Raw genomic sequence first — 55,796 nt, 5'->3', positions numbered from 1 at the left:
GGCCCGCCACTGCGCCTTTGTTTTTCGCGAAGGCGTGCCAGAACTCTTTGTACGGGGAGGGATAAAGCAGGCTTTGATCCACTTCAGTGCTATTGGTCGAGGTACTCATGGTCAGGATCTCAGCGCTGGTGACGGATGCGTGGGTTGGCAAAGCCGTAGAGGATGTCCACCACGAAGTTGACCAGAATCACCAGGCAGGCGATTAGCAGGATGCCGTTTTGCACCACGGGATAGTCCCGGGCGCCAATGGCTTCGATCAGCCATTTACCGATACCGGGCCACGAGAAAATGGTTTCGGTGAGCACGGCACCGGCCAGCAGGGTGCCGACTTGCAGGCCGACCACGGTCAGCACCGGGATCAGCGCGTTGCGCAGGCCGTGCACGAACACCACCCGGGCAGGCGACAGGCCTTTGGCGCGGGCGGTGCGGATGTAGTCTTCGCGCAGCACTTCGAGCATCGAAGAACGGGTCATGCGCGCAATCACCGCCAGGGGGATGGTGCCCAGCACGATGGCGGGCAGGATGATGTGGTGCAGCGCATCCCAGAACGCTTCGGGTTCGTCGCTAAGCAAGGTGTCGATGAGCATGAAGCCGGTTTTCGGCTCGATGTCATAGAGCAGGTCGATGCGCCCGGAAACCGGGGTCCAGCCCAGGCCCACGGAGAAGAACATGATCAGGATCAGGCCCCACCAGAAGATCGGCATCGAATACCCCGCGAGGGAAATGCCCATCACCCCGTGGTCAAACAGTGAGCCGCGCTTGAGGGCTGCAATGACACCGGCCAGCAAGCCGAAAATGCCCGCGAACAATAGCGCCGCACCCGCCAGCTCAAGGGTGGCGGGGAACAGCGCAGTGAATTCGGTCCACACGCTTTCACGGGTGCGCAAGGATTCGCCGAGGTCGCCGTGGGCGAGTTTGCCGACGTAATCAAAATATTGCTCATAGAGCGGTTTGTTCAGGCCCAGACGTTCCATGGCTTGAGCGTGCATTTCGGGGTCGACGCGACGCTCGCCCATCATGACTTCGACCGGATCGCCGGGGATCATGCGAATCAGGGCGAAGGTGAGCAAGGTGACGCCGAAAAACGTAGGGATCAACAGCCCTATTCGGCGGGCAATAAAACTAAACATCGTGTGGTGTTCCTCATCAGCCGGTCAGGCAGTTCGCCAGTGTCGGGGTGGACGCTGGCGGGTATTTTATTGTTCTACTTCACCTGGGTTGTGGCGAAATTATTATGGGTCAATGGACTGAGGGTGTAGCCCTCGACGTTTTTACGCATGGCTGTAAACAGCATAGGGTGGGCGACGTTGATCCAGGGTTGTTCTTGATGAAATACCACCTGTGCTTGTTCATAGAGTGCAGCCCGCTCTGCGGGTTCACTGCTGTTGCGGGCTTTGGTGATCAGGTCCTCGAAGGTTTTGTTGCACCAGCGTGAGTAGTTTTCGCCATTTTTAGCGGCCTCACAGCTCAGCAGCGGGGTGAGGAAGTTGTCTGGGTCGCCGTTGTCACCGCCCCAGCCGGTTGAAACAAGGTCGTGTTCGCCTGCTTTGGCACGCTTGAGCATTTCGCCCCATTCCATGACCCGGATGTCGAGTTTGATGCCGACTTTGGCCAGGTCTGACTGCAGCAACTGGGCGCCGAGCATCGGGTTGGGGTTGGTCGGGCCGCCACCATTGCGGGTGAACAGGGTGAAGGTGGTGCCTTCAGGCACACCGGCTTCCTTGAGCAGGGCGCGGGCTTTGTCCAGGTCGCGAGGCGGGCTTTGCAGGGTGGTGTTGAACCCCAGCATGGTCGGCGGGTACGGGTTGATGGCCAGCAGGGCGTTGCCTGCACCGTGGACGCTATTGAGGTAGGTTTGCTTGTCGAACGCCATGTCGATGGCCTGGCGCACCCGCACATCGCTGAGGTACTTGTGGCTGGTGTTCATGGCGATGTAGCTGGTCATCAGCGCCGCCAGTTCGTCGACCTTGAGGTTAGGGTCCTGGCGGATATTTTTAACTTCGTCGGGCTTGGGGTAGAGGGCGATCTGGCATTCGTTGGCCTTGAGCTTTTGCAGGCGCACGTTGCTGTCGGTGGTCACGGCGAAAATCAGGTTGTCGCTCGGTGGCTTGCCACGGAAGTAGTCCGGGTTGGCCTTGAAGCGCACTTGGGCGTCTTTGTTGTAGCGCACGAAGATAAACGGCCCGGTGCCGACGGGTTTGCTGTTGAGGTCTGCGGTTTTACCGGACTTGAGCAATTGGTCGGCGTATTCGGCGGAATAGATCGAGGTGAACGGCATGGCCACGTCGCGCAGAAACGGCGACTCGGCATGGTTGAGGGTGATCTTGACCGTCATGTCGTCCACTTTTTCGACGCTTTTGAGCAGGTCTTTAAAGCCCATGCTTTCGAAGTAGGGGTAGCCTACCAGCGAGAGCGCGTGCCATGGGTGATTGGGGTCGAGCTGGCGCTGAAAGCTCCAGATCACATCGTCGGCGTTCAGGGTGCGGGTCGGTGTGAAGTAGTCGGTGGTTTGAAACTTCACCCCGGGGCGCAGGTAAAAGGTGTATTCCAGCCCGTCCGGGCTGATGTCCCAGCGCTCTGCCAGGGCTGGCTCAACATCGGTAGTGCCCGGCTTGAAGTCGACCAGCCGGTCAAGGATGGTTTCTGCCGAGGCGTCAGCGGTCACCGCCGTGGTGTATTGAACGACATCGAACCCTTCGGGGCTGGCTTCGGTGCACACCACCAGGGTTTTGGCGTTAACACTCACGGCGGCACTGAGCAGTGCGGCGGCAAGGGCGGTGCGCAGTTGGTATTTTTTCATGGCAACCCTCTCCTGATTAATTGAGCCTGCCAAGAACGGCGCGGGCTGTTTGAGCCCGCTGCTGTTCTGTCGAGCGCTATAAGACGTTTACAGAATATTGAACGGTATGGTCGTGACCACGCGGAACTCATTGATGCTGCCGTCAGACTGGTTTTTGCTGGCACGGTGCGTGGTGTAGGTCGCGCGGATGGCCGTGGCTTTCAGTGGACCGCTTTGAATTGCATAGGATGTGCCAACGCTGTACTCCGAATGCTTTTCACCGTCCATGTTGCGTACATCATAGGCGGTGCCCTTGTAGTGGGTGCCGTCGATGTCCCAACCGCGGGCGTGGTAGGCGTTGAATTTCAGGCCGGGAATACCGTACTGCGCCATGTTGATGCTGTACGCCAGTTGCAGTGACTTTTCGTTCGGGCCGTTGAAGTCCGACAGCAGCGAGTTGGCCAGGTAAATACCGTTGGTTTCGTGCAGGTAGTCGAAGTACTCGTCGCCGACTACTTGCTGGTACGACAGGCTCACGGTGTGGGCTTGATGGGTCAGCCCGAAGGCCAGGCTGTAGGTGTCGTTGTTGATCTCGCCCATGGCTTTTTTGCCGGTGTCGAGGGTCTTGTAGTAGTTAAAGTTGGTGTTCAGGCCCAACACGGCATTGTCGCCCCAGTCATGCACGGCGCCGACGTAGTACTGGTTCCAGAAGTCTTCGACGTGGGTAGCAAACAACGAGGTTTTCAGGCTGCTGAACGGCTGATAGCTGAGGCCTGCGACACTGGCGCGATCTGTTTCGACCCCGAGGGCGCCATATTCACTGCGGAACTTGCTCAAGCTTTGTTCGGTACGCGGCGAGACGCGATCAAAGGAACCCGCGTCGACAATCAGGTTGTTGAACTCTTCGCTGCGCAAACCCACTCCTTGAAAGCTTGAAGGCAGTGCACGGTTACCGATCACATCGATAGTGGGGCTGCTGAAGTTCTGTCGGCCTACGGTCAGTGTGGTGTTGGAAACACGCGCCTTGATGTTCGCCAGGCCCAGCTTGCTCCACTGGCCGACTGCATCGCCGTCGCTGCGGCTGAGGGTGCGGTTGTTATTGCCGGCGATGTGATGGGTATCGCGATCCAGGGCGATGGCGTTGTACGCCGCCACTTGGGTGCTGAAACCCACGGTGCCCTGGGTGAAGCCCGAGCTGAAATCAAGGATGGTGCCTTGGGTCCAGTTGATCCGGCGCGGCGTGGTTTTGCGGGTGCCATGATCGTTGTAGGTGAACTGGCCACCCCGACGTTTGAGTTCGTTGGCATACCAGTTGCGCGTGGTGCCGCTCAGGCTGCTGCCTTCGACAAAACCCTCAGCTGTACTTTGCTCGCTGGCTTCGGATTTAAGCTGGGTGCCGATAAATTCATCGGCGTGAGCGGTTGTACTGAGGCTGCTGATGGCCATGGCTAACAGCGCGGTACTTGTAAGTTTCATGGTTGAGGCTCCTGTGCTTTTTTATTGTCGTTTTTGTTATGCGTTACAGCTGTGTGGCTCCGTTTAGAGCGTTGGAACATTTGTTCGGGCAAAGCCTTGGCGGACCACCGTGGGGTGGCCTGCGCAAACGTGGGTGGGTTAAAGGGTTATTCAGTCGTCGAGGCTGACGCCCGAGAAGGTATTGCGGCCAAAGGGGCTGACCTCAAAACCCTTGACCTTGACGCTCAAGGGTTGACTGACCGTTGAGTGGGCAATCGGGGTGATCGGAACCTGTTGCTTGAGCAACTGTTGGGCCTGTTTGTACAAGACGGTTCGTTGTTCGCGGTCAGTGAGGGTTCTGGCTTTTTTGATCAGTGCTTCGTAGGTGCTGTCGCACCACATCGAGTAGTTATTGCCGCCAATGGCGTCACAGCTGTAAAGGGTGCCGAGCCAGTTGTCGGGGTCGCCGTTGTCACCGGTCCAGCCAATGAGGCTGATGTCATGCTCGCCTTGTTTGGTGCGTTTGATGTATTCGCCCCACTCATAACTGACGATGTTGATCTTGAGCCCGATCTTGGCCCAGTCGGATTGCAGCATTTGCGCCATCAGTTTGGCGTTCGGGTTGTAGGGGCGTTGCACCGGCATGGCCCACAAAGTGATTTCTGTGCCTTCTTTCACCCCGGCGGCCTTGAGCAGTGCTTTGGCTTTTTCCGGGTTGTAGGGCGCGTCCTTGATGGTGTCGTCATAGGACCATTGTGTGGGCGGCATGGCGTTGACGGCCTTTTGCCCCGCGCCCTGATACACCGCCTTGAGAATGGCCTCCTTGTTGATGGCCATGTCCAGCGCCTGGCGCACGGGCAGTTGGTCCAGCGGTTTGTGCTGGACGTTGTAGGTGATGTACCCGAGGTTGAAACCGGGCTTTTCAATAACCTGCAAGGCCGGGTCGGCCTTGAGCCCGGCCAGGTCGGCAGGGCGTGGGTTCAGCGAGATCTGGCACTCGTTTTTGCGCAGCTTTTGCATGCGTGCCGAGGCGTCGACGTTGATCGAAAAAATCAGGCTGTCGAGTTTGACCTGGCTTGGGTCCCAATAGCCCTTGTGGGCGGCATAGCGGATGTTCGAGTCTTTTTGATAGCGCTGGAACATGTAGGGGCCGGTGCCGACCGGTTTTTGGTTGATGTCGCCAGGTTTGCCGGTGGCGAGCAGTTGCTCGGCATATTCGGCCGAGACAATCGAAGCAAAACTCATGGCCAGGTTTTGAATAAAGGCGGCGTCTACAGCGTTGAGCGTCATGACCACGGTCAGCGGCCCGGTTTTTTCGACGCTGGCGATGTTTTTGTTAAGGCTCATGCCGCTGAAATAAGGGAACTCGGTGGGGTAGGCGAGGCGAAACGGATGGTCTGGGTGGATCATGCGATTGAAGGTGAACAGCACGTCATCAGCGTTGAAGTCTCGGGTCGGGGTAAACCATGGCGTGGTATGAAACTTGACCCCGTCGCGCAGATGGAAGGTGTAGGTCAGGCCGTCTTCAGACACCTCCCAGTGAGTTGCCAGGGCCGGAACAGCGGCGGTGCCGCCCCTTTCAAACTCGGCCAGACGGTTGTACAGCGGCTCGGCAGCATCGTTATCGGTAGCAGTGGTGTATTGCGCGGTATCAAAACCGGCAGGGCTGCCTTCGGAACAAAACACCAGGCTATTGGCCGCGTATGCGAGCGGGCTACCGGCCAGTGCGCCGGCGCTGATCAATACAGACAAAACCAGAGGTTTATGCATCACGATCCCCATCCTTTTTGTTGTTTTATGAGCGCTGACTACGCGCCTTGTGAGCGGCGTACGGGTTCAGCGCATCAGCCATCCGGCCTGATGGGCCGGCAGTGGCTAGACGTTAGAGGGCGCGAGGTATGTGAGTAAATGCGTCGGAGCTGACAATGCTGTAGGACGTTTCCGGGAGTCCTATAGCCTCTGCTGTAGTACGGGGTAGCTTAAAGATGAAGGGAAATTCTGAGTTGCTTGTAGAGCGAGTGAATGCGGCGTTGTCGCCGCATTCACGGGTTACTTATTTGTCAACGCTGACGCCGTAGAAGGACATCAAGCCCAAGGGGCTGATCTTGAAACCTTCAACGTTTTTGCGCATCGGTTGATACACCGTTGAGTGGGCAATCGGTGTGAGCGGGACTTGCTCTTTGAGCAACTGTTGGGCCTCTTTGTAGAGCTTGGTGCGTTCCTCTTTGTCGGTGGTGTTTTTGGCGGCCGTGATCAGTTTGTCGAACTCGGGGTTGCACCACTTGGAGAAGTTGTTGCCATTGATCGCGTCGCAGCCGAACAGGGTACCGAGCCAGTTGTCCGGGTCACCGTTGTCGCCGCTCCAGCCAATCAGCATCGCGCCGTTTTCACCGCCTTTGGAGCGCTTGATGTACTCGCCCCATTCGTAGGTCATGATCTTGGCCTTGATGCCGATCTTGCCCCAGTCCGATTGCAGCATCTCAGCCATCAGCTTGGCGTTCGGGTTGTACGGGCGTTGAACCGGCATGGCCCACAAGGTGATTTCGGTGCCTTCCTTAATGCCTGCTTCCTTGAGCAGTTGCTTGGCTTTTTCAGGATCGTAAGGCGCGTCTTTGATCGACTCGTCGTACGACCATTGAGTCGGCGGCAAGACGTTGGTCGCCAACTGGCCTGCGCCCTGATACACCGAATCAATGATTTGCTGTTTGTTTACGGCCATGTCCAGCGCCTGACGAACCTTGAGTTGGGCCATCGGGTTGGGCTCGTCGCTGCCTTTGATCTTGTCCATCACGTTGTAGGCGATGTAACCCGTGTTGAAGCCTGCCTGGCTGGGCATTTTCAGGTTGGGGTCTTCTTTAAGGGACTGCAGGTCTGCGGGGCGCGGGTAAATGGTGATCTGGCATTCGTTCTTTTTCAGCTTTTGCATGCGCACCGACGGGTCGGTGGTGATGGCGAAAATCAGGTTGTCGATTTTGACGTCTTCAGGCTTCCAGTAGTCTTTGTTGCCGGTGTAACGGATGTTCGAGTCTTTTTGGTAGCTCTTGAACACGAATGGGCCGGTACCGATAGGTTTCTGGTTGATGTCGGACGGGTTGCCGGCCTTGAGCAGCTTGTCGGCGTACTCGGCCGACTCGATGGAGGCAAAGTGCATGGCCATGTTCTGGATAAAGGCAGCGTCGACAGTGTTCAGAGTGAACTTGACGGTGTGGTCGTCAATTTTTTCGACTGACTTGATGTTCTTGTCCATCCCCATGTCGGTGAAGTAGGGGAATTCGGTGGGATAGGCCTTACGGAACGGCATGTCTTTGTCGAGCATGCGGTTGAAGGTGAAGAGCACGTCGTCGGCATTGAAGTTGCGGGTGGGGGTGAAGTACGGCGTGGTGTGGAACTTGACGCCGTCCCGCAAATGGAAGGTGTAGGTCAGGTTGTCCGGTGAAATGTCCCAGCTCGTGGCCAGCCCGGGAATGACGTTGGTGCTGCCGCGTTCGAACTCGCTGAGGCGGTTGTAGATCGTTTCGGCCGAGGCGTCGAAGTCTGTGCCGGTGGTGTATTGGCCGGGATCAAAACCGGCCGGGCTGCCTTCAGAGCAATACACCAGGTTGGTGGCTGCCTGGGCGAAAGGTGCGCTTGCCAGCAGGCTGGCACCCATCAATAAAGGAATGACCGCGTGTTTGAACATGGAGACCTCTTTTTTGTCATTTTTAGTGTGAGGGCGACCCGGTGAATCAGCCTCTCGATACTTACCCCATCCTGGCCGGTGCAACAGACGCATCGCGGCTCTGGGTTAACCATAGACCGTTCACGTGCAGCTGCCGTTCGATCCAGATGGGGTGTTACTTATCTAGGCTCTTGGCGGGAAAATATGTCGGCGCATGTTTGTTTGTTCGTAGGAGAACTCCTTTTTGTGCGTGGGCTATTTGATATTGCGGGCACAAAAAAGCCCTTGCAGCGTGAAGGCTGCAAGGGCTTGGGGTGTGGCAAAGTGCTTATTGCATTTGAACTTCAATCACGCCGTCGGCGCTCATGCTGACTTCGCTAGTGCCGGCTTCGACTTCAGGTGTCGGTGCCGAATCCATGGCTGCGCCAGCGGCTTTCATCATCATGGCGCTGCGCATGTAGGGCTGCGGGTAACCGTTGCTGTTGAGGTTCAGGTTAACGATTTTGTAGCCCTTGCCGCCCAGGGCATCGGTGGCCAGTTGAGCGCGGGCCTTGAAGGCATTGACCGCATCTTTGAGCAATGCATCTTCGCTGGTTTTACGCGTGGCGTTGGCCACGGTGAATTGCATGTTGCCCATTTTCAGGGTTTGCATCAGTTCGCCGGTCAGCTTGGACAAGGCGGCAAAATCGGTGCTTTCCAGGCGCAGTTCAGCGCGCTCACGCCAGCCGGTGATTTTCTGGGTCTTGTTGTCATAGATCGGGTAGCTGTTGCGGTTGCCCTGGCGCATGGTCACGTCTTTGGCCTGCTTGGCCTGGCCGATGGCTTTATTCATCGCGGTGGTGATTTCAGCGGCGAGCTTGGCTGAGTCGGTGTTTTGCGCCTCGGTGTACAGCGTCACGATCATCAGATCGCGCGGCACTTCCTGACTGGCTTCTGCACGCAACGAGACCTGATTGTAATTAACCCCTTCAGCCAGGGCCGGCAGGCTGGCGAAAGCGCCGAGGCTCAGGGTCAAAAGGGCGGCAGTGCGCTGAACAGTAAACATAAAAGCTCCTTGGGTGAGGTCAGCAAGACTTATAAGACTGTAGTGGGCGGCATTCAGTTCGCCTACTTACATTTTCGATACAACTTCAGAGAAGGCCGGGGGCGCAAAAATGGGTGGGCCATAAATCTGTGGGAGCGGGCTTGCTCGCGATGCAGGCACCGCCTGGGTGTCTGTTGTATCGGGTCGATCCAATCGCGGGCAAGCCCGGCTCCCACAGGATAGTCAGGGGCTACTAGCGGTTTTTCCAAAAAATACACTGTGGCCCATTGCCGCACGTTTGCCTGTCAGGCCGCCAGCTTGGTTATACTCCGTGCGGTCGCCTGGAGCACTCATCAGGAGAGCTCATGCTCGCCCCCGTTCAAATTTTGTCTGCAACTCGCCAGAACCTCTGGCGTCTCACGTTTATCCGCATGCTGGTGCTGGTCGCACAGGCGGGGTCGGTGGGCATCGCCTACTGGTTTCATCTGCTGCCGCTGCCCTGGTTTCAGTTGTGCCTGACCCTCGGTTTTTCGGCGTTGCTGTGCGCGTTTACCGCGATTCGCCTGCGCACCACGTGGCCGGTTACCGAGCTTGAGTACGCGCTGCAACTGGCCTGTGATTTGTTTATCCACAGTGCCTTGCTGTACTTCTCCGGAGGCTCGGCCAACCCGTTTGTGTCGTATTACCTGGTGCCGTTGACCATTGCGGCGGTGACGCTGCCTTGGCGCTATTCGCTGATTTTGACCGGCATCGCGCTGGCGCTGTACACGTTGCTGCTGATGCAGTTTTACCCCGTGGAAGCGGCGCCGTTCTTCCGCGAGAAACTGCAGATTTACGGCATGTGGCTCAGCTTTGCCCTGTCAGCTGCGGTGATTACTTTTTTTGCCGCCCGAATGGGCGAAGAGCTGCGCCGCCAAGAAGAACTGCGCGCTTTGCGCCGTGAAGAAGGCCTGCGTGACCAGCAATTGCTGGCGGTTGCGACCCAGGCAGCCGGTGCGGCGCATGAATTGGGCACGCCGTTGTCGACCATGAGTGTGCTGCTCAAGGAGATTCGTCGCGATCACCCGGACCCTGAATTGCAGGACGATTTAAGCGTGCTGCAGGACCAGGTCAAGTTGTGCAAAGAGACCTTGCAGCAGCTGGTTCGGGCCGCTGAAGCCAATCGTCGTCTGGCCATTGAGGTTCAGGACGTTACCGAGTGGCTCGATGAGGCGTTGAATCGCTGGCACCTGATGCGCCCGGAAGCGACCTATCGCTTTCAGTGCCTGGGGCACGCGCCGGTGCCGCGTCTGGCGCCACCGCCAGACCTCACCCAGGCGCTGCTCAACTTGCTCAACAACGCCGCCGACGCCTGTCCGGAAGGGCTCGAAGTGACCGTGGATTGGGACGCCGTTGATTTAACCATCAGTATTCGTGACCATGGTGCGGGTGTACCGTTGGCCATTGCCGAACAAATCGGCAAACCGTTTTTTACAACCAAAGGCAAAGGTTTCGGCCTGGGCCTATTCTTGAGCAAAGCCAGCGTGACACGCGCAGGCGGCTCGGTAAAACTCTACAGTCATGAGGATGGCGGCACGCTCACCGAGCTACGCCTGCCACGTGTCTCCCGAGGAAGCGAAAATGAGTGAAGAGATTCAGGTCGAAGGCGAAGAGCTGCCACATTTGTTGTTAGTGGATGACGACGCGACATTTACCCGCGTCATGGCCCGCGCCATGGCCCGACGCGGATTTCGCGTCAGCACCGCAGGCTCCGCTGAAGAAGGGCTGCTTCTGGCTCAGCAGGACGTGCCTGATTTCGCCACGCTGGACCTGAAGATGGAAGGTGATTCGGGCCTGGTGCTGCTGCCCAAGTTGCTGGAACTTGATCCAGACATGCGTGTGGTGATCCTGACCGGTTATTCGAGCATCGCCACGGCGGTCGAGGCGATCAAGCGTGGCGCCTGCAACTACCTGTGCAAGCCGGCCGATGCGGATGATGTGATGGCGGCCCTGCTGAGCCAACACGCCGACCTCGACTCGCTGGTACCGGATAACCCGATGTCGGTCGATCGCCTGCAATGGGAGCACATTCAGCGCGTATTGGGCGAACATGAAGGCAATATCTCGGCAACCGCCCGTGCGCTGGGCATGCACCGTCGTACCTTGCAGCGCAAACTGCAGAAGCGTCCGGTCCGACGCTGAACAGAAGCTGTCGCAGTTTCGTTTCAATTTGCAACGAAACTGCGAGCGGCCCTAGTCTGTTTTACAACGTGCTAATGCGCCGGTCGCCCTGATCGGCTCGCAGGTTGCTCTTTACTCCCAACGAGCCCGAACGATGAATCAGAACGCTGAGCCTTCTGTCGTAAATGATGCTGTGCGTGGAGATTTTATTCCTCGCGTCTGGGGGCTGATAACGCCTTACTGGCGCAGTGAAGAGCGCGCCAGGGCCTGGCTGCTGTTGATCGCGGTGATTGCCTTGTCGCTGGTCAGCGTCGGTATTTCGGTATGGATCAACCATTGGTACAAAGACTTCTATAACGCGCTGGAAAACAAAGACAGCGCAGCTTTCTGGCACCTGATCGGCTACTTCGGGCTGATTGCCGCCGCCGGTATTGTGGGCGCGGTGTACCGGCTATACCTGACGCAGATGCTGACCATCCGCTGGCGGCGCTGGCTGACCGAGCAGCACTTCGCCCGCTGGCTCGCCCACAAAAACTACTACCAGTTGGAGCAGGGCGGTTACACCGACAACCCTGACCAGCGCATCAGTGAAGACCTCAACTCCTTCACCGACAGTACGCTCTCCCTCGGCCTGGGCTTGATCCGCAATGTGGTCAGCCTGGTGTCGTTCTCGATTATTTTGTGGGGCGTGTCGGGCAGCATCGAAGTCTTCGGCATCACCATTCCCGGCTATATGTTTTGGTGCGCACTGTTATATGCCTTAGTTGGCAGTTGGCTGGCGCATTTGATCGGTCGTCGCCTGATTGGCCTGAGCAACCAACAACAACGCTACGAAGCGGATCTGCGTTTTTCGATGGTGCGGGTGCGTGAAAACGCCGAGAGCATCGCCTTGTACAACGGCGAACCCAACGAGCTTGAGCGCCTGAGCAGCCGCTTCAGCAAGGTCTGGCACAACTTCTGGACGCAAATGAAGGTGACCAAGCGCCTGACGTTTTTCACGGCCGGTTATTCGCAAATTGCGATTATCTTCCCCTTTATCGTGGCAGCGCCGCGCTACTTCGCAGGCAAGATCGAGTTGGGTGAGCTGATGCAAATCAACTCCGCTTTCGGCAATGTGCAAGAGAACTTCAGCTGGTTTATCGACGCCTACGTGACCTTGGCGGCGTGGCGCGCCACCTGTGATCGTCTGCTGAGCTTCCGTCAGGCCATGACCGACAACGAACAGCGCCAACCGGCGATTGATGTACAGGCCCAGGGTGGGGCATTAAGCGTCAATGACCTGAGCCTGGACCTGGCCGATGGCCGACCTTTGTTGCACGGGGCAAGCCTGAACGTTGCGCCCGGTGACCGGTTAATGCTCAGCGGTCGCTCCGGCAGCGGTAAAAGTACCTTGCTGCGCGCCATGGGCGGGCTTTGGCCGCAAGGCGGCGGGGCGATTCGAATGCCCCATGAGCGGGCGTTATTCCTGCCGCAAAAACCTTACCTGCCGATTGGCACCTTGCGCGAGGCGCTGAGTTATCCACAGAGCGGCGACACATACCCGTCTGAGCGCTATGAAGAAGTGCTGCGCACCTGCCGCCTGGAGCATCTGATCCCCAAGCTTGACGAGGCCAATCACTGGCAGCGAGTGTTGTCGGGCGGTGAGCAGCAGCGACTGGCGTTTGCCCGGGCACTGTTGTATCGCCCGCAATGGCTATACATGGACGAAGCGACGTCAGCGATGGATGAAGAGGACGAGGCGCGGTTGTATCAGGCGCTTATCGATCAACTGCCGGGCCTGAGCATTGTCAGCGTGGGGCACCGCAGCAGTCTGGCGCGTTTTCATCCGCGGCATGTGCGGATTGAGTCGGGCCATTTAATGGCCCAGTAATGGGCCGACGCAGTGAAGGCGCGTAACCGGCCTGAGCGGTGTGATAACCGGTCATGCCTTGTTACGTGTGCGTGCTAGAGTGCCTGCCTCGCCTTTCGGAGCAGGTCATGAACCGCTTATTTCGCTGTGTTGCCCCTCTTTTGTTGACCGTCAGCTTGCCCTTGGCCGCAGCGCCCGCGGTTTCTTCGCCTGCCCATGCACAGTTTTTGCCCGCCGATGATTTGCAGTTGCGCAGCGAGAAGCCTGAGCAACAGCAACTGATGCAGGTGACGTCGTATTCGGTGGTGGTAGGTAGCCAGCGCCCCTCCAATCAGCAGCCGATTCCGGTCACGGCGTCGTTGTTGGTGCGCTTGAAGGGCAAACCGTTGAGCCAGGGCGCGACCGTGCGCGAAGTGCTGATTTCGTTCGACGGTGAAAGCAAGAGCCTGAAAAAGCCGGCTTTTGACAGTGAGAGCAAAACCCTGACGTTGTCTTATCCGCTGTCCCAATACCGCGTGGTGATGGATTTGTTGCGCAACGACATCGTCTATTGCCAGTTTTTGACCTATGCCAATGGCCATATTTGGGCTGACTTGCACACCGGCAGCGTGCGTGCGCGTTGAGCCTTGGGTAAACTGCGGCCCTCGTGAAGTATCAGCAGGCTGGAGTCGGACATGCGTAAAGATAAGAAGCAGTTGATTGGTGATGAGATTGGCGATGAGCAGATCAAGTTGTTCCTGGACTTTGAACCTGTGGACGCGACGTCCCCTTCACTGCACAAATTGATCAAAGGTTATCGCGGTCTGCGTATCGACGACTTCGAACGCTTCCTGACCTTTTTCAAAGAGGCCGGCTACGATCTGGACGGCAAGGATGAGCACGGCCAGACCTTTGTCGACCTCATCAAAGACCAGCGCAATGCTGCCGAGTACATCGAACTCATCGAGGCGGCACGCGGCTGATCCAGCTGTAGGAGCGAGCTTGCCTCGCGATCTTTTAGACGATCAAAAGATCGCGAGGCAAGCTCGCTCCTACACCGTTATATAGGCACCAACAAAGACCCTTCCTACACAACCTGCGCTTTTTGCGACGGGGTGTTTTTGTGTGGGCGAACAATACTCAAGGGTGCCCAAAAGGACTTTGGGCTGTCTTTTAACTTGAAGGGAATCGAACCATGACTCGCCTTAACGATGTGATAAAAACACTGGTCTTTGGAGTAGGACTGATCGCTTTGGGCTCGGCTGCCCTGGCGGCCGATGAGGTGCTGGAGGTGGAGGTGTTTAATGCCAGCGGCCATGCCATCACGCCAGGAAATGATTTTTCATGGCTGGAAGACCCGGACAACGCCGGGCATGACTTTGTAGTAGCCCCCAAGTCCAGCCAGGAGCTGATGTATTACCTGCCCGTCGCCAGAGGCGCAGAGGCATTTACCTATCGCCAGGGCGAGCAGGCCTGTCACTTCGGTTTTGGTCACCTCACGCCGGGTGAGGCAAACCCCAATCGCTGGGCTCAGGCCAAATCAACGGGGACGGTTGCAGCCACCTGTGCGGCTGAGCTTATTGCCGTGCCGGACGATGACGAATTTATACGCAATGGCGGCACACGGGTGCTGTTCACGATGGGCTAGACCTTAAGCCAACAAAAAGCCCCTGACCCGCAAGGGCAGGGGCTTTGGGTGGCCAATCAATGCGCCAGCATTGGGTTACGCGAGTTGAGTATCAACCTTTTTTGGCTCTACCAGTTCCAGCAACTCGGAGTTGCGGGTACTGATTTCGCGATACAGCTCGGCGTCGGTCTCCAGAGTCTTTTCCCGTGCCGGGAAAATTTCCTTGAGGCGCGCAGCCCACTCGCCGGTGGCCTTTTGCGCAAAGCAGCGCTCAATCAGGTCCAGCATGATCGACACGGTCACCGATGCACCTGGGGACGCACCCAGCAGGGCGGCCAGCGAACCGTCTTTGGCGGCAACCAGTTCGGTACCGAACTGCAACACGCCGCCTTTTTTCGGGTCTTTCTTGATGATCTGAACCCGTTGGCCAGCCACTTCCAGGCGCCAGTCTTCAGCCTTGGCCTGTGGATAGAAGCGACGCAGGGATTCCAGGCGTTCTTCCATCGACTGGCGCACTTCGCTGATCAAGTACTTGGTCAGGTCCATGTTGTCGCGGGCAACGGCCAGCATCGGGCCGATGTTACCCAGGCGGATCGACATTGGCAGGTCAAGGAACGAGCCGTGCTTGAGGAACTTGGTGGTGAAGCCGGCATAAGGTCCGAACAGCAGCGATTTTTTGCCGTCAACCACACGGGTGTCCAAGTGCGGAACCGACATCGGTGGCGAACCCACGGCCGCCTGGCTGTAAACCTTGGCCTGGTGGTGTTTGACCACTTCGGGATTGTCGCAACGCAGCCATTGGCCACTCACCGGGAAGCCGCCGTAACCTTTGCTTTCTTCAATGCCCGAGGCTTGCAGCAATGGCAAGGCCGCGCCGCCTGCACCCAGGAACACGAACTTGGCATCGACGTGGCGAGTGCTACCGCTGTTGATGTCTTTGATACTGACAGTCCAGCCGCTGCCATTGCGCTTGAGGCCAGTGACTCTTTTGCTGTACTTGATCTGCGTGCCTTCAGCGCTGGCCAAGTGCTTGAGCAATTGCTGGGTCAAAGCGCCGAAGTTAACGTCAGTCCCGTTCTGCACGCGGGTAGCCGAGATCACTTGGTCCGCAGGGCGGCCCGGCATCATCAGGGGCATCCACTCAGCCATTTTGGCTTTGTCTTCGGTGTATTCCATGTCGGCAAACGCATGGTGCTTGCTCAGCACATCAAAGCGTTTTTTCAGAAAGGCCACACCTTTTTCGCCTTCGACATAGCTCAGATGAGGCACTGGGCTAATGAAGGACTTGCACGAACCGAAGGTCCCTTGTTGGGCCAGGTGGGCCCAAAACTGCTTGGACACTTCGAACTGGGCATTGATGTGCACCGCTTTTTTGATGTCGATTGAGCCATCAGCCGCTTGCGGCGTGTAGTTCAATTCGCACAAGCCAGCGTGGCCGGTGCCTGCGTTGTTCCACGGGTTGGAACTCTCTGCAGCACCCGAATCCATCTGCTCAACAACTTCCAGCGTAATACCAGGGTCGAGCTCTTTGAGCAGCACGGCCAAGGTGGCACTCATGATGCCCGCTCCAACCAGTACTACGTCGACTGCTTCGTTATGCGCCATTAACGCGTCTCCAAAATCTACGGCACCTAATTGACGGCATAGCTGCCAGGTGTACCAAGGCCTTTTTTAGATAGGGGCTCTGGTCACTCATGACAAGGATCGCCATGTCCGATTCATCGCAATTTCTTGCAGCTTCAGCGGACGCCGCCAACCGGGCCTTCAAGGTTCATATGAACGCATTTCAGGGCTCGGGAGGCAATTCGACTTAAGGTCAAGAGCGTCCGTTTGTGCAACCAAATCCGTAAGCGGACAGGCTTTCAGTCCCGTGCTCTGGAGCCGATCAAGTTCCTGCTGGGTGAGGATGTTGCAGACGCTAATGGTGCTTGTTCAGACGCAAAACTTTTCATTTGCTCGCCACACTCTTGTGAAGTTGTGAAAACCCGTTTTTTTCACGCTCTCTTGAAGACGTGAACCTCAAAAAAGGGCTACCGCTACTGGCGCGTGCGCGTATGCAACGCACAGGCCTAGCAACATGGCAGCTCTGGCAGATCGGGTAAAGGCGCAGATTGGTGTTGAAAACAGCAAGCTGCCAGCTTCACATGATCTGTGTGGGCGGCTCTCTGTGGGCGGTACGAAGGAGCTAATAAAAGCACATTAGCGATGCTGCGAGGCCCGATCAGGAGACGTCCTTATAATCGGGGGGAGATTGTAGCGAAGAAACGTGGGCAATTGATCCTGTTAAATGACTTTTATTGGTGCGTCCGTCAGAGGCCGAGTGCGGGTAGCACCGCTGAACGCGTTGCCCGCGCAGGCATACGGGCGCTGGCAGGTAGTACCTGGTGCAACCAGTTGAGGCGAATTTCTTCGATCTCGACCCAATTGTCGCCGACCGGCGGTTGTTTGCACTGCTTGAAGGCCTGGCAGTGGCCCATCGAGTCCAGGCGTGCGTAGCAGCGATGAGGTTGCAGAAACGAGAATAACGACCATGACCTGTTCATGGGGAGCACCTGTTGAGTCAGTAGGTCAAACATTACCGGTGGGTCGTGACATGACGATGTATCGGCCATGACAAGGTGGTGACAGCAAGCGGCTGGTGACCGCAGGTACAGCACCGCTATACTGGCGTCCGGTTTTATCCAGTCCTGGAGAGATGAGCATGTTGCAACGCCTGTTGTTCGGTTTGATCACTGTGACCAGTTTGACTCTGGTCGGCTGCGCCCACAGCCCGCAACAACTCAGTCCGCAGCCTAAACTGACCAAGCAAATCGCGCCTGTCGGCCGTGGTCAGCCTGTGGTCGTGCGCGTGGTGGATGGTCGTCCTTCGCCAACCCTGGGCACTCGCGGTGGCATGTACCCGGAGACCAGCTCGATCAACGTCAGCAGCGCCGATGTGATCCCCAAGCTGCAAGCTCAAGCTGAAGCCGCTGTGCGTTTGCTGGGCTACACCCCGACAGCCAATGGCGGGAACGCACCGCAATTGACCGTTACCTTGTCTGAACTCAAGTATCAGTCGCCTAAAGACACCATGTACGTGACTGAAGCGACCATCGGTGCGGCCTTCCGCTCTGACGTGCGCAATGGGGGTCGTTCGTACAGTGGTCGCTACAGCGCCTCGCTGGATCAGCGTTTCGGCATGGCGCCGAATCAGGAAACCAACACCAAGCTGGTCAGCGACGTGTTGAGCGATGCCCTGACGCGCGTGTTTGAAGACCCGTCGGTCGGTCGTTTGCTCGGCGAGTAAACATCGACCCACAAAAAAGCCCGAACGGTTTGAGTTCGGGCTTTTTTGTGTCTGCCAGGTTCATGCGGCCTCGGCGTAGGGCTCAAGGCGGCTGATGCCGGTGAGCAGGTCCAGCTCGGGCAGGTCGGCATGGGTGTGACCGCTGAGCGCGCAATAGACCAGCCAGTGACGATCCTGGACGTTAAAGGAAAAGCTCTCGATCAATGCCTGTTGTTCATCACTCGGGGCGATCAGATAGAGGCGGTCCTGGTTTTCAGCGTGCAGCATGACAAGCTCCGTGTCAGTGTCGAGGGGCCATAGAGTGGCCTCTCTTCATGACGATACGGTGACAGGGCAATTTAGGCCGGTTGTCATGTTTTGCCAGAGGCTGGCGTGCCTGGCGACCCTTTAAAGATCAAAAGATCGCGAGGCAAGCTCGCTCCTACAGTGGCAGGCCGGCTTTGACGCGGTACTGGTTACGCACCGGCATTGCGTATTGCAGCACCAGATACGGGCGATGCTCGGCAGGGCAGGCGTCCAGGCGGCGTTGCCATTCTTGCTGGGCCTTGGCCAGTTCTTGCTCCGGGAAGACTTCGGCTGCGCTCGGCACCTGCAATAGCGGGTCTGCATCGGCCCACTGGGCATACGCCAGGTAGTGTGCCGGGAACAGGCGGTAGCCGGTGAGGATGTGGCGGTCCATTTCGGTGGCCAGCAGTTTGCTGTCCTCGAACGCTTCGCTGATCGGCGCCGCAAAGTTTACGTGCACACGGCCTTTGTAGCCGGTGATGCCGTTGGCAATGCTGGTGTCGTCTTCGCCGGGGGCTTTGCTGTAAGTACCCGTGGTCGCGCGGATGTACAGCTCGCGAGCCTTGGCCTGGTCGCACGGGTCGTATTCGTAGCTGATCGACACCGGGGTCAGGTTCAGTGACTGAATGACCTCGGCGAAAGGCTCGTTTTTACGGCTCATGTGAAACATCTTCAAGATCGCCGAGTCGGTGCGGTCATCACCGTCTTTGGCGCGGCCTTCCGCCTGGGCGATCCAGATGGATTGGCCGTCGTTGCGAATCGAGTGGTTGATGTACGCCGACAGCAGTTGGTACGCCGCCAGCTTTTCGCGGCGCCCGGTGATCGAGCGGTGCACGATAAAGCTTTTGTTCAGGCGCATCAGGTCGCTGACAAAAGGCTTTTGCAGCAGGTTGTCGCCAATCGCGATGCGCGGGGTTGGCAAGCCTGCGTGGTATACGGCGTAGTTGACGAAGGCCGGGTCCATCACGATGTCGCGGTGGTTGGCCAGAAACAGGTAGGCGGTGCCCGACTTCAATTGCTCGACGCCGGTATAGGTCACGCCGTCTGTGGCATGCTCGATGGTGCGGTCGACGTACACCTCGACCTTGTCTTGCAAGCTCGCGACCGATGTCACGTTCGCAAACTCTTTGCGCAGGCGATGCGCTATAAGGGGTTTTAACAGCCAGCCGAATGCACCCGCCAGGCGTGGAAAGCGAAAGTGGGTGAGGATATCTAGAAAAGCCTTGTCACTGAGCAGTCGCGCCAGAACAGCCGGGACTTCAGTGTCACTGTAAGGTCGGATGGTATCGAATTCGCCCATCATGTTCTCTTGTTGGAAGCGGCTAGGATTAATACACAGGGCAGGACAAAAATAGGGCCCTGCTAATAGACCGGCGATTATACGCACAAGTCACTCTGGAGACCGCGATGCTTGAAACTGAGAACTATGATTGCCCCTATTGCGGCGAGCCAGGCGAAGCTGTACTTGATCTGACGGGGGGCGATCAGCAGTACATCGAAGATTGCGCGGTGTGCTGTCGGCCGATTGTGTTTACGCTCCAGACCGACGGCCAGGAGTGGATGCTCGATGTACACAGAGAAAACGATTAGCAGGCAGGTGATATGCAGCGAATCTACGAGCCAGAAAATTTGATGGAAGCTGAACTTTTACTGGGCATGCTTGCCAGTGAAGGCATCGTTGCGTGCTTGCAGGGGCGTGATCTGGTGGGCGGTACGGGCGAGTTGCCAGCCTTGGGCTTGCTCGGGCTGGCGGTCGCCAATGAGCAAGCGTTACAGGCGCGCGAGTTGATCGATGCGTACAATGGCGCCTCGCCGCTGGCGGGTGATGAGCCTGAAAGCTTTGCGGGTGTACTGGACTGCTGAGCAGCCTTTTTTCACTGTATCTATATAGAAGAGTTGTGCAGCCCCATGTGTGGACGTTTTGCCTTGTTTCGTTGGAGCCCTGCCTTTGCAGCCTTGCCCGGGTTCCCGGCGGACCAGCAGGCCCAATGGAACATTTCACCCAACGACTCGGTGTTGATCCTGCGCGCAGGCCAGGAGCCCGGGCAGCGAGAGCTGGCGCGGGCGCGTTGGGGGCTGACGCCTTCGTGGATGACCGACCTGTCGCGTACGCCTGCCCATGCCCGTGCCGAAACCCTGGCGGAACAGCCGATGTTTCGCGAGGCTTTTCGCCAGCGGCGCTGCCTGATCCCGGCCAACGGCTTTTATGAATGGCGTGGCACTGCGCGCAAGCGGCCTTATTGGCTGACACCGGGTGTGGGGTCTTCGCTGTTTTTTGCCGGGATCTGGGAAGCGTATCCGGTCGAAGGGCATGTGTGGCTGAGCACGGCCGTGGTGACCCAGGCGGCGGCTACTCAGCGTCGTCCTTTAATCCTCGATGAAGCCGGGCAGCAAGCCTGGCTTGATCCCGAGACGCCGCTGCCGGCCTTGCAAGCACTGCTCGCCAGTCCGCAAGCCGCGTTGCGCGAGCGGCCCTTGGCCAATCTGGTCAACGATCCCAAACTCAATGCGCCCGAGTGCTTGACGCCGGGTTGAGATACGATGCGCGCCACCTTTATGGACCGTCTTTATGGAGAGCCTCGATGGGTAAGTTAGCGGTAATGTGCGCGCTGGGCGCAGGGGTGTTGCTCAGTGGCTGCCAGGCGGTGAATACCACCCAGGGCGGCGCGGTGGGGGTTGAGCGCAAGCAGTACATGTTCAGCATGCTGTCGAGCCAGCAAGTTGACCAAATGTACGCGCAGTCGTACCAGGAAACCGTCAGCACGGCCAACGCCAAAGGGGTGCTGGACAAAACCAGTGCCAACGCCAAACGCCTGCAGGCCATTGCCAATCGGCTGATTGCCCAGGCGCCGGTGTTTCGCCCGGATGCCGCGCAATGGAACTGGGAGGTCAATCTGATCAAGAGCGACGAACTCAACGCCAACTGCGGCCCTGGCGGCAAGATCATTTTCTACAGCGGGATCATCGAACAGCTCAACCTGAGTGACGACGAAATTGCGGCGGTCATGGGCCATGAAATTGCCCACGCCTTGCGCGAACACGGGCGTGAGTCCATGTCCAAGGCGTACGGCGTCGAGATCGCCAAACAGGGCGCGGGCGCCTTGCTCGGCTTGGGCCAGGACAGCATGCAATTGGCCGATACCGTGGTCAATTACAGCCTGACGTTGCCCAACAGTCGCAGCAATGAAAACGAAGCAGACCTGATTGGCCTGGAGCTCGCGGCGCGTGCGGGTTACAATCCGAACGCCGCGATTACCCTATGGCAGAAAATGGGCCAGGCTTCGCAAAACTCGCCGCCTGAATTCATGAGTACTCACCCGGCCTCCAGCAGCCGGATTGCCTCGCTGGAAGCGGCGATTCCCAAGGTGATGCCGCTTTATCAACAGGCCCCGAAAACCTGAGGCGTGCAGGCCTTGTGTGGGAGCGGGCTTGCTCGCGATACGGCGGGCGCGGTCTGAATCATTGATCGCGGTGATGCCATCGCGAGCAAGCCCGCTCCCACGGTAATCAGGGGCCGGCTACACCCAGCCGCTCGTCACCATTGCCTTGTACACAGCCACCAGAGCCAGCACGAAGAACGCGGTCGCTGCCAGTCGGCGGATCAGGGTCAGGGGCAGTTTGTCGGCGGCAAAGTTACCGGCCAGCACCACCGGCACGTTGGCAATCAGCATGCCCAGGGTGGTGCCGATAATCACTAGCCACAAATCCGGGTATTGCGCCGCCAGCATCACGGTCGCGACCTGGGTTTTGTCGCCGATTTCGGCAATGAAAAACGTGATCAGAGTCGTGACGAACGGGCCGTATTTGCGCGCGGTGCTGGCTTCGTCGTCGTCCATTTTGTCGGGCACCAGGGTCCACAGTGCCGTCGCGGTAAAGCTTGCGGCGAGGATCCAGTGCAACATCACATCGGTGAAGAACGTACTGAACCAGGCACCCACGGCACCGGCTGCAGCATGGTTGGCAAGGGTCGCGACGATGATGCCGGCGATGATGGGCCAGGGCTTGCGAAAGCGCGCGGCCAGAATGAGGGCGAGCAATTGCGTCTTGTCACCGATTTCGGCCAAGGCAACGATTGCAGTTGGAATGAGTAAGGAGTCGAGCATCATCAGGTAATTTTCCAGGGGCGGGTCGACACGGCTATGACACGTACAGCCTTCCCGCCCCGGGTAAGGTGTTCGTGTCATAGGTCTTGTCAAACCCTGGTCCGTCTGTGCGGACGCCTGGGTCGCATGCGCCATGGTCTGTTGACCAAGTATGTTGACGCATGCCGGACGAGCGTGTTGCTCGTGGGAGACTACTCCCCTAGGACGGAGCGGATTCTGCCTAGGCAAATCCGATACGGCAAGCCCTGATTTTCAAAAACTGTCAGCGACGCTTCGCACTGTAGATCCGAAAACCCTGCCCTTCAGCCTTGACGGCGCAGTGCCCGAATTGCTCTTCGATCAGCGGTTGATAGCGCAGGAAGCTATTGGCCACAAGTCGGAGTTCGCCACCTGTTTTCAGATGTTTGACCGATTTTTTCAGCAAGTTTTCGGTAGCGTGATAATCGGTGTGTACGCCGACATGGAACGGCGGGTTGCTCAAAATGGCATTCAAACCCATCGGCGCAGCGTCGATCCCGTCACCGGTAATAACCTCAGCTTCCAGACCATTGGCATCCAATGTCAGACGGCTGCTGGCCGTGGCGAAGGCGTCGACATCGAGCAGGGTGACGCTGTTATGCGGATAACGGCGCTTGACCGCGGCACCGAGCACACCCGCGCCGCAGCCAAAGTCCAGCAGATGACCGCCGGGCAGTTTGTCCAGGTGTTCAAGCAGCAAGGCGCTGCCGCGATCGAGGCGGCCGTGGCTGAAAACCCCCGGCAAGCTGACGACTTTCAACGGGCCTTCGGCCAGTTCCAGCTCGTAATGCTGTGCCAGTTGCTCAAGCACGGGGGCTGCCGGGGCGTTGTCGACGGTGACTTGCCAGAGTTGGCAATGCCGCGCGCTGTCGAGCTTGCGCGGCTTGCCGAAAGGGATGAGTTGCTTGGACGCGCCCTCAATGCCGCCTTTCTTTTCGCCGACCAAAAACACATCGGCGCCGGGCAGGCGGGCGGCCACGGCCTTGAGCACGTAATCGCTCAATTCCTTGGACTTGGGCAAGAACACCACAGCGGTGTCGAAGGCCCGCTCCGGGACTTCGACACCAAAGTGCACGCGCCCGGCAAAGCGCGCATCGAGTGCCGCCTGATCGCCCGCGTGCCAGCACCAGCCGTGGGCGTTGGGCAGCGCGTTGAGCAATTCGTCAGCCGGTAAACCGACTAACAGTACCGAACCCTGAAAGTAATCAGGCTGACGAAGCAGTACTTCACTGCGCGGATCCATACTGTGCTCCTCAAAAAAGGAGCGCAGTTTATCAACTGACGACGCGTAGCGCTGTACCGCTGAAGAAGGCTTCGGCGTTTTGCGTGAGTTGGTTGACGATTCTCTGCCGCGCCTCACGGCTGCCCCAGGCGCTGTGCGGGGTAATGATCAGGCGCGGAATATCATCGGCCAGCAGCGGGTTGCCGTCGCGTGGCGGTTCGACGCTCAACACGTCGGTGGCGGCTCCGCCCAAGTGGCCGCTGCGCAGGGCATCAGCCAGCGCCTGTTCATCAATCATGCCGCCACGCGCGGTGTTCACCACAAACGCGCCGGGCTTGAGCAGCGCCAGTTCGCGGGCACCGATAAAGTGGCGCGTGTGTTCGTTGAGCGGGCAGTGAAAGGTCAGGGCGTCGACCTGTGGCAGCAACTCGTCAACCGTCAGACGGTCGGCGCGGGCCGGGCGGCCGGGAATCTGCCCGATCAACACGTTCATGCCGAAAGCTTCGGCCAGTTTGGCCACCGCACTGCCCAGCTCGCCATGGCCAAACAGGCCAAGGGTTTTGCCTTCCAGCTCAACAATCGGGTAGTCCAGCAGGCAGAACTGCTTGGCCTGCTGCCATTTGCCGTCGGCCACGGCCTTGTTGTAATCGACCAGCCGTGTGGCCAGCGCCAGCAGCAGGCCGAGGGTGTGTTGCGCCACCGATGGCGTGCCGTAGCCCTGGCAGTTGGCAACGGTGATGCCGTGCTCGCGCGCAGCTTCAAGATCCACGTTATTGGTGCCGGTGGCAGCGACCAAAATCAGCTTGAGGTCCGGGCAGGCGGCGAGGGTGCTGGCGTTGAGCAGGATTTTATTGCTGATGACGACGCTGGCGCCCTGCAAGCGCTCGATGATGTTGTCTGGCGTGGTGTCTGAGTACAACTGCAGCTCGCTGAACGCATTGCGCAGGGGGCTGAGGTCAAGATCGCCGAGGTCAAGAGACGGGTGATCAAGGAAGACTGCGCGGTGAGTATTCGTCATCAACTGTACCTTTTGTGCTGTCGAGTGAAGGCGTAAGGTGTCGAGCCTAACAGAAGAAACAATTTGTAATGGAGCCGTGCATGTATTGGACAGAATTTTTGACTGTCGCCTTGATTCACTTGTTGGCTGTGGCCAGCCCGGGGCCGGATTTTGCTGTGGTCGTGCGTGAAAGCGTGACCCACGGTCGACGTGCGGGGATGTTTACCGCGCTGGGCGTGGGTTCGGCGATTTTCCTGCATGTGGGGTATTCGTTGCTGGGTATCGGGATCATTGTGTCGCAGTCGATTGTGCTGTTTAACGCGCTCAAGTGGTTGGCCGCAGCGTACTTGCTGTACATCGGCTTCAAGGCCCTGCGCGCCAAGCCTGCGGACCCTGCCGCTGTTGCTGCGGCATTGCCGGTGGGCGAGCGCACCGCGCGCGGCGCCTTTACTTCGGGCTTTGTGACTAACGGGCTGAACCCCAAGGCGACGTTGTTTTTTCTGTCGCTGTTCACCGTTGTGATCAACCCGCACACACCGCTGGCGATCCAGGCCGGTTACGGCGTGTACCTGGCGGTGGCGACGGGCGTGTGGTTCTGCATGGTGGCCATGTTGTTCAGCCATCAGCGCGTGCGCACCGGTTTTGCCCGCATGGGCCACTGGTTTGACCGCACCATGGGCGCGGTACTGGTCGCATTAGGCGTGAAACTGGCCTTCACCGAGATGCATTGATCCATAAAGAGCCGTAGTCGCTGCCGAAGGCTGCGAAGGGGGGCGAAGCCCCCCGTTGTCTCGCACCCATCGGGTTTTTCGCGAAGCCCGTGGTTTGGTTTACGCCCGATCTTGTCAAATTCTGGTTTTCCTTCATCCTTGCGGGCTTATTGCAGCGTGCGCACGGAGAAGTATCAATGCCCTCAGTCAGCCGGTTCTGGTGCCGAGCCAAACTGCCCTTGGCAGTCAGCCTCGCCTCGGTGCTCGCCGGGCCCGCTTGGGGCGTGAGCTTTAACATTGGCGAAGTCGAAGGCCAGTTGGACTCCGAACTGTCCATCGGCGCCAGTTGGTCCACCGCCAAGGCCGACAGCAAATTCATCGGCGCCAACAATGGCGGTAAAGGTCACTCTGAAATTTCTGACGATGGCCGTCTCAATTTCAAGCGCGGCGAAACCTTTTCGAAACTCTTCACCGGTATTCACGGCCTGGAGCTGAAGGTCGGCGACAGCGGCCTCTATGTGCGCGGCAAGTACTGGTACGACTTTGAGCTGCAAGACGATAGTCGCCCCTTCAAACCCATCAGTAACAGCGGTCGCCGGGCGTCGGCGCAGTCGGCCGGCACGCAACTGCTGGACGCCTACGTCTATCACAACTACGCGATTGGCGATCAGCCGGGGTCGGTGCGTGTAGGCAAACAAGTGGTCAGTTGGGGCGAAGGTGAATTTATAGGCGGTGGGATCAATGCGATTAACCCCACGGACGTTTCCGCCTATCGACGCCCCGGCACCGCTTTCAAAGATGGCCTGGTCCCGGTCAACCTGTTCTACCTTTCGCAAAACCTGACCGACAACCTGTCTGCCCAAGCCTTTTACCAGCTCGACTGGGAACAGTCCGAAGCCGATAACTGCGGGACCTTCTTCTCGCAATCCGACGTGATGGCCGATGGCTGCAGCGGCAATTACCGGGTGATGAGCAAGCGCTCTGCACTGAATGTCGCCGACCTTGCCGCGCTGACCTCGGCGGGAGTCGAGGTGAACGAGGAGGGCGTGCTGGTGCGTCGCGGGGCTGATCGTGATGCGCGCAACAGCGGGCAATTTGGCCTGGCCCTGCACTACGTGTTTGAGCCGCTGGACACCGATTTTGGTGCGTTCTTTATGAACTACCACAGCCGTGACCCGATCCTCAGTGGTCGTGCGGCGTCGCAATCGGTGTACAACACTGCCTCTGGTACGGGCGGCCTGGCGCCAATGATAGTGGCCGGCAACGCCAGCTACTACGTTGAATACCCCGAAGACATTCGCCTGTATGGATTGAGCTTCAACACCACGTTATCCACAGGCACGGTCTGGAAAGGCGAGCTGAGCTATCGCCCCAACGCGCCGGTACAACTCAACAGCAACGACCTGCTGTACGCCAACGTGACCCTGTTGCCCGGCCTTGCCGATGCTTCCCCCTTGAGCGTGATGCCGGGTGCTGATAACCAGGGATATCGGCGCAAAGAAATCACCCAGTTCCAGACCTCGTTGCGGCATATCTTCGACAACGCCATGGGCGCTGATCGGCTGACGCTGACCGGCGAGGTCGGAGTGATCCACGTTGGCGGGCTGGAAGGCAGCGCGCAGGCGCGTTACGGGCGTGACCCGGTGTTTGGTTCTGACGGCCATGACGGCTTCACCACGGCCAATGCCTGGGGCTATCGTGCCCGTGCGGTGTGGGACTACAACAAAGTTTTGCCCGGCCTGGACCTGAAACCCAACCTGGGCTGGTCCCATGACGTCAGCGGCTACTCGCCGGGCCCGGACAACACCTTCAACGAAGGCCGCAAGGCCATCAGCCTGGGCATTGATGCCGAATACGAAAACACCTACTTGAGCAGCCTGTCGTATACCAACTTCTTTGGCGGGCGTTACAACACCCTCAGCGACCGCGACTTTGTGGCGTTGAGCGTGGGGCTGAAGTTTTGAGCGCGCCTGCGGTTTAGCAAGTGCTTGATCAATTCGAACATGGCCTCTAGTATTGGCCCCAACACGGCCCCCGCCTCTTTGCGCTTAATTGAGCTTACGCGGGGGTTTTTTATTTTTCGGCCTGGATCTATTTGATCCACCACCCTTCCCACCCGGTCGGGGCCCCCATGTCCGCAATGGACAGCTTGCGATTTGAATGTTGCAGCGGAAATTGCTGTAAATGTTGCTGCACACGCAGGTGCCATTCAGTACGTGGACAAACCACTTTGATCATGTGTCTGGCAATGCTGAGCAGCAAGAAAGGCCTGGCGATAAGGTCAGCTTTACCTATGAAGTCATCGCACCAGTCAATGTCTCCTTTGTGGGTTGGGAGGCCGGGTTGATCCGTCATGTTGCGGTTCCACAAACGGCTATGGTGGGCGGACAGATTGCGCAGGTAGCTGAGAGAGCGAACCCAGCTTTTGAAGACCTTCCAATCGTTGACCCCATATTTGCTGGCAATCTGCTGCTGATCCGCGACTTTCATCATGGCCAGTAACTGTGAAATGGCGCCAAAGTCCCATATCTCTACGGCGACCCACAGAGGTAAATGTGGGCCGTGTTTTTCGCGGTAATGTTTGACGAAATCTTCCTTGGAGCGATCCAGCAACCCTTTGTATTTATCCTGCCAGATGTCGAAAGTGGTTTTGCCACTGCGTTTGTCTATCTTGCCGGCAAATGTGGGGTGTAATGCTGTCGCATCCAGGTGTGCGAAGGTATTGCGTTGACCTAACAGTTAAGCGATATCGACGCGAAGACCAATCTCAATGCGCTCCAGAGCGTCCATTACCAGAAGGCGCAGCTTTTTATCGAAGAGGTACAGCTCCACGGCATCTACAAACTGAGTCTTGGTTTCAAATTGATCGGTACGCACCGTGCTGAGTTGTTTAGTGACGGGGTCTTGCGCCACCTGAAACTGCCTGAAGGAATACCAGTAAGCGGTCAGGCGGTAATATCCGATACGCTCCAGGTAGTTAAGTGCGGCGACATCATCGGTCACAACCATGCCGCGATCTTTCAACTGCTGAAGTTGATCTGAGAAGGACTTCCAGGGTCTGTTGTAAGCCATTACGCGATTGCCTTTGTACAAGGGTGGTTTAAGCCGTTGGATTGGGGGCTTAGCAAAGAGCTGCTGGCTGATCTGGTTCGGCTACGATATGAAATGGCTGGTTAACAGTGGCCGTGTACTTCAAGCATTTTGAGCATCCGCATGAGAAATGCCCGATTTTGCAATTCTTATCACCTTTATTTTTAGATCAAGCTTTTACAGGAACACTGATGAATCCAGCAAAACCCACCCTCATCCGCGAAACCTTCCCCGTCGGGCCGTTGCAGTGCAACTGCACGATCATCGGTGATCCGCTCACTAAAAAAGCCATTGTGGTGGATCCGGGCGGTGACCATGAGTTGATTCTGGCGCGGCTGGAGAAGCTGGGTTTGCAGGTGGTGAGCATCATCCATACGCATGCGCATCTGGATCACTTTTTGGCGTCGGGTCAGCTCAAGGAGAAAACCGGGGCGACGCTGCATTTGCACAAGGAAGACCAGTTTTTGTGGGACAACCTGGAGATGCAATGCGGTTTGTTTGGCGTGCCGTATACGCCGGTGCCGCCCCCCGATCGCTGGTTGGCCGATGACGAAGAGCTGGCCTGTGGCTGCGGTGTTGCGCTGCACACGCCGGGGCATACGCCTGGGTCCATGAGTTTTTGGTTTTCTGAGTCTAAGCTGTTGATCGCAGGCGATACGCTGTTTCGTCGAGGCGTTGGGCGCACAGACTTATGGGGCGGCGATCAGGCCACTATCGTGCGTTCGATCAAGCAGCGGCTGTATACGCTGGATGAGGATGCCACCGTGGTCACCGGGCATGGTCCGGATACTCGCCTTGGCGACGAAATGCGGGAGAACCCGTTTGTTCGCGCTTAAACAAGATGTAATGGAATTTTTACCGTTGGTCGTGTTCCAACGTTCCACAGAGGTCTACTGCCAGCGGCCTTTGACCCAGAAAGATTAAGTAGGAGCTTCACCATGTTTATTTCGCGTCGTTTGATTGTTGCTGCAAGTGCGATTGCCTTGTTGGCCGGCTGCGCCTCTCCTAACCCTTATGACAACCAGGGCCAGGCCTCGTCGGGCATGAGCAACACCGCCAAGTACGGTGGTCTGGGTGCCTTGGCCGGTGCTGTTGCCGGTGCTGCCATTGACCACAACAACCGTGGCAAGGGCGCGCTGATTGGCGCTGCGGTCGCGGGCCTGGGGGCTGCGGGCTACGGCTATTACGCTGACAAGCAAGAAGCCGCACTGCGCGCCAGCATGGCCAACACCGGCGTTGAAGTGCAGCGCCAAGGCGACAACATTACCCTGGTGATGCCGGGCAACATTACGTTTGCCACCAGCTCTGCCAACATTGCGCCAAGCTTTTATCAGCCGCTTAACAGCCTCGCCAATTCGCTGAAGCAGTTGAACAACCAGCAGCAGATCCAGATCGTGGGTTACACCGACAGCACCGGTAACAATGCTTTCAACCAGCAGTTGTCGCAACAGCGTGCGCAAAGCGTTGCAACGTATTTGACGTCGCAGGGCGTGAGCGGTCAGTACCTGTCGGTGATCGGTAAAGGCCCGGCAGATCCGATTGCCAGCAACGCCACCCCGGACGGCCGTGCTCAGAACCGCCGTGTACAAATTACGCTGATGCCGATCCCGGGCATGAACTACCAGCAGCAGGGTCAGGTTCAACAGTACCCGTAACGTGGCAGGTGGAGTCACAACCCTTGGGAGTGACTCCAGCGCCCACTAAAAAAGCCCCGCGATCATTGCTGATCGCGGGGCTTTTTGTTGAGCGTCTGGCCGGGTGAATTACTTCTTCAGGCCGTAGTGCTCATCGAGCATGCCGGGGGCGTTCGGGCTTTTTGGCGCGTAGTCCTTTGGCGGCTCGGAACTGTGCGGCGGGGTGAGGCGCTCGCGGTGCGGTTGTGGGGCTTCAGAGTGCAGGGCAGCCAGCAGACGTTGGCGTGTTTGCTCGTCCAGGGCCAGGCTGTTGGCGCCCTCGGCGAGGTGATCTTGTACTTCCTGGTAGCTCTGGGTGAGTTTCTTCACCAGATTGGCAGTGGTGTTGAAGTGGGTAACGACTTCACCCTGATAGTTATCAAAACGTTCCTGGATATCGTCCAGCTGACGCTGCGTGCGATTAGGCGCGGCGTTCGGCAGCAGACGAGCGACCAGAAAACCAATGACGACACCGGCAACCAGAGCCAGGGTCGGCAACAACCAAATTAAGAGCGAGCTTTCCACGAGTCCTTCCTCTATAAACGGCTTTGCTTTACGTTAACGGCTCGGACCTGCGCTGTATACCGCGATGCACTCGCAAATATGCCAGACAGAATCTATCAGCTAGACGTGTCGACCCACTTTGAGGTCACGGAGTTCCTTCTTGCTTACCCGCGAAACCCCCGTAGTGATTGATGGCCCGGTTGGCCAATTGGAAGCTTTATACCTCGATTCTGCTGAGCCGCGCGGCCTCGCGCTGCTGTGCCATCCCAACCCGGTGCAGGGTGGGACGATGATGAATAAAGTGGTCTCGACCCTGCAGCGCACTGCGCGCGATGCGGGTCTTGTTACGTTGCGATTTAATTACCGTGGCACCGGGGCCAGTGGCGGGAGCCACGACATGGGCACTGGCGAAGTCGACGACGCGTTGGCGGCTGCCCGTTGGTTGCGTGCTCAATACCCGGATCTGCCGCTGACCCTGCTGGGGTTTTCATTCGGTGGTTTTGTCGCCGCCAGCCTGGGTGGACGACTGGAGGCGCAGGGCGAAAAGCTCGCACGCCTGTTTATGGTCGCGCCTGCGGTGATGCGTTTGCGTGATGAAGATGCGCTGCCACAGACGTGCCCCATCACGCTTATCCAGCCTGAAACCGACGAAGTGATTGATCCGCAACTGGTTTATGACTGGTCAAAAGACCTCTCGCGCCCCCATGAGCTGCTGAAAGTGGCAGAATGCGGACACTTTTTTCACGGCAAGCTGCCCGAACTCAAAGAGTTGGTAGCGCCACGCCTTTTGAATTGATACAGCCTGATAAGCGATTACCCATGACCACTCGTACTCGTATCCTCACCGGTATCACCACCACCGGCACGCCGCACCTGGGCAATTATGCCGGTGCCATCCGCCCGGCAATCCTTGCCAGTCGTGACAGCAACGCCGACTCGTTTTACTTTTTGGCCGACTATCACGCCCTGATCAAATGTGATGACCCGCAGCGCATTCAGCGTTCGCGTCAGGAAATCGCAGCCACCTGGCTGGCGGGCGGTCTGGATGTTGAGCGTGTGACGTTCTATCGCCAGTCTGATATCCCGGAAATCCCGCAACTGGCGTGGTTTCTGACCTGCGTGGCGGCCAAAGGCCTGCTCAACCGTGCGCATGCGTACAAGGCGTCGGTAGACAAGAACCTGGAAAACGGTGAAGACCCGGATGCGGGCATCACCATGGGCTTGTACAGCTACCCGGTTCTGATGGCCGCAGACATCTTGATGTTTAACGCGCACAAGGTACCGGTGGGTCGTGACCAGATCCAGCACGTTGAGATGGCCCGCGATATCGGTCAGCGCTTCAACCACTTGTTCGGCAATGGCAAAGAGTTCTTCGCCATGCCTGAAGCATTGATTGAAGAAAGCGTGGCGACCTTGCCAGGTCTTGACGGTCGCAAGATGTCGAAAAGCTACGACAACACCATTCCGTTGTTTACCAGCGCCAAAGATATGAAAAGCGCGATCTCGCGGATCGTGACCGACTCCCGTGCGCCGGGCGAAGCCAAAGATCCGGACAACTCGCACTTGTTCACCTTGTACCAGGCGTTCTCGACGCCTGAGCAGTCGGCTGAGTTCCGTAGCGAGCTGTTGCAGGGCTTGGGCTGGGGTGAGGCGAAAGACCGTCTGTTCAAGCTGCTGGACGCCGAATTGGGCGAAGCGCGTGAGCGTTATCACGACCTGATGTCGCGCCCCGCAGATATGGAAGACATTCTTAAGACCGGCGCGCAAAAAGCCCGTGCGATCGCAACGCCGTTTTTGGATGAGCTGCGCGAAGCCGTGGGCCTGCGTTCGTTTGAGAACGCTGCACAAACCACGGCGGCAAGCAAAAAGAAAGCCGCCAAAGGCCCGCGCTTTGTCAGCTTCCGCGATGAAGACGGCAGCTTCCGTTTCCGTCTGTTGAGCGCTGATGGCGAGCAATTGCTGCTGTCGCGCAGCTTCGCCGATGGCAAAACGGCGGGGCAGGTGACCAAGCAGTTGCAATCGGGTGAAGCGCTGGATGTACGCGCTGACGGTTTGAGTTTCAGCGTTTGGCTGGACGGTGCGAGTGTTGCCGACAGCCCGGCATTTGCCGATGACGCAGCACGTGATGCGGCAATCGAAGCGTTGCGCTTGGCCTTGGTGCCTGCGCAAGACTGACAAACTGCGACGTTTCGTCCCAGGTTTGATTGCCATTCCCCCGGGCCGTCGCTAAAGTGTCGGCCCGTTTTTGTTGCCCAGCTAGCGAATTATGACGCCTCTAGAACGATATCAAGCTGATCTGAAACGCCCGGACTTCTTCCACGATGCCGCGCAGGAAAACGCTGTGCGTCACCTGCAGCGTCTCTATGACGACTTGGTCGCGTCTTCGCAGAGCAAGCCTGGCCTGCTGGGCAAGCTGTTTGGCAAAAAAGAAATCACGCCGGTCAAAGGCCTGTATTTTTGGGGCGGTGTGGGCCGGGGCAAGACTTACCTGGTCGATACGTTCTTTGATGCCTTGCCGTTCAAGCAGAAGGTGCGTACGCACTTTCACCGCTTCATGAAGCGTGTGCACGAAGAAATGCGCACCCTCAATGGCGAGAAAAACCCGCTGACCATCATTGCCAAGCGCTTTGCCGATGAAGCGCGGGTGATCTGTTTTGACGAATTCTTTGTGTCGGACATTACCGACGCCATGATTCTCGGCACCCTGATGGAAGAGCTGTTCAAGAACGGCGTGACCCTGGTGGCGACCTCCAACATCGTCCCGGACGGTCTGTACAAGGACGGCCTGCAGCGTGCCCGCTTCTTGCCGGCCATTGCGCTGATCAAGCAGAACACCGATATCGTCAACGTCGACAGCGGTGTCGATTACCGCTTGCGCCATCTTGAGCAAGCCGAGCTGTATCACTTCCCGCTCAATGACGCCTCAGAAGCGTGCCTGCGCGAGAGCTTCAAAGCGTTGACGCACAACTCAACTCGGGCGGTCGAGAACGATGACCTGGTCATCGAGAACCGCACCATTCGTGCGTTACGTACCTGTGATGATGTGGCCTGGTTTGATTTCCGCGAGCTGTGCGATGGCCCGCGTAGCCAGAACGACTACATTGAACTGGGCAAGATCTTCAACGCCGTGATCCTCAGCGGTGTTGAGCAAATGGACGTTAAAACCGACGACATCGCGCGTCGTTTTATCAACATGGTCGACGAGTTCTACGACCGTGGCGTCAAGCTGATCATCTCGGCTGAAGTCGAGCTAAAAGACCTCTACACCGGTGGTCGTTTGAGCTTCGAGTTCCAGCGTACGCTGAGCCGCTTGCTCGAAATGCAATCCCACGAATACCTGACACGCGCCCACAAGCCTTAGTTGAGCGCTGTTTCGCGATCTTTTGGTCTTTTAAAAAATCAAAAGATCGCGAGCAAGCTCGCTCCTACAGATTGTCTGCCCAAATTACGCCGCTTGCTGAAACTGCTGCCGGTATTGGTTGGGCGACAGTTCGGTGTGCTGGCGAAACAGCCTCGCAAAGAAGCTGGCGTCGTCGTAGCCCACGTCGTAGCTGATGGTCTTGATGCTTTTGCGGGTGGCAGACAGCAAGCCCTTGGCGGTTTCGATGCGCAAGCGCTGCAGGTAATGCAGGGGTTTGTCCCCCGTTGCGATCTGGAAGCGGCGCATGAAGTTGCGGATGCTCATGCCGTGTTCACGGGCCACGTCTTCGAAACGAAACTTGTCGGCAAAGTGCTCTTCGAGCCAGTGCTGGATCTGCAAAATAATCACGTCTTGATGCAGCTTTTGCCCGCCGAAGCCAATGCGCCCCGGTGAGTAGTTGCGTTGCACTTCATACAGAATGTCGCGGGCCACGGCCTGGGCGATATTCGCGCCGCAGAAACGCTCAATCAAATAGATGTACAGGTCACAGGCCGAGGTAGGGCCGCCCGCGCAATACAGGTTGTCGGCGTCGGTGAGGTGCTTGTCCTGATTGAGGTGCACCTGTGGGAAGCGTTCGGCGAAGGTGTTGAAAAAACGCCAGTACGTCGTGGCTTCCTTACCGTCGAGCAAGCTGGCTTCTGCCAGCCAGAACACCCCGGTGGCTGCTGCGCACAACACGGCGCCGCGTGCATGTTGCTCGCGCAGCCATGGCATGACCTGCGGGTAGCGCTGGCACAGGGTGTCAAAGTCGCCCCAGAAGGCGGGGAGAATGATGATGTCAGCGTCATCCAGGCCGCCATCGACGGGCAGCAACACATTGCTGAAACTGCCTACGGGCAGGCTGTCGGGGCTGACGAGACGGGTTTCAAAGCTGGCATTGAAGCCTTGGCCCAATTGTTTACCGTGGCGCAGGCTGGCCAGGTGAAAGAAATCCTTGGCTTGCATCAGGGTAGAAGCGAACACCTGATCCGTGGCCAAAACGCTGACGCGCCGCAAGGGCGTGGAGAGTTGAGTAGACATGGTTTGATTATTCTTATAGGTGAAATTGGTCAACTTACGGCTGGATCGTCTTATGTTTTTTCCTGTGTGTCTAGGGGAGGGGGAGTTAAACCGCTGTGTAGGGGCGAGCTTGCCTCGCGATCTTTTAAAGATCAAAAGATCGCGAGACAAGCTCGCTCCTACAGGGGGATAGGGTCAAGGCGCCGGGTTTGGTTGCTCTTTGTGGATGGCTTCAATGCCCGCGAGCACTTCATCCGAGAGCTTCAGGTCGGCACTGGCGATGTTGCTTTTCAGTTGCTCCAGAGTGGTGGCGCCAATGATGTTGCTGGTCACGAACGGTTGTTGGGTGACATACGCCAAGGCCATTTGTGCCGGATCCAGCCCGTGTTCGCGGGCCAGTGCGACGTAACGCTCGCTGGCGGCAACCGACTGCGGGTTGGAATAGCGCGAAAAGCGGCTGTAAAGGCTCAGGCGGCCTTTTGCCGGGCGGGCGCCGCCGTTGTACTTGCCGGTCAGCATGCCAAACGCCAGCGGCGAGTAGGCGAGCAGCCCGCACTGTTCGCGGATGGCGATTTCCGCCAGACCCACTTCAAAGCTGCGGTTGAGCAGGTTGTAGGGGTTCTGGATCGACACCGCGCGTGGCCAGCCACGGCTCTCGGCCAATTGCAGAAACTTCATGGTCGCCCACGGGGTTTCGTTGGACAGGCCGATGTGGCGGATTTTGCCGGCTTTGACTTGTTCGTCGAGGGCTTCGAGGGTGTCCTCCAGCGGGGTGAAGTCTTCGTCGGCTTTGTGCGTGTAGCCCAGTTGGCCAAAGAAGTTGGTGCTGCGCTCGGGCCAGTGCAACTGGTACAGGTCGATCCAGTCGGTTTGCAGGCGCTTTAGGCTGGCGTCCAGCGCTTGCACGATGTGGGTGCGGTTGTGTTTCAGGTTGCCGTCACGGATGTAGTCGATGGTGTTGCCCGGCCCGGCAATTTTGCTGGCCAGTACCCAGTCGGCACGGTCGCCACGGGCCTTGAACCAGTTGCCGATGTAGCGCTCGGTGGTGGCGTAGGTCTCGGCTTTGGGCGGGACCGGGTACATCTCGGCGGTGTCGAGGAAGTTGATGCCGGCGTTTTTCGCGTATTCGATTTGCTCAAAGGCTTCATCTTGGGTGTTTTGCTCACCCCAGGTCATGGTGCCGAGGGCAATGGCACTCACGTTGAGGTTGCTGCGGCCTAGCTGGCGGTAGTCCATCGGTCACTCCTTCGGGGAAAGAATCATAAAAGCAGGTTGTAATTTTTTGCGCAATCTGGATAATCGTCGACCTCTTTCTGCAGTGGAAGTGATGCGCCGCCTGCCGAAGAATCTTGCCGTTGAACGGACGCGCTGACCCGAGCCCCCGATAGCGTCTGTACCCGGCTGCCTTTGACTTGTCAAAGTACGCACTATTCAGTAAGATCCGCCGTCTAATTTACAGGGCGGCCCCTGAGGCTATAAAGAATGAAAACTTTTACTGCTAAACCAGAAACAGTAAAGCGCGACTGGTTTGTCGTCGACGCTGCTGGTCAGACCCTGGGTCGTCTGGCCACCGAGATCGCGAGCCGTCTGCGTGGTAAGCACAAGCCTGAATTCACTCCGCACGTTGACACCGGTGACTACATCGTTGTTATCAATGCCGAGCAGATTCGTGTTACTGGTGCTAAGACCTCTGACAAGATGTACTACTCTCACTCCGGTTTCCCGGGCGGGATTAAGTCGATCAACTTCGAAAAGCTGATCGCCAAAGCTCCTGAGCGCGTGATCGAGACCGCGGTTAAAGGCATGCTGCCTAAAAACCCACTGGGTCGCGACATGTACCGTAAGCTGAAAGTCTATGCGGGCGCTGCTCACCCTCATACTGCTCAGCAGCCCCAAGAACTGAAGTTTTAACGGAATAGTTCATTATGTCGGCGACTCAAAACTACGGCACTGGCCGTCGTAAGACTGCAACCGCACGCGTTTTCCTGCGTCCGGGTACTGGCAACATCTCCATCAACAACCGCTCCCTGGAAAACTTCTTCGGCCGCGAAACTGCCCGCATGGTAGTTCGTCAGCCGCTGGAACTGACCGAGACTGTTGAGAAATTCGACATCTACGTTACCGTTCTCGGTGGCGGTGTAAGTGGTCAAGCTGGCGCAATCCGCCACGGTATCACTCGCGCTCTGATGGACTACGACGAGACTCTGCGTAGCGCTCTGCGTAAAGCAGGCTACGTAACTCGCGATGCTCGTGAAGTTGAACGTAAGAAAGTCGGTCTGCGTAAAGCGCGTAAGCGTCCGCAGTACTCGAAGCGTTAATTCGCAGCTTCGTTCAAAAAAGCCCAGCCTCCTCACGGAGCTGGGCTTTTTTTATGGGCGCCAAAAAGTTGCTGTGACAACGTGCCACATCCGCCAACTGCCTGCGCTGCAAGGGCTGCAGCCTGTCGCTCCCGGTAATTACCTTGTTTTAGTGGGGTCTTTTCATTACCATTCGGCAAAATTTTTATAAAGATTAGTTTGCTACTTACTAGATGCCTGATTTAACAGGCCGCAAAGCTGATGGGAGAGGACGGAATGAGCAAAGTCGACGTTAATGTCGGTCGGCGTCGCTTCCTCGTGGCAGCCACATCCGTGGTGGGTGCTGCAGGAGCGGTGGGGGCGGCGGTCCCGTTCGTGGGGTCGTGGTTCCCCAGTGCCAAGGCCAAGGCCGCTGGTGCGCCGGTAAAGGTCGATATCGCCAAGGTCGAGCCGGGCCAGCAAATGGTTGCAGAATGGCGTGGTCAGCCAGTGTTCATCGTCCGCCGAACAGAAGAAATCCTGGCCAATCTGAAGAAAATTGATGATCGGCTTGCGGATCCAGACTCCAAGCAGTCAGATCAGCCGACCTACGTAAACCCCGAATTACGCTCGATCAAGCCCGAAATCCTGCTGCTGATCGGTATCTGCACCCACTTGGGTTGCTCGCCTACTTTCCGTCCTGAAGTGGCCCCTGCCGACCTTGGCAAGGATTGGGTGGGAGGGTATTTCTGCCCATGTCACGGTTCGCACTATGACCTGGCGGGTCGCGTCTACAAGGCTCAGCCTGCCCCGCTAAATCTGCCTGTGCCGCCTTATTACTATGAGTCGGACAACATTATTGTCGTTGGCCTTGATGGGGAGACCGCGTAATGAGCAAATTCATGGATTGGATTGATGCTCGCTTCCCGGCCACCAAAATGTGGGAAGACCACCTCAGCAAGTACTACGCACCGAAGAACTTCAACTTCCTCTACTTCTTTGGCTCCCTTGCCTTGCTGGTGCTGGTCAACCAGATCGTCACGGGCGTGTGGCTGACCATGAGTTACACGCCGACGGCAGAGGACGCGTTTGCCTCGGTCGAATACATCATGCGTGACGTCGAATACGGCTCGATTCTGCGCCTGCTGCACTCCACCGGTGCGTCGGCGTTCTTTATCGTGGTGTATCTGCACATGTTCCGAGGCTTGCTCTACGGCTCTTATCAGAAGCCGCGCGAGCTGGTCTGGTTGTTCGGCATGATGATTTATCTGGCCCTGATGGCAGAAGCGTTCATGGGCTATTTACTGCCATGGGGGCAAATGTCCTACTGGGGCGCCCAGGTGATCATCTCGCTGTTTGGGGCGATCCCGGTGATCGGTAATGACCTGACGCAATGGATCCGCGGCGACTACCTGATCTCCGGCATTACCCTGAACCGCTTCTTCGCGCTGCACGTTGTCGCGCTGCCCATCGTGATTTTGGGGTTGGTGGTGCTGCACATTCTGGCGCTGCACGAAGTGGGCTCGAACAACCCTGACGGCATTGATATCAAGAAGTACAAGGACGAGAACGGCATCCCGCTGGACGGCATTCCATTCCATCCGTACTACACCGTGAAAGACATTGTCGGCGTTGTGGTGTTCTTGTTTATCTTCTGTTCGATTGTGTTCTTCTTCCCTGAAATGGGCGGCTACTTCCTCGAAAAGCCGAACTTTGAGCAAGCTAACGCCTTCAAGACACCGGAGCATATTGCCCCTGTCTGGTACTTCACGCCGTTCTACGCGATCTTGCGGGCTATCCCGGACAAGCTCATGGGCGTGATCGCCATGGGCGCTGCGATTGCGGTGCTTTTTGTGTTGCCCTGGCTGGACCGCAGCCCTGTTAAATCCATGCGCTACAAAGGCTGGATGAGCAAGATCTGGCTGTGGGTGTTCTGCATCTCGTTCGTGATTCTGGGTGTGTTGGGTGTGTTGTCGCCGACCCAGGAGCGCACGTTGTTGTCGCAGGTGTGTACGTTCCTGTACTTCGCCTACTTCATTTTGATGCCGTTCTACACCCGGCTTGAGAAGACCAAACCGGTTCCGGAAAGGGTGACTGGCTGATGAAAAAGTTATTTGCCGTATTAATGCTCGCGATGATGCCGGTGCTGTCCTTTGCGTCCGAACAGGGCGTGCAGCTGGACAAGGTCGACATCGATGTTTCTGACAAGGCCGCGTTGCAAGATGGCGCGCGTACCTTTGCCAACTATTGCATGGGCTGTCACAGCGCCAAGTTTCAGCGTTACGAGCGGGTGGCTGACGATCTGGGGATCCCCCACGATGTCATGCTCAAGAATCTGGTGTTCACCGGCGCCAAAATTGGTGACCACATGAACATCGGCATGCAGCCTGAAGACGCCAAGGCGTGGTTTGGCGCGGCGCCGCCCGACTTGACCCTGGTGGCCCGCGTGCGCGGTACAGACTGGCTCTACAGCTACCTGCGTTCGTTCTATGAAGACCCGTCGCGCCCTTGGGGTGTGAACAATACGGTCTTCCCGAATGTGGGCATGCCGAACGTGCTTGCGCCGCTGCAAGGGCGTCAAGTTATCGGTTGCAAGCAAGTACAGATCGTCGAAGACGGCAAGAAGCAGTATGATCCGCTCACCGGCACGCCTTTGACACATGAAGCGTGCGACCAGCTGACAGTGTTGCCCAAGACCGGCACGCTGACTGAAGAGCAGTTCGACGAGAAGATCAAGAACCTTGTGACCTTCCTGGCCTATTCGGCTAACCCGGTGAAGCTGGAGCATCAGCGCATCGGTACGTACGTACTGCTCTATCTGGCCTTCTTCTTCGTCTTCGCTTATTTGCTCAAGCGCGAATACTGGAAGGATGTGCACTGATACCGTTACATGCATTGCTGTTAATCGTGCGCGCCCAAGGGTGTCTCTAAAAAGGTAACAGTGCAGGACACGGCGAAAGCGGGGCCACCATGGCCCGCTTTCGCGGTTCTGCTGTTATGGGAGGCACTTCTTGGGCGCGTTCGTTTTTCCGCTCCTGATAATTTCAACAAGCGAGGAGGACCGCCATGGGCGTGACCAATCGGTTGGCCTGTTACTCCGACCCCGCCGACCACTATTCCCACCGAGTACGCATTGTGCTCGCCGAGAAAGGTGTCAGCGCCGAGATCATCAGTGTGGTGGCGGGTCGTCATCCGCCAAAACTGATCGAAGTGAACCCGTATGGCAGCCTGCCAACCCTGGTCGACCGCGACCTGGCGTTGTGGGAATCGACTGTCGTAATGGAATACCTGGATGAGCGTTACCCGCATCCGCCGTTGTTGCCGGTGTACCCGGTAGCTCGGGCCAACAGCCGTCTGCTGATGCACCGGATCCAGCGTGACTGGTGCAATTTGGTCGACTTGATCCTCGATTCGCGCACCAAAGAACCGGCGCGTGTACAGGCGCGCAAAGAATTGCGCGAGAGCCTGACAGGTGTGTCGGCATTATTTGCAGACAAACCTTTTTTCCTCAGTGACGAGCAAAGTCTGGTCGACTGCTGTCTATTACCGATACTCTGGCGCCTGCCTGTTTTGGGTATTGAGTTGCCGCGGCCTGCCAAGCCGCTGCTTGACTATATGGAGCGCCAGTTTGCGCGTGAGGCTTTCCAGGCAAGCTTGTCTGGTGTCGAACGCGACATGCGCTAAGGCTTTAGGAGCCCTTGATGAATTCAAGTCGACCTTATCTGGTGCGTGCGCTCTATGAGTGGATTGTGGACAACGATTGCACTCCGCACTTGCTGGTTAAATCGGACTACCCGAAGGTGCAAGTGCCGCAGGGTTTTGCCAGTGACGGACAGATTGTCCTGAACGTATCCCCGAGCGCCGTGCGTAACCTGCACATGGACAACGAAGCGGTCAGCTTTGACGGGCGTTTTGGAGGTGTGCCACACACGTTATACGTGCCGGCAGCTGCCATTCTGGGCATTTACGCCCGGGAAAACGGCCAGGGCATGATGTTTGATCTTGAAGAGGCGTTTGACGAGGATGACGAGATTGAGCCGGACGACGACTGCTCGCCGCCAGACCCCGAGCCGCCGCGCCCTAGCGGACGGCCAAGCCTCAAAGTGGTGAAGTAACAAAAAAGGCGACCTGCAGAGGTCGCCTTTTTTATGGGTCGCTGTCCCATCCTGTAGGAGCGAGCTCGCCTCGCGATCTTTCAGGATCAAAAGATCGCGAGGCAAGCTCGCTCCTACACACCCAATCAGTCGATGTACTCAAAGAGTTTGACGATCTTCTGCACGCCGGACACGCCTTGCACCAGGTTGGTAGCGCGAGCGGCTTCTTGCTGGGTGACCAGGCCGAGCATGTAAACAATGCCGTTCTCGGTCACGACTTTGATGCGCGAGCCCGGAATGGCGTTGTCAGTCAGCATTTGGGTTTTGATTTTGGTGGTCAACCAGGCATCGTTGTTGCGCGCCAGGATCGAGGAGGGCGCCATGACTTGCAGTTCGTTGTTGACCTTTTTGACCCGCTGCACAGCCGCAGCGGCTTGTTCAGCCTGGGCCTTGAGGTCGGCGCGTGGGGTCTGGCCGGCCAGCAGCACGATACCGTTGTAGCTGGTGACCACGATGTGCGAGCCGTTATCCAGGTCCGGGTTGGCCTTGGCGACGTTGACGGCCACTTTGGTTTCAATCAGCGAATCATCGATTTTGCTGCCGAACGTGCGGGTGCCACGGTCGTCTTCAATCGGTGTGTCACGGGTAGCGGTCAGTACTGAACTGCAACCCGCGGTCAGGCCGAGGCACAGCGTCAATGCCACGAGGCTAAGGCGCTTAAAAGTCATTCTTCACTCCCAAACAGTTGGCTGTCGATCAGATCGCACAGGCAGTGGATCGCCAGCAGGTGGACTTCTTGAATACGTGCAGTGACAGTGGATGGAACGCGGATTTCCACGTCCTCGGGCAGCAACAGCGAGGCCATGCCGCCGCCGTCACGGCCGGTCAGGGCGACTACGATCATTTCGCGATCATGCGCCGCTTGAATGGCCTGAATGATGTTGGCCGAGTTGCCGCTCGTGGAGATCGCCAGCAGTACGTCGCCGGGTTGGCCGAGGGCGCGGATCTGCTTGGAAAAAACCTCGTTGAAGGTGTAGTCGTTGGCGATCGAGGTGATCGTCGAGCTGTCAGTGGTCAATGCAATGGCAGGCAAGCTAGGGCGCTCGCGCTCAAAGCGGTTGAGCAGCTCGGACGAGAAGTGTTGGGCGTCACCGGCTGAGCCGCCGTTGCCGCACGAGAGCATTTTGCCTTCGTTGAGCAGGGCGTTGACCATCACTTGGCTGGCAAGCTCGATGTGCGGAGCAAGTACCGCCATCGCCTGCTGCTTGGTGTCGATACTGGCCTGAAAAAGCTGGCGAATCCGGGATTGCATGTCCATCTATGTGACCTTAATTAGGGCGGCTGGTCGGGCGTGATCCAGGTGTTCCTGAGTGACTTCCCGGCACAAAAATGTGCAGCCCGCAAAGCAAAGCAAAATCGTTTTAAAAAGGGTGCTGAAATCGGCCCTGCAGCGTTTTAGCTGTCAAAGGCGTTCCGTAGCCAGTTCAAGTGAGGTGTTGCGCTATCCATGGCTACCACGTCGAATCGGCACGGGTAGTTGGCCCAGCGTGATTCGCGTTGCAAGAAGTACTGGGCGGCCATAATCAGCTTCTGACGCTTGCGAGCATCAACGCTGGCGAGTGCGCCACCCCATTGCGCATGTTGTCGGTAACGAACTTCGACGAATACTACTGTATCGCCGTCAAGCATGACCAGATCCAGCTCGCCGCGCTTGCATAGCCAATTTTGCGCCAGCAAGCGTAAACCGTGTCGCTCAAGATGCCGCAGCGCAGTGCGCTCGGCATCTTTGCCTGTTTGCTGGCTTGAGCGATCGGGCATCAGTTAGGTGTGTCAGGCAGGCGATGAATCTGCCCGTTGGCGAACTCGGCCCATGGCAACTGACGCTGAATGTGTTGGCTGGAGTCCATGCTGAGGCTGCCGGACAAGCCGTCGACACGGTTTTCTGGCAGTGCCTTGAGCTGACCCAGGCGCGACGACAATTCGAAAGCGTCTACGCCCATGGCGTATAGGCGGCCCAGGCTACCACCGGCTTGTGGCCATTGCGCTGCTACTTGCTGGCGCAGTGGGTTGGCGGTGTCGAGCAGCCAAGGGGTTTCGCAAAAGCGGATGCCGTTCATGTCGTTGTACTGGTTCTGGTCGCCGCTGGCACTGAAGACGTGCGAGGTGGCGTAAACCGGGATATCACCGGCGTACTGGTAGTTCAGGGTCGGTTTGATCTGTTGGGCTTGCTGCGGTGTTGCGGCCAGGAAGATGAACTCCATGTCCTGACGGCGCGATGGCTGGCCAGAGCCGCCAGCGTTACGCAGTTGCACCAGGTCGGCAACCTGTTGTGCCAGGGCAACCGGCTTGTCGATGTGTTCGACACCCACAATGGTGCCGCCGTTGGCTTCCCATTCCTGACGGAAGGCTTTGAGTACGCGGTCGCCCCATTCGCCTTGCGGCACCATGGCGCCTGCGCGGGTCAGGCCGTCGGCATGGGCACGGCGAGCCACTTCACGGGCTTCGTCTTCAGCCGCCAGACCAAACTGGAACAGTTGTGCCGGGCCTTGGCCGCCTTCGCTGTAGTTCAGGGCCAGGGTGGTAATCGGCAGTTGCTGGTGCATGTTCAGTTGCTTGACCAGGGATTTCTCCAGCGGGCCGACCACCAGTTGCACGCCATCGGCCTGGGCCTTGCGATAGAAGTCATCCAGCGAGGTCAGGCGCGAGCTGTCATAGAACTGAACGCTCGGCGGGTTTTGACCTGCTTGCTGTGCTTGATAGTAGGCCGCCATGAAGCCGTCGCGCAGTGCTTTGCTGACAGAGGCCAGTTGGCCGTCTTGAGGCAGCAGCAGGGCGATCTTGGTCAGCGGTTGGCTGGCCAGTTCCTTGAGCTTGATCAGCGTGGCTGGCAACTGAATGGCTGCCGGGTGAGCCGGGTTTTGTGCGCGCCATTGATCGATGGCGTTTTGCTGGTCTTGCAGGCTGCTGGCGCTCTTGATGGCCAGCGCCAACGACATCCAGCCGCCCAGTACGCCAGGCTCGGGCGTGCGCAGTTGGTCAGCCGGCAAGGCGGCAACCAGTGCCCAGATGGCCTCGTTGTTGCTGTTGGCGGCCTCGCCGGTCAGGCTCTGGCTCATGGCAACACGCTCGCGCGCGGCGGCCAGGGTTTGACCGTCAGCCTCCAGTGCCAGGGCGCGAACCTTGTGGGTGCGCATTTGCAGGTCGGCCGGCATCTCGTTGAGGCGCGAGACGCTTGGGTGGTTCAGGGCGACCAGCGCGTCTTTGGGCTGATTGCGGCTCATCGCCAGTTCAGCGGCCAGGGTGCTGGCAAACACTTGTTGTGCAGGCTTGAGCTGATCCAGCGGCACTTGCGCCAGAATTTGCGCAGCGCGCTGGTTGTTGTGTTGGCGTATGGCAAGGTCGGTCGCGGACAGGCGCAGCAGCGCTGCTTTTTCCGGGTCCTTGCTCGCAGAGGCCTCTTGCAGCAGCTGTTCAAGGCTGGCATCGGGCGTACGTGGGAGTTCGCCAAGGCTGGACGAGGGCGAGCTGGCGCAGGCCGCCAGCAAGGCAGCGAGGCAGAGGGCAGTGAACAGCCGCAGGCAAGCGATCATGTAGTGTTCCTGATACTCGAACAAAAGAGTGGCGAAGTGTACCCAAGCGCTGGCCGGGACGCGATCTTACTGGTGATAAAGCTTCACTTTAGATGAGTTCTGGCCACTGCGATGAGTAGTGTTTTGCCGGTTGAGACTTTTGGCCGCTCCTTTAAGGGTGCGTCCAGCCAGGCTCTACGCGTTACAATGGCGCCTTTAACTCTCATGAGGTGCGCGTTTTGACTGCTCCAGGTGCTTTGAATTCCGTTGTTGGCTCACTTTATGTGGTGGCCACGCCCATCGGTAACCTGGACGACATCAGTGCGCGTGCGCTCAAAGTGTTGCGTGAGGTATCGCTGATCGCAGCCGAAGACACGCGCCACTCGCTGCGTCTGATGCAGCATTTTGGTATCGCGACGCCGCTGGGCGCCTGTCACGAGCATAACGAGCGGGATGAAGGTAACCGCTTCATCCAGCGCTTGCTCGCCGGTGAGGACGTGGCGTTGATCTCAGATGCGGGGACGCCGCTGATCTCTGATCCGGGCTACCACCTGGTGCGCCAGGCACGTGCGGCCGGGGTCAAAGTGGTGCCGGTGCCGGGTGCGTGCGCTTTGATTGCCGCTTTGTCGGCCGCGGGCTTGCCCTCTGACCGCTTTATCTTCGAAGGCTTCTTGCCGGCCAAGGCGGTGGGCCGTCGCTCGCGACTGGAGGCAGTAAAGGAAGAACCACGCACGCTGATTTTCTATGAGGCGCCGCACCGTATTCTGGAGTGCCTGCAAGACATGGAGTCGGTGTTTGGTGCCGATCGCCCGGCATTGTTGGCGCGGGAGCTGACCAAGACCTTTGAAACCCTCAAGGGCTTGCCTTTGTCCGAACTGCGCGCTTTTGTTGAGGCAGACAGCAATCAACAGCGTGGCGAATGCGTGGTGCTGGTTGCCGGTTGGACAGCTCCCGAGACAGATCAAGTTGTCAGCAATGAAGCCATGCGCATTCTTGATTTGTTGCTTAAAGAGATGCCGCTCAAGCGTGCTGCTGCATTGGCCGCTGAAATAACCGGTGAGCGCAAAAACGTGTTGTACCAAGTTGCGCTTGATAAGCAGAAAGCAGAATAACGAATGGTGGCATTTGGCCTTGATTTAACAATCGGGCTTTAAATAGAGCCGCTGAAGTTTGATTGCCGGGCGCGATTACACGCTTTAAAGCTTGTTCTATACGCTGCGTACAGTTAACCTTTGCGCCGGAGAGTCGATTGGACAGTCGCTGCCCTCTATGAAAATTAGAGGGGGGAGGAAAGTCCGGGCTCCATAGGGCGAAGTGCCAGGTAATGCCTGGGAGGCGTGAGCCTACGGAAAGTGCCACAGAAAATAACCGCCTAAGCGCTTCGGCGCCGGTAAGGGTGAAAAGGTGCGGTAAGAGCGCACCGCACGTCTGGCAACAGTTCGTGGCTAGGTAAACCCCACTTGGAGCAAGACCAAATAGGGTCCCAAGGCGTGGCCCGCGCTGGGACCGGGTAGGTTGCTAAAGATGTCCAGTGATGGCCATCGTAGACGAATGACTGTTCAAGACAGAACCCGGCTTACAGATCGACTCTCCACCTTTTTCCCCCTGCTTGTTTCGCAAGCAGATATGCATGTAGAAATGCTCGCTTCACTCCCTCGCTTTAGTTGCATGAAGAACCGCTCATCTTAATGTCAAAAAAACCTCACTCTTAAGAAACCACTTTAAGTTTGAAGTCTTGCGCATTGAATTAGCTGCGGATCGCCCCTCCAAAAAAGCTTTCGCTTATTGCTGTACGTCTATTTACCCACCTAAATCTCCGTAATGTAAGGATTTTCCTTCGGGCCGCGCCTTGACGGTGTGGTAGGGGCATTCCTATAGTGTGCGCAAGTGGCGAAAAGTGGCATAAAGTGGGTTTTCCAGACGTAAAACGCTAATATTTGGAGTGCCGCCTCGTGTTTCGCGGAGCTAACGCAATCAGTCTCGATGCCAAGGGCCGTCTCGCAATGCCGAGCCGGTACCGTGACGAGCTGAATTCGAGAAGCTCCGGGCAACTGATCGTGACCATTGATGCGGTGGATCCCTGCTTATGTGTGTACCCGCTCGATGAGTGGGAATTGATTGAAACCAAGCTGCGGGCGTTGCCGTCGTTACGTGAAGAAAACCGACGTTTACAACGCTTGTTGATTGGTAATGCCGTCGATCTTGAGCTCGACGGCAGTGGTCGTTTTCTGGTGCCGCCGCGTTTGCGTGAGTATGCCAAGTTGGACAAGCGCGCGATGTTGGTGGGCCAGTTGAACAAGTTTCAACTGTGGGACGAGGATGCCTGGGAAGCCGTTTCTGCCGCTGACCTTGCAGCCATTCAACAACCGGGCGCGATGCCTGATGAACTGCGTGATTTAATTCTGTGACTATTGATAGCGACTTCAACCACATCACCGTACTGCTCGATGAAGCCGTAGAGGCTCTCGCCGTACGTCCTGATGGATGCTATCTGGATGGCACCTTTGGTCGCGGCGGACATAGCCGCCTGATACTCCAGCATCTTGGCCCCCAGGGGCGTCTCCTCGGGTTTGATAAAGATCCACAAGCGATTGCGACCGGGCAAGCGCTAGCGGCCGAAGACGGCCGCTTTGTCATTGTGCAGCGCAGCTTTGCTGAAATGGGATCCGAAGTGGCCGAGCGCGGCCTGGCGGGCAAGGTCAGCGGCGTTCTGCTCGACCTGGGCGTGTCTTCGCCACAGCTTGACGACCCGGAGCGTGGCTTCAGCTTCATGAATGACGGCCCTCTGGACATGCGCATGAACCCGAATGCGGGCATCAGCGCGGCGGAGTTCGTCAACACCGCCTCCCACGAAGATATCACCCGTGTGTTCAAGGAATACGGCGAAGAGCGCTACGCCGGTCGCATGGCCCGTGCCGTGGTTGAGCGCCGTGAAATCACGCCGTTCGAGCGCACTGGCGATCTGGCTGAAGTACTCAAAGTTGCCAATCCGGCCTGGGAAAAGGGCAAGCACCCTGCGACCCGTACGTTCCAGGGCCTGCGCATTCACGTTAACAACGAACTCGGAGACCTGAAAGCCGGTCTTGAAGCGGCGCTGGAGTCGCTGGAAGTCGGCGGCCGTCTGGTTGTTATCAGCTTCCACTCCCTCGAGGACCGCATCGTCAAGCTGTTCATGCGTGATTTGGTCAAAGGTGAACCGGACAACCTGCCGCGTGGCTTGCCTGTCCAGCACAAAGCCTTTGAACCCAAGATCAAAATTCATGGCAAGGCGCAGTTCGCTTCTGAAGCTGAACTCAAAGCCAATCCGCGCTCGCGCAGCGCTGTCATGCGCGTTGCGGAGAAGCTTCGTTGAACAAGCTTTACGCCAAACCCCTCCCCGGCGGAAGCTTCTTCATGCTGCTGCTGTTTGTTGCCGTGCTGGTTTCAGCCGTGGGCGTTTCCTATAGCGCGCACTGGAACCGCCAATTGCTCAACACCCTGTACGGGGAGCTGAGCGTGCGTGACAAGGCCCAGGCAGAGTGGGGCCGCTTGATCCTTGAGCAGAGCACCTGGACTGCCCATAGCCGTATCGAAACCCTGGCCAGCGAACAACTGAAGATGCACATCCCCGGTGCAGCAGAAGTTCGGATGGTGACGCCATGATCAAACTCGAAGGCGCGCTCTATCCATGGCGTTTTCGCGTGGTGCTGGGTTTACTGGCGCTGCTGGTAGGCGCGATCGCCTGCCAGATTATCTACCTGCAAGTGATCGACCACGATTTCTTGAAAGGTCAGGGTGATGCCCGCAGCTTGCGGCACATCACTATCCCGGCACACCGCGGCTTGATTACCGACCGTAATGGCGAGCCTTTGGCGGTCAGTACGCCGGTGACCACGCTGTGGGCCAACCCAAAAGAAATGCAGGCGGGTAAAGATCACTGGCCGGCATTGGCGCGCGCGCTTGGGCAAGATCCTAAGGTGCTGACTGCGCGCCTTGAGCAGCAAGCCAACAAAGAATTCATTTACCTCGTTCGTGGTCTGACGCCCGAGCAGGGTCAAGTCGTGCTCGACCTCAAGGTTCCGGGCGTTTACGGCATTGAAGAGTTCCGCCGCTTCTACCCGGCCGGTGAAGTCACCGCGCACATGGTGGGCTTTACCGATATCGACGACAAAGGCCGTGAGGGTGTCGAGCTGGCCTATGACGAATGGCTGGCCGGTGTGCCGGGCAAGCGACAGGTCATCAAGGACCGACGCGGTCGTCTGATCAAAGACATTCAAGTCACTAAAAACGCCAAGGCAGGGAAGACCTTGGCGTTGTCGATTGACCTGCGTCTGCAATACCTGGCCAACCGTGAACTGCGCAATGCGCTGGTCGAAAACGGTGCCAAGGCGGGCAGCCTGGTGATCATGGACGTGAAGACCGGCGAAATACTCGCCATGGTCAACCAACCGACTTACAACCCGAACAACCGTCGCAACCTGCAACCGGCGATGATGCGTAACCGCGCCATGATCGACGTGTTCGAGCCGGGTTCAACGGTTAAGCCGATTTCGATGAGTGCGGCGCTGGAAACCGGTCGCTGGAAACCAACCGACAAGGTTGAGGTGTACCCGGGTACCTTGCAGTTGGGCAAATACACCATTCGTGACGTGTCGCGTACTGAAGGCCCGGTGCTGGACCTGACCGGCATCCTGATCAACTCCAGTAACGTGGGCATGAGTAAGGTCGCCTTCGATATCGGTGGCGAAGCGATTTTCCGTCAGATGGCGAAAATGGGTCTGGGCCAGGACACCGGCCTGGGCTTCCCCGGCGAGCGTGTGGGTAACCTGCCTAACTACCGTGAGTGGCGCAAAGCCGAAACCGCGACCCTGTCTTACGGCTACGGTGTTTCCGTGACCGCGATCCAGTTGGTTCACGCGTTCTCGGCATTGGCCAACAACGGCAAGCTGGCACCGCTGACCTTGCTCAAAGCCGACAAGGACAAGCCCGTACAAGCCACGCAAGTCATGCCGGAGCAGGTCGCCAAGACCTTGCAGGGCATGCTCCAGGAAGTGATCGAAAACCCGCGTGGTGTCTGGCGTGCCAAGGTGCCGGCGTATCACGTCGGCGGCAAGTCGGGTACGGCGCGTAAAACCTCGTCCGGCGGCGTTAAAGGCTACGCGGTCAACTCTTACCGTTCCCTGTTTGCCGGTTTTGGCCCGATGAGCGATCCGCGCTACGCGATCGTGGTCGTGATCGATGAGCCGAGCAAGGCGGGCTACTTCGGTGGTCTGGTATCGGCGCCGGTCTTCAGCAAAGTGATGTCCGGAACGTTGCGCCTGATGAACGTGACCCCGGACAACCTGCCGACGGCAGCAGAGCAACAAGCTGCGACCGCTGCAGCAGCCAAAGGAGGGCGCGGCTAATGTCCCTGAACCTGATCAAGATTTTCCCAAACGCGGGTCACGACGTGATGATCCGTGAGTTGACCCTCGACAGCCGCAGTGTGCGTGCCGGTGATTTGTTCCTCGCGGTGCCGGGCGCCAAGCTCGATGGTCGTGAACACATCGCCGATGCCTTGCAGCGTGGCGCAGCCGCCGTGGCCTATGAAGTCGAAGGCGCTTCGGTGTTGCCGATTACCGATGTACCGCTGATCCCTGTCAAAGGTTTAATCGCCCAGCTGTCAGACCTGGCCGGGCGCTTTTATGGTGAGCCAAGCCGCGTCTTGAACCTGGTGGGCGTTACCGGCACCAATGGCAAAACCAGCGTGACGCAACTGGTCGCGCAAGCGCTTGATCACCTGGGCCAACACTGCGGCATCATTGGTACGCTGGGTACCGGTTTTTACGGTGCGCTGCAAAGCGGGCGCAACACCACGCCTGACCCGATTGCGGTGCAAGCCATGTTGGCCGACCTGAAAAAGGCCGGGGCCAAAGCCGTTGCCATGGAAGTATCGTCCCACGGGCTGGATCAAGGTCGGGTCAGTGCGTTGGCGTTCGACGTGGCCGTGATGACCAACTTGTCCCGCGATCATCTGGACTATCACGGCACCATGGAGGCTTATGCAGCCGCCAAGGCCAAGCTGTTTGCCTGGTCTGATCTGTGCTGCCGGGTGGTGAACCTGGATGATGAATTCGGCCGTCAACTGGCGAGCGAAAAACACCCCTCGAAACTGATCAGTTACAGCCTCGAAGACAGCAGCGCTTACCTGTATTGCCGTGACGCGGTGTTCGATGACGATGGTGTGCGCGCCACGTTGGTTACCCCGCAAGGCGAGCACCTGTTGCGCAGCACCTTGCTCGGTCGCTTCAACCTGAGCAACGTTCTGGCGGCGGTTGGCGCGCTGCTCGGTCTCGACTATGCACTTGATGAAATTCTCAAGGTCTTGCCCAAGCTGGAAGGCCCGGTGGGTCGCATGCAGCGCTTGGGCGGCGGTAGCAAGCCGCTGGTTGTGGTCGATTATGCTCACACCCCGGACGCCCTGGAAAAAGTACTGGCGGCCCTGCGTCCTCACGCCAAAGGTCAATTGCACTGCCTGTTCGGTTGCGGTGGTGACCGTGATCGCGGCAAACGCCCGATCATGGCCGAAGTGGTCGAGCGTTTGGCTGACACAGCGCTGGTAACAGACGACAACCCGCGCAGCGAAGACCCGGCGCAGATCTTCAGCGATATCCGTGCAGGCTTTGCCAACGCAGACAAGGTGACCTTTGTCGCCGGTCGCGGTGCTGCCATTGCCCAGATCATCGCCAATGCCCGCGCCGAAGACGTCATTGTGCTGGCCGGCAAAGGTCACGAGGACTATCAGGAAATCAACGGCGAACGCCACGATTTCTCAGACCTGGTCGAAGCTGAAAAAGCCCTGGACGCCTGGGAGGCTGCACATGCTTAAGCCGTTGCTGTTGAGCGAAGTGGCAGCCACCCTGAACGGTCGTTTGGTTGGTGAAGACGCGCGTTTCAGCGGCGTCAGCATCGACAGCCGCGCCATTGGCCAGGGCCAGTTGTTTATTGCCCTGACTGGCCCGCGTTTTGATGGTCATGACTACTTGAATGACGTCGCTGAAAAAGGCGCCGTCGCCGCCCTTGTTGAGCGCGAAGTGCCAGAGTCGGCCTTGCCTCAACTGGTGGTCAAGGATACCCGTGTCGCGCTGAGCCAATTGGGTGCGCTGAACCGTGCCGGCTACGACAAGCCTGTTGCGGCCATTACCGGCTCCAGCGGCAAAACCACGGTCAAGGAAATGCTGGCCTGCATCCTGCGTACGCGCGGCCCGGTGCTGGCGACAAAGGGCAACTTGAATAACGACTTGGGTGTGCCGCTGACCCTGCTCGAACTCACTCAAGAACACACCTCGGCGGTCATCGAACTGGGTGCTTCGCGCATCGGCGAAATCGCCTACACCGTGGCCATGACCAAGCCCCACGTTGCGGTGCTGAACAACGCCGGTACTGCCCACGTGGGTGAGTTCGGCGGCCCTGACAAAATCGTCGAGGCCAAAGGTGAAATTATTGAAGGCCTGGCGGCAGACGGCATTGCCGTGCTCAACCTCGATGATAAGGCTTTTGCCATTTGGCACGCCCGCGCAGCCGGTCGCCAGGTGCTCAGCTTCTCGCTGAAAAACCCTGAAGCAGATTTTTACGCCAGTGACTTGAGCCTGGATGCGCGGGGTTGCCCACGTTTTACCTTGCACAGCCCGCAAGGTATCGAGCCGGTTCAAATCAACCTGTTGGGCACGCATAACGTGGCCAACGCCTTGGCCGCCGCGGCTGCCGCCCATGCGCTGGGTGTGTCGTTGTTCGGCATCAAAACCGGCCTTGAGGCCGTGCAGCCGGTCAAAGGGCGTGCGGTCGCGCAAGTGACTAGCACAGGCCTGCGAATTATTGATGACACTTACAACGCAAACCCCACCTCAATGTGCGCTGCCGTTGATATACTCGCCGCCTTTTCCGGTCGTACCGTCCTGGTACTCGGAGACATAGGCGAGCTGGGTGAGTGGGCGGAGCAAGGACATCGTGAAGTAGGCGCTTATGCCGCCGACAAGGTTTCAGCGCTCTATGCGGTGGGACCGCTGATGGCTCATGCCGTCGCTGCATTTGGACACCAGGCTCGTCACTTTGCCAATCAGGCTGACCTGATCACGGCACTTCGCACTGAGCACGAAAAAAACACCACTATTTTGATCAAGGGCTCGCGCAGCGCAGCGATGGAGAACGTCGTTGCGGCACTGTGCGGTTCCTGCGGGGAGAAACATTAATGCTGCTGCTTCTAGCGGAGTATCTACAACAGTTCTACAAGGGCTTCGCAGTCTTCCAGTACCTGTCCCTGCGCGGGATTCTGGGCGTACTGACCGCGCTGTCGTTGTCGTTGTGCCTGGGCCCGTGGATGATCCGCACGTTGCAAAACCGTCAGATCGGCCAATCGGTACGTAACGATGGTCCGCAATCACACCTGTCCAAATCTGGCACCCCGACCATGGGCGGTGCGTTGATCTTGTCGGCCATTACCATCAGCACCTTGCTGTGGGCAGACCTGAGCAACCGTTATGTGTGGGTCGTGTTGCTGGTGACCCTGCTGTTTGGCGCCATTGGCTGGGTTGACGACTACCGCAAGGTCATCGAAAAGAACTCGCGCGGGCTGCCAAGCCGCTGGAAGTACTTCTGGCAATCTGTGTTCGGCCTGGCTGCGGCGATCTTCCTGTACGTGACCGCGCCAAGCGCCGTCGAAACCACCTTGATCCTGCCGATTCTTAAAGATGCCAGCATTCCACTGGGCATCGGCTTTGTCGTGCTGACCTATTTTGTGATCGTCGGTTCGAGCAACGCGGTCAACCTCACTGACGGCCTCGACGGCCTGGCGATCATGCCCACCGTAATGGTCGGCGGCGCGCTGGGTATCTTCTGCTACCTGTCGGGCAACCTGAAATTCGCTGACTACCTGCTGATCCCGTATGTCCCGGGCGCCGGTGAGCTGATTGTATTCTGCGGTGCCCTGATTGGCGCCGGGCTTGGTTTCCTGTGGTTCAACACCTACCCGGCACAAGTGTTCATGGGCGACGTCGGCGCACTGGCACTGGGTGCTGCGCTGGGCACCATCGCGGTCATCGTGCGTCAAGAAATCGTGCTGTTCATCATGGGCGGTGTGTTCGTGATGGAAACCCTGTCGGTGGTCATCCAGGTCGCGTCGTTCAAGCTGACCGGCAAGCGGGTGTTCCGCATGGCGCCGATCCACCACCACTTTGAACTCAAGGGCTGGCCTGAGCCACGCGTGATCGTCCGTTTCTGGATTATCACCGTGATCCTCGTGTTGATCGGCCTTGCCACGCTGAAGCTGAGGTAGAACCTGTGTCTCTGATCGCTTCTGACCACTTCCGCATCGTTGTCGGCCTCGGCAAGAGCGGCATGTCCCTGGTGCGCTTTCTGGCGAGCCGGGGTGTGTCGTTTGCCGTGGCGGACACGCGGGAAAATCCACCGGAGCTGGCCACGCTGCGCCGTGACTATCCGCAGGTGGACGTGCGTTGTGGCGAGCTGGACGTCGAGTTCCTGTGCCGCGCCGATGAGCTCTACGTGAGCCCCGGCCTGGCCCTGGCGACGCCTGCGCTGCAAGCGGCCGCTGCCCATGGGGTGAAACTGTCGGGCGACATCGACCTGTTCGCGCGTAACGCGAAAGCCCCCATCGTTGCAATCAGTGGTTCCAACGCGAAAAGCACCGTGACCACGCTGGTGGGCGAAATGGCCGCGGCGGCCGGCAAGCGTGTGGCCGTGGGCGGCAACCTTGGCACCCCGGCGCTGGACCTGCTCAGCGATGACATCGAGCTGTACGTGATGGAACTCTCGAGCTTCCAGCTCGAAACCACCAACGACCTCGGTGCTGAAGTCGCCACCGTGCTCAACATCAGCGAAGACCACATGGACCGCTACAGCGGCCTGCCGGCGTATCACTTGGCCAAGCACCGGATTTTCCGTGGCGCTCGCCAGGTGGTGTTCAACCGTCAGGACGCACTCACCCGTCCGCTGATGGGCGAAGGCCTGCCGTGCTGGTCGTTCGGCTTGAGCGTCCCCGATTTCAAGGCGTTCGGTCTGCGCGAAGAGCAGGGCGAAAAATACCTGGCCTTCGAATTTCAGAACCTGATGCCCGTGCGTGAATTGAAAATCCGTGGCGCGCACAACCAAGCCAACGCCTTGGCTGCGCTGGCGCTGGGGCATGCCGTAGGCTTGCCTTTCGACGCCATGCTGTCGAGCCTGCGCACCTTTGCCGGTCTCGAGCACCGCTGCCAATGGGTCCGCGAACTGGACGGCGTGAGCTATTACAACGACTCCAAAGCCACCAACGTCGGTGCTGCCCTGGCCGCCATTGAAGGCTTGGGTACGGACATGGACGGCAAGCTGATCCTGATCGCCGGCGGTGATGGCAAGGGCGCTGATTTCAGCGGCCTGCGCGATTCCGTCGCCAAGCACTGCCGCGCCGTGGTGTTGATGGGTCGCGATAGCGGCTTGATCGCCGATGCGCTGGGTGATGCGGTTCCGCAAATTCGTGCCACATCGCTGAACGACGCCATCGCGCAAAGCCGAGCACAGGCTCGCCCATGTGACGCGGTTCTGTTGTCGCCCGCGTGCGCCAGCTTTGACATGTTCAAAAATTACGAAGAACGCGGCCACCTCTTTGCGCGCGCAGTGGAGGCATTGGCATGATCTTCGGCTTCCTGAAACCTTACCCTTCGCCCTTGATCACGGGCCGTGGCATTGACCTCGACTTCCCGCTGCTGGCCGGTTGCCTGGCGCTGCTGGGCCTGGGGCTGGTGATGATCACCTCGGCATCGTCCGAAGTGGCGGCATTGCAGTCGGGTAACACGCTGTACCACATGATCCGGCACCTGTTTTACATCGTGCTCGGTCTGGGTGCGTGCGTGATGACCATGATGGTGCCGATTGCGACCTGGCAGCGTATGGGCTTCATGCTGCTGATCGGTGCGTTCGGCTTGCTGGTCATGGTGTTGCTGCCGGGCATTGGCCGTGAGGTCAATGGTTCGATGCGCTGGATCGGTTTCAGCTTCTTTAACGTGCAGCCT

The 55,796-nt window shown here is 58.1% G+C and carries 56 protein-coding genes, 1 other RNA gene, 1 pseudogene and 1 riboswitch (2 of these 59 cut by a window edge); of the genes and pseudogenes, 36 read left to right on the top strand and 22 right to left on the bottom strand.

The window, feature by feature from the left end; translation table 11 throughout:
- From GHO41_RS01185 to GHO41_RS01155, 7 genes are all read right to left on the bottom strand, one after another.
- Window positions 1–109, bottom strand: partial view of an ABC transporter permease subunit gene (locus GHO41_RS01185; protein WP_048391413.1) — the 5' portion only. Its footprint begins 803 nt before the window's first position; only the first 109 of its 912 coding nucleotides appear in the window; the start codon lies at window positions 107–109; the stop codon falls past the left edge of the window.
- Between the two features lie 10 nt (window positions 110–119).
- The gene (locus GHO41_RS01180) at window positions 120–1,130 is read right to left on the bottom strand and encodes an ABC transporter permease subunit (protein ID WP_048367255.1); all 1,011 of its coding nucleotides are present in this window, start codon (window positions 1,128–1,130) and stop codon (window positions 120–122) included.
- Between the two features lie 74 nt (window positions 1,131–1,204).
- The gene (locus GHO41_RS01175) at window positions 1,205–2,800 is read right to left on the bottom strand and encodes an ABC transporter substrate-binding protein (RefSeq protein WP_153389591.1); all 1,596 of its coding nucleotides are present in this window, start codon (window positions 2,798–2,800) and stop codon (window positions 1,205–1,207) included.
- An 87-nt stretch (window positions 2,801–2,887) separates the two neighbouring features.
- A complete protein-coding gene (locus tag GHO41_RS01170; RefSeq protein ID WP_153432684.1) occupies window positions 2,888–4,255 on the bottom strand; it encodes an OprD family porin in 1,368 nt (455 codons plus the stop codon).
- 150 nt (window positions 4,256–4,405) lie between these two features.
- Entirely contained in the window at window positions 4,406–6,004 is a 1,599-nt protein-coding gene (locus GHO41_RS01165) for an ABC transporter substrate-binding protein (protein WP_153432700.1), read from the bottom strand.
- Window positions 6,005–6,287: 283 nt separating this feature from the next.
- Complete coding sequence (locus tag GHO41_RS01160) at window positions 6,288–7,913, bottom strand: ABC transporter substrate-binding protein (RefSeq protein ID WP_153432682.1); 1,626 nt, start codon at window positions 7,911–7,913, stop codon at window positions 6,288–6,290.
- Between the two features lie 307 nt (window positions 7,914–8,220).
- Window positions 8,221–8,937 (bottom strand): SIMPL domain-containing protein, encoded by a 717-nt coding sequence (locus GHO41_RS01155; protein ID WP_153328551.1) that lies wholly within the window; start codon window positions 8,935–8,937, stop codon window positions 8,221–8,223.
- Between the two features lie 344 nt (window positions 8,938–9,281).
- Here GHO41_RS01155 and GHO41_RS01150 point away from each other — a divergent pair, with 344 nt between their 5' ends.
- From GHO41_RS01150 to GHO41_RS01125, 6 genes are all read left to right on the top strand, one after another.
- On the top strand, window positions 9,282–10,544 hold the full coding sequence (locus GHO41_RS01150) for an ATP-binding protein (protein WP_153328553.1): 1,263 nt from the start codon (window positions 9,282–9,284) through the stop codon (window positions 10,542–10,544).
- Window positions 10,537–11,097 carry a response regulator transcription factor gene (locus tag GHO41_RS01145; RefSeq protein WP_123751337.1) on the top strand — a complete coding sequence of 187 codons (561 nt, stop codon included), beginning with the start codon at window positions 10,537–10,539 and terminating at the stop codon, window positions 11,095–11,097. The genes GHO41_RS01150 and GHO41_RS01145 overlap by 8 nt, the downstream gene beginning before the upstream one ends.
- A 133-nt stretch (window positions 11,098–11,230) precedes the next feature.
- Entirely contained in the window at window positions 11,231–12,946 is a 1,716-nt protein-coding gene (locus tag GHO41_RS01140) for an ABC transporter ATP-binding protein/permease (protein ID WP_048367244.1), read from the top strand.
- A 107-nt stretch (window positions 12,947–13,053) separates the two neighbouring features.
- Window positions 13,054–13,548 carry a hypothetical protein gene (locus tag GHO41_RS01135; RefSeq protein ID WP_048367243.1) on the top strand — a complete coding sequence of 165 codons (495 nt, stop codon included), beginning with the start codon at window positions 13,054–13,056 and terminating at the stop codon, window positions 13,546–13,548.
- Between the two features lie 51 nt (window positions 13,549–13,599).
- Window positions 13,600–13,887 carry a PA4642 family protein gene (locus GHO41_RS01130; RefSeq protein ID WP_048367241.1) on the top strand — a complete coding sequence of 96 codons (288 nt, stop codon included), beginning with the start codon at window positions 13,600–13,602 and terminating at the stop codon, window positions 13,885–13,887.
- Window positions 13,888–14,099: 212 nt separating this feature from the next.
- On the top strand, window positions 14,100–14,552 hold the full coding sequence (locus GHO41_RS01125; RefSeq protein WP_053225183.1) for a hypothetical protein: 453 nt from the start codon (window positions 14,100–14,102) through the stop codon (window positions 14,550–14,552).
- A gap of 75 nt (window positions 14,553–14,627) precedes the next feature.
- Here GHO41_RS01125 and mqo read toward each other — a convergent pair whose 3' ends face one another.
- On the bottom strand, window positions 14,628–16,136 hold the full coding sequence (gene mqo / locus GHO41_RS01120; protein ID WP_153432680.1) for a malate dehydrogenase (quinone): 1,509 nt from the start codon (window positions 16,134–16,136) through the stop codon (window positions 14,628–14,630).
- Between the two features lie 704 nt (window positions 16,137–16,840).
- On the bottom strand, window positions 16,841–17,074 hold the full coding sequence (locus GHO41_RS01115) for a hypothetical protein (protein WP_153432678.1): 234 nt from the start codon (window positions 17,072–17,074) through the stop codon (window positions 16,841–16,843).
- Window positions 17,075–17,232: 158 nt separating this feature from the next.
- Here GHO41_RS01115 and GHO41_RS01110 point away from each other — a divergent pair, with 158 nt between their 5' ends.
- Window positions 17,233–17,817 carry a YajG family lipoprotein gene (locus GHO41_RS01110; RefSeq protein ID WP_048367238.1) on the top strand — a complete coding sequence of 195 codons (585 nt, stop codon included), beginning with the start codon at window positions 17,233–17,235 and terminating at the stop codon, window positions 17,815–17,817.
- A 60-nt stretch (window positions 17,818–17,877) separates the two neighbouring features.
- Here the strand turns inward: GHO41_RS01110 and GHO41_RS01105 are convergent, their stop codons facing one another.
- A complete protein-coding gene (locus GHO41_RS01105; protein WP_048367237.1) occupies window positions 17,878–18,084 on the bottom strand; it encodes a hypothetical protein in 207 nt (68 codons plus the stop codon).
- A 154-nt stretch (window positions 18,085–18,238) separates the two neighbouring features.
- Window positions 18,239–19,402 carry a 1-acyl-sn-glycerol-3-phosphate acyltransferase gene (locus GHO41_RS01100; protein ID WP_082148616.1) on the bottom strand — a complete coding sequence of 388 codons (1,164 nt, stop codon included), beginning with the start codon at window positions 19,400–19,402 and terminating at the stop codon, window positions 18,239–18,241.
- A gap of 107 nt (window positions 19,403–19,509) precedes the next feature.
- Here GHO41_RS01100 and GHO41_RS01095 point away from each other — a divergent pair, with 107 nt between their 5' ends.
- From GHO41_RS01095 to GHO41_RS01080, 4 genes are read left to right on the top strand one after another with little or no spacing between them, the layout of a single operon-like run.
- Complete coding sequence (locus tag GHO41_RS01095) at window positions 19,510–19,692, top strand: CPXCG motif-containing cysteine-rich protein (protein WP_153432676.1); 183 nt, start codon at window positions 19,510–19,512, stop codon at window positions 19,690–19,692.
- Window positions 19,693–19,704: 12 nt separating this feature from the next.
- Window positions 19,705–19,965 carry a putative signal transducing protein gene (locus GHO41_RS01090; RefSeq protein ID WP_048367234.1) on the top strand — a complete coding sequence of 87 codons (261 nt, stop codon included), beginning with the start codon at window positions 19,705–19,707 and terminating at the stop codon, window positions 19,963–19,965.
- A 45-nt stretch (window positions 19,966–20,010) separates the two neighbouring features.
- Entirely contained in the window at window positions 20,011–20,637 is a 627-nt protein-coding gene (locus tag GHO41_RS01085) for an SOS response-associated peptidase (RefSeq protein ID WP_048367233.1), read from the top strand.
- A gap of 47 nt (window positions 20,638–20,684) precedes the next feature.
- On the top strand, window positions 20,685–21,503 hold the full coding sequence (locus tag GHO41_RS01080; protein ID WP_123751345.1) for a M48 family metallopeptidase: 819 nt from the start codon (window positions 20,685–20,687) through the stop codon (window positions 21,501–21,503).
- Between the two features lie 117 nt (window positions 21,504–21,620).
- Here GHO41_RS01080 and GHO41_RS01075 read toward each other — a convergent pair whose 3' ends face one another.
- The 3 genes from GHO41_RS01075 to GHO41_RS01065 form a co-directional block, all read right to left on the bottom strand.
- Window positions 21,621–22,205 carry a TMEM165/GDT1 family protein gene (locus GHO41_RS01075; RefSeq protein WP_048367790.1) on the bottom strand — a complete coding sequence of 195 codons (585 nt, stop codon included), beginning with the start codon at window positions 22,203–22,205 and terminating at the stop codon, window positions 21,621–21,623.
- A gap of 92 nt (window positions 22,206–22,297) precedes the next feature.
- Window positions 22,298–22,417, bottom strand: a riboswitch (yybP-ykoY riboswitch).
- A 50-nt stretch (window positions 22,418–22,467) separates the two neighbouring features.
- On the bottom strand, window positions 22,468–23,466 hold the full coding sequence (locus GHO41_RS01070) for a class I SAM-dependent methyltransferase (protein WP_153432674.1): 999 nt from the start codon (window positions 23,464–23,466) through the stop codon (window positions 22,468–22,470).
- 31 nt (window positions 23,467–23,497) lie between these two features.
- On the bottom strand, window positions 23,498–24,463 hold the full coding sequence (locus GHO41_RS01065) for a 2-hydroxyacid dehydrogenase (protein ID WP_153432672.1): 966 nt from the start codon (window positions 24,461–24,463) through the stop codon (window positions 23,498–23,500).
- 80 nt (window positions 24,464–24,543) lie between these two features.
- Here GHO41_RS01065 and GHO41_RS01060 point away from each other — a divergent pair, with 80 nt between their 5' ends.
- Window positions 24,544–25,173, top strand: coding sequence for a LysE family translocator (locus GHO41_RS01060; RefSeq protein ID WP_048367227.1), 630 nt, complete (start codon window positions 24,544–24,546; stop codon window positions 25,171–25,173).
- 176 nt (window positions 25,174–25,349) lie between these two features.
- A complete protein-coding gene (locus GHO41_RS01055) occupies window positions 25,350–27,116 on the top strand; it encodes a DUF1302 domain-containing protein (RefSeq protein WP_153432670.1) in 1,767 nt (588 codons plus the stop codon).
- A 127-nt stretch (window positions 27,117–27,243) separates the two neighbouring features.
- Here the strand turns inward: GHO41_RS01055 and GHO41_RS01050 are convergent.
- Window positions 27,244–28,161 (bottom strand): annotated as a pseudogene (locus GHO41_RS01050) (Abi family protein).
- A gap of 272 nt (window positions 28,162–28,433) precedes the next feature.
- Between GHO41_RS01050 and GHO41_RS01045 the strand changes: the two are divergent.
- On the top strand, window positions 28,434–29,078 hold the full coding sequence (locus GHO41_RS01045; RefSeq protein WP_153328568.1) for an MBL fold metallo-hydrolase: 645 nt from the start codon (window positions 28,434–28,436) through the stop codon (window positions 29,076–29,078).
- A gap of 102 nt (window positions 29,079–29,180) precedes the next feature.
- Window positions 29,181–29,897, top strand: a complete 717-nt coding sequence (locus GHO41_RS01040; RefSeq protein ID WP_048367221.1) for an OmpA family protein — start codon at window positions 29,181–29,183, stop codon at window positions 29,895–29,897.
- A 108-nt stretch (window positions 29,898–30,005) separates the two neighbouring features.
- Here GHO41_RS01040 and GHO41_RS01035 read toward each other — a convergent pair whose 3' ends face one another.
- Window positions 30,006–30,440, bottom strand: a complete 435-nt coding sequence (locus tag GHO41_RS01035) for a YhcB family protein (protein ID WP_048367220.1) — start codon at window positions 30,438–30,440, stop codon at window positions 30,006–30,008.
- A 139-nt stretch (window positions 30,441–30,579) separates the two neighbouring features.
- On the opposite strand from GHO41_RS01035, the gene GHO41_RS01030 reads away from it, so the two are divergent.
- From GHO41_RS01030 to zapE, 3 genes are all read left to right on the top strand, one after another.
- The gene (locus GHO41_RS01030; RefSeq protein WP_153432668.1) at window positions 30,580–31,215 is read left to right on the top strand and encodes an alpha/beta hydrolase; all 636 of its coding nucleotides are present in this window, start codon (window positions 30,580–30,582) and stop codon (window positions 31,213–31,215) included.
- A gap of 23 nt (window positions 31,216–31,238) precedes the next feature.
- Window positions 31,239–32,594 (top strand): tryptophan--tRNA ligase, encoded by a 1,356-nt coding sequence (locus GHO41_RS01025; protein ID WP_048367217.1) that lies wholly within the window; start codon window positions 31,239–31,241, stop codon window positions 32,592–32,594.
- Between the two features lie 91 nt (window positions 32,595–32,685).
- Window positions 32,686–33,780 carry a cell division protein ZapE gene (gene zapE, locus GHO41_RS01020; RefSeq protein WP_048389911.1) on the top strand — a complete coding sequence of 365 codons (1,095 nt, stop codon included), beginning with the start codon at window positions 32,686–32,688 and terminating at the stop codon, window positions 33,778–33,780.
- 84 nt (window positions 33,781–33,864) lie between these two features.
- On the opposite strand, the gene GHO41_RS01015 is transcribed toward zapE, so the two are convergent.
- On the bottom strand, window positions 33,865–34,761 hold the full coding sequence (locus tag GHO41_RS01015; RefSeq protein ID WP_178109934.1) for a GlxA family transcriptional regulator: 897 nt from the start codon (window positions 34,759–34,761) through the stop codon (window positions 33,865–33,867).
- Between the two features lie 273 nt (window positions 34,762–35,034).
- A complete protein-coding gene (locus GHO41_RS01010) occupies window positions 35,035–36,075 on the bottom strand; it encodes an NADP(H)-dependent aldo-keto reductase (protein ID WP_123751350.1) in 1,041 nt (346 codons plus the stop codon).
- Between the two features lie 246 nt (window positions 36,076–36,321).
- On the opposite strand from GHO41_RS01010, the gene rplM reads away from it, so the two are divergent.
- The 7 genes from rplM (at window position 36,322) to GHO41_RS00975 (ending at window position 41,230) form a co-directional block, all read left to right on the top strand.
- Window positions 36,322–36,750, top strand: a complete 429-nt coding sequence (gene rplM / locus GHO41_RS01005; RefSeq protein ID WP_019408582.1) for a 50S ribosomal protein L13 — start codon at window positions 36,322–36,324, stop codon at window positions 36,748–36,750.
- A gap of 14 nt (window positions 36,751–36,764) precedes the next feature.
- Window positions 36,765–37,157: a 30S ribosomal protein S9 gene (gene rpsI, locus GHO41_RS01000; protein WP_048367211.1), complete on the top strand. Its 393-nt coding sequence runs from the start codon at window positions 36,765–36,767 to the stop codon at window positions 37,155–37,157.
- Window positions 37,158–37,412: 255 nt separating this feature from the next.
- Window positions 37,413–38,006, top strand: a complete 594-nt coding sequence (gene petA, locus GHO41_RS00995) for a ubiquinol-cytochrome c reductase iron-sulfur subunit (protein WP_153432666.1) — start codon at window positions 37,413–37,415, stop codon at window positions 38,004–38,006.
- Window positions 38,006–39,217 (top strand): cytochrome bc complex cytochrome b subunit, encoded by a 1,212-nt coding sequence (locus GHO41_RS00990; RefSeq protein WP_153432664.1) that lies wholly within the window; start codon window positions 38,006–38,008, stop codon window positions 39,215–39,217. The genes petA and GHO41_RS00990 overlap by 1 nt, the downstream gene beginning before the upstream one ends.
- A complete protein-coding gene (locus tag GHO41_RS00985; RefSeq protein WP_048367205.1) occupies window positions 39,217–39,996 on the top strand; it encodes a cytochrome c1 in 780 nt (259 codons plus the stop codon). Before GHO41_RS00990 ends, GHO41_RS00985 begins: the two co-directional genes overlap by 1 nt.
- Window positions 39,997–40,181: 185 nt before the next feature.
- Window positions 40,182–40,799 carry a glutathione S-transferase N-terminal domain-containing protein gene (locus GHO41_RS00980; protein ID WP_048389907.1) on the top strand — a complete coding sequence of 206 codons (618 nt, stop codon included), beginning with the start codon at window positions 40,182–40,184 and terminating at the stop codon, window positions 40,797–40,799.
- A gap of 17 nt (window positions 40,800–40,816) precedes the next feature.
- Entirely contained in the window at window positions 40,817–41,230 is a 414-nt protein-coding gene (locus GHO41_RS00975; protein ID WP_048367203.1) for a ClpXP protease specificity-enhancing factor, read from the top strand.
- Between the two features lie 125 nt (window positions 41,231–41,355).
- Here GHO41_RS00975 and GHO41_RS00970 read toward each other — a convergent pair whose 3' ends face one another.
- The 4 genes from GHO41_RS00970 to GHO41_RS00955 form a co-directional block, all read right to left on the bottom strand.
- On the bottom strand, window positions 41,356–41,937 hold the full coding sequence (locus tag GHO41_RS00970) for a BON domain-containing protein (protein WP_048367202.1): 582 nt from the start codon (window positions 41,935–41,937) through the stop codon (window positions 41,356–41,358).
- The gene (locus GHO41_RS00965; protein ID WP_048367201.1) at window positions 41,934–42,527 is read right to left on the bottom strand and encodes a phosphoheptose isomerase; all 594 of its coding nucleotides are present in this window, start codon (window positions 42,525–42,527) and stop codon (window positions 41,934–41,936) included. Before GHO41_RS00965 ends, GHO41_RS00970 begins: the two co-directional genes overlap by 4 nt.
- 137 nt (window positions 42,528–42,664) lie before the next feature.
- Window positions 42,665–43,027 (bottom strand): YraN family protein, encoded by a 363-nt coding sequence (locus tag GHO41_RS00960; RefSeq protein ID WP_048367199.1) that lies wholly within the window; start codon window positions 43,025–43,027, stop codon window positions 42,665–42,667.
- The gene (locus GHO41_RS00955; RefSeq protein WP_123751354.1) at window positions 43,027–44,799 is read right to left on the bottom strand and encodes a penicillin-binding protein activator; all 1,773 of its coding nucleotides are present in this window, start codon (window positions 44,797–44,799) and stop codon (window positions 43,027–43,029) included. The genes GHO41_RS00960 and GHO41_RS00955 overlap by 1 nt, the downstream gene beginning before the upstream one ends.
- Before the next feature lie 236 nt (window positions 44,800–45,035).
- On the opposite strand from GHO41_RS00955, the gene rsmI reads away from it, so the two are divergent.
- The 11 genes from rsmI to ftsW all read left to right on the top strand — a co-directional run.
- Entirely contained in the window at window positions 45,036–45,890 is an 855-nt protein-coding gene (rsmI, locus tag GHO41_RS00950; protein WP_153432698.1) for a 16S rRNA (cytidine(1402)-2'-O)-methyltransferase, read from the top strand.
- 129 nt (window positions 45,891–46,019) lie between these two features.
- Window positions 46,020–46,373: RNase P RNA component class A (gene rnpB, locus GHO41_RS00945), an RNA gene on the top strand.
- 357 nt (window positions 46,374–46,730) lie between these two features.
- Complete coding sequence (mraZ, locus tag GHO41_RS00940; RefSeq protein ID WP_048367195.1) at window positions 46,731–47,186, top strand: division/cell wall cluster transcriptional repressor MraZ; 456 nt, start codon at window positions 46,731–46,733, stop codon at window positions 47,184–47,186.
- Window positions 47,183–48,130 (top strand): 16S rRNA (cytosine(1402)-N(4))-methyltransferase RsmH, encoded by a 948-nt coding sequence (rsmH, locus tag GHO41_RS00935; protein ID WP_371928792.1) that lies wholly within the window; start codon window positions 47,183–47,185, stop codon window positions 48,128–48,130. Before mraZ ends, rsmH begins: the two co-directional genes overlap by 4 nt.
- Window positions 48,127–48,420, top strand: a complete 294-nt coding sequence (gene ftsL, locus GHO41_RS00930) for a cell division protein FtsL (RefSeq protein ID WP_048367192.1) — start codon at window positions 48,127–48,129, stop codon at window positions 48,418–48,420. Before rsmH ends, ftsL begins: the two co-directional genes overlap by 4 nt.
- Window positions 48,417–50,162, top strand: a complete 1,746-nt coding sequence (locus GHO41_RS00925) for a penicillin-binding protein 2 (RefSeq protein WP_048367191.1) — start codon at window positions 48,417–48,419, stop codon at window positions 50,160–50,162. Before ftsL ends, GHO41_RS00925 begins: the two co-directional genes overlap by 4 nt.
- On the top strand, window positions 50,162–51,625 hold the full coding sequence (locus GHO41_RS00920) for a UDP-N-acetylmuramoyl-L-alanyl-D-glutamate--2,6-diaminopimelate ligase (RefSeq protein ID WP_153432662.1): 1,464 nt from the start codon (window positions 50,162–50,164) through the stop codon (window positions 51,623–51,625). The genes GHO41_RS00925 and GHO41_RS00920 overlap by 1 nt, the downstream gene beginning before the upstream one ends.
- A complete protein-coding gene (gene murF, locus GHO41_RS00915) occupies window positions 51,618–52,985 on the top strand; it encodes a UDP-N-acetylmuramoyl-tripeptide--D-alanyl-D-alanine ligase (protein WP_153432660.1) in 1,368 nt (455 codons plus the stop codon). The genes GHO41_RS00920 and murF overlap by 8 nt, the downstream gene beginning before the upstream one ends.
- Entirely contained in the window at window positions 52,985–54,067 is a 1,083-nt protein-coding gene (gene mraY, locus GHO41_RS00910) for a phospho-N-acetylmuramoyl-pentapeptide-transferase (protein WP_048367188.1), read from the top strand. Before murF ends, mraY begins: the two co-directional genes overlap by 1 nt.
- Before the next feature lie 5 nt (window positions 54,068–54,072).
- The gene (gene murD, locus GHO41_RS00905) at window positions 54,073–55,419 is read left to right on the top strand and encodes a UDP-N-acetylmuramoyl-L-alanine--D-glutamate ligase (protein WP_371928791.1); all 1,347 of its coding nucleotides are present in this window, start codon (window positions 54,073–54,075) and stop codon (window positions 55,417–55,419) included.
- Window positions 55,416–55,796 carry the beginning of a putative lipid II flippase FtsW gene (gene ftsW / locus GHO41_RS00900; RefSeq protein WP_048367186.1) on the top strand. 834 nt of this gene lie beyond the right edge of the window, so only the first 381 of its 1,215 coding nucleotides appear in the window; it begins with the start codon at window positions 55,416–55,418; its stop codon lies beyond the right edge, outside the window. Before murD ends, ftsW begins: the two co-directional genes overlap by 4 nt.

Origin of the sequence: Pseudomonas sp. FSL R10-0399, assembly GCF_009600165.1 — a bacterium.
Classification (GTDB): Bacteria; Pseudomonadota; Gammaproteobacteria; order Pseudomonadales; family Pseudomonadaceae; genus Aquipseudomonas; species Aquipseudomonas helleri.
The sequence above is the reverse complement of the archived record's forward strand: the minus strand, read 5'-3'. Positions and strand labels throughout refer to the sequence as shown.

Bases quoted from the DNA above. Each gene is read 5' to 3' on its own strand.
- GHO41_RS01180 (WP_048367255.1), bottom strand. From the start codon at position 1,130: ATGTTTAGTTTTATTGCCCGCCGAATAGGGCTGTTGATCCCTACGTTT.
- GHO41_RS01175 (WP_153389591.1), bottom strand. From the start codon at position 2,800: ATGAAAAAATACCAACTGCGCACCGCCCTTGCCGCCGCACTGCTCAGT.
- GHO41_RS01170 (WP_153432684.1), bottom strand. From the start codon at position 4,255: ATGAAACTTACAAGTACCGCGCTGTTAGCCATGGCCATCAGCAGCCTC.
- GHO41_RS01165 (WP_153432700.1), bottom strand. From the start codon at position 6,004: ATGCATAAACCTCTGGTTTTGTCTGTATTGATCAGCGCCGGCGCACTG.
- GHO41_RS01160 (WP_153432682.1), bottom strand. From the start codon at position 7,913: ATGTTCAAACACGCGGTCATTCCTTTATTGATGGGTGCCAGCCTGCTG.
- GHO41_RS01155 (WP_153328551.1), bottom strand. From the start codon at position 8,937: ATGTTTACTGTTCAGCGCACTGCCGCCCTTTTGACCCTGAGCCTCGGC.
- GHO41_RS01150 (WP_153328553.1), top strand. From the start codon at position 9,282: ATGCTCGCCCCCGTTCAAATTTTGTCTGCAACTCGCCAGAACCTCTGG.
- GHO41_RS01145 (WP_123751337.1), top strand. From the start codon at position 10,537: ATGAGTGAAGAGATTCAGGTCGAAGGCGAAGAGCTGCCACATTTGTTG.
- GHO41_RS01140 (WP_048367244.1), top strand. From the start codon at position 11,231: ATGAATCAGAACGCTGAGCCTTCTGTCGTAAATGATGCTGTGCGTGGA.
- GHO41_RS01135 (WP_048367243.1), top strand. From the start codon at position 13,054: ATGAACCGCTTATTTCGCTGTGTTGCCCCTCTTTTGTTGACCGTCAGC.
- GHO41_RS01130 (WP_048367241.1), top strand. From the start codon at position 13,600: ATGCGTAAAGATAAGAAGCAGTTGATTGGTGATGAGATTGGCGATGAG.
- GHO41_RS01125 (WP_053225183.1), top strand. From the start codon at position 14,100: ATGACTCGCCTTAACGATGTGATAAAAACACTGGTCTTTGGAGTAGGA.
- mqo (WP_153432680.1), bottom strand. From the start codon at position 16,136: ATGGCGCATAACGAAGCAGTCGACGTAGTACTGGTTGGAGCGGGCATC.
- GHO41_RS01115 (WP_153432678.1), bottom strand. From the start codon at position 17,074: ATGAACAGGTCATGGTCGTTATTCTCGTTTCTGCAACCTCATCGCTGC.
- GHO41_RS01110 (WP_048367238.1), top strand. From the start codon at position 17,233: ATGTTGCAACGCCTGTTGTTCGGTTTGATCACTGTGACCAGTTTGACT.
- GHO41_RS01105 (WP_048367237.1), bottom strand. From the start codon at position 18,084: ATGCTGCACGCTGAAAACCAGGACCGCCTCTATCTGATCGCCCCGAGT.
- GHO41_RS01100 (WP_082148616.1), bottom strand. From the start codon at position 19,402: ATGGGCGAATTCGATACCATCCGACCTTACAGTGACACTGAAGTCCCG.
- GHO41_RS01095 (WP_153432676.1), top strand. From the start codon at position 19,510: ATGCTTGAAACTGAGAACTATGATTGCCCCTATTGCGGCGAGCCAGGC.
- GHO41_RS01090 (WP_048367234.1), top strand. From the start codon at position 19,705: ATGCAGCGAATCTACGAGCCAGAAAATTTGATGGAAGCTGAACTTTTA.
- GHO41_RS01085 (WP_048367233.1), top strand. From the start codon at position 20,011: ATGTGTGGACGTTTTGCCTTGTTTCGTTGGAGCCCTGCCTTTGCAGCC.
- GHO41_RS01080 (WP_123751345.1), top strand. From the start codon at position 20,685: ATGGGTAAGTTAGCGGTAATGTGCGCGCTGGGCGCAGGGGTGTTGCTC.
- GHO41_RS01075 (WP_048367790.1), bottom strand. From the start codon at position 22,205: ATGCTCGACTCCTTACTCATTCCAACTGCAATCGTTGCCTTGGCCGAA.
- GHO41_RS01070 (WP_153432674.1), bottom strand. From the start codon at position 23,466: ATGGATCCGCGCAGTGAAGTACTGCTTCGTCAGCCTGATTACTTTCAG.
- GHO41_RS01065 (WP_153432672.1), bottom strand. From the start codon at position 24,463: ATGACGAATACTCACCGCGCAGTCTTCCTTGATCACCCGTCTCTTGAC.
- GHO41_RS01060 (WP_048367227.1), top strand. From the start codon at position 24,544: ATGTATTGGACAGAATTTTTGACTGTCGCCTTGATTCACTTGTTGGCT.
- GHO41_RS01055 (WP_153432670.1), top strand. From the start codon at position 25,350: ATGCCCTCAGTCAGCCGGTTCTGGTGCCGAGCCAAACTGCCCTTGGCA.
- GHO41_RS01045 (WP_153328568.1), top strand. From the start codon at position 28,434: ATGAATCCAGCAAAACCCACCCTCATCCGCGAAACCTTCCCCGTCGGG.
- GHO41_RS01040 (WP_048367221.1), top strand. From the start codon at position 29,181: ATGTTTATTTCGCGTCGTTTGATTGTTGCTGCAAGTGCGATTGCCTTG.
- GHO41_RS01025 (WP_048367217.1), top strand. From the start codon at position 31,239: ATGACCACTCGTACTCGTATCCTCACCGGTATCACCACCACCGGCACG.
- zapE (WP_048389911.1), top strand. From the start codon at position 32,686: ATGACGCCTCTAGAACGATATCAAGCTGATCTGAAACGCCCGGACTTC.
- GHO41_RS01010 (WP_123751350.1), bottom strand. From the start codon at position 36,075: ATGGACTACCGCCAGCTAGGCCGCAGCAACCTCAACGTGAGTGCCATT.
- rplM (WP_019408582.1), top strand. From the start codon at position 36,322: ATGAAAACTTTTACTGCTAAACCAGAAACAGTAAAGCGCGACTGGTTT.
- rpsI (WP_048367211.1), top strand. From the start codon at position 36,765: ATGTCGGCGACTCAAAACTACGGCACTGGCCGTCGTAAGACTGCAACC.
- petA (WP_153432666.1), top strand. From the start codon at position 37,413: ATGAGCAAAGTCGACGTTAATGTCGGTCGGCGTCGCTTCCTCGTGGCA.
- GHO41_RS00990 (WP_153432664.1), top strand. From the start codon at position 38,006: ATGAGCAAATTCATGGATTGGATTGATGCTCGCTTCCCGGCCACCAAA.
- GHO41_RS00985 (WP_048367205.1), top strand. From the start codon at position 39,217: ATGAAAAAGTTATTTGCCGTATTAATGCTCGCGATGATGCCGGTGCTG.
- GHO41_RS00980 (WP_048389907.1), top strand. From the start codon at position 40,182: ATGGGCGTGACCAATCGGTTGGCCTGTTACTCCGACCCCGCCGACCAC.
- GHO41_RS00975 (WP_048367203.1), top strand. From the start codon at position 40,817: ATGAATTCAAGTCGACCTTATCTGGTGCGTGCGCTCTATGAGTGGATT.
- GHO41_RS00970 (WP_048367202.1), bottom strand. From the start codon at position 41,937: ATGACTTTTAAGCGCCTTAGCCTCGTGGCATTGACGCTGTGCCTCGGC.
- GHO41_RS00965 (WP_048367201.1), bottom strand. From the start codon at position 42,527: ATGGACATGCAATCCCGGATTCGCCAGCTTTTTCAGGCCAGTATCGAC.
- GHO41_RS00960 (WP_048367199.1), bottom strand. From the start codon at position 43,027: ATGCCCGATCGCTCAAGCCAGCAAACAGGCAAAGATGCCGAGCGCACT.
- GHO41_RS00955 (WP_123751354.1), bottom strand. From the start codon at position 44,799: ATGATCGCTTGCCTGCGGCTGTTCACTGCCCTCTGCCTCGCTGCCTTG.
- GHO41_RS00925 (WP_048367191.1), top strand. From the start codon at position 48,417: ATGATCAAACTCGAAGGCGCGCTCTATCCATGGCGTTTTCGCGTGGTG.
- GHO41_RS00920 (WP_153432662.1), top strand. From the start codon at position 50,162: ATGTCCCTGAACCTGATCAAGATTTTCCCAAACGCGGGTCACGACGTG.
- murF (WP_153432660.1), top strand. From the start codon at position 51,618: ATGCTTAAGCCGTTGCTGTTGAGCGAAGTGGCAGCCACCCTGAACGGT.
- mraY (WP_048367188.1), top strand. From the start codon at position 52,985: ATGCTGCTGCTTCTAGCGGAGTATCTACAACAGTTCTACAAGGGCTTC.